This window comes from Streptomyces alfalfae (assembly GCF_004127445.1).
Lineage (GTDB): Bacteria > Actinomycetota > Actinomycetes > Streptomycetales > Streptomycetaceae > Streptomyces > Streptomyces alfalfae.
In genome coordinates, this window is the sequence record NZ_QEXM01000003.1 from 55,485 (window position 1) to 113,155 (window position 57,671).

Consider the following 57,671-nt stretch of genomic DNA (forward strand, 5'->3'; position numbering starts at 1 on the left):
CGAGGTGTCCCAGAAGGTGACCGTGCCGGAGAGCTTGCCCGAGCTCTTCTTGCCGCTGTCACCGTCGTCACCACCGCAGGCTGCCGCCGTCAGGGTGAGGGCCGCGACCAGCGCGGTGGCCCCTATGCCACGCCGCATGTGAACTCCTTCGACTGAACCCGAGGAACGAGGGGAGGCGTGACCTCGGGGGAGAGGCGCCTCCGGGTGAGCCGCACTGGACGCGGCGCCGGGTTGCCAGGGAACGTAACAGGATTGAAAAAGCTCCGAAAGACCTTGCGGGAAATTTCTGCAAGCGTTGGTCATTGTTACCGCTGCGTGTCCTTACGGTTGCCAACGATGCGCTTGACACCGCTCTGAGGTGGCCCTAATCCCCCGTGGCGGCCGCTTTCAGAGCTGCAAGTTTCTTGCATGAACGGAAGCTTGCAGCAAAGTTGCATGCCCTTGCCCATCTGGTGGGCAAGCGGGCCGGTGACAGGTACAGTCCAGTCCATGACCGCACGGCTCGTCGACATCGCAGCGCAGGCGGGGGTCAGCGAAGCGACCGTGAGCCGCGTCCTCAACGGCAAGCCCGGTGTCGCGGCGGCCACCCGGGAATCCGTCCTCGCGGCGCTCGACGTGCTCGGCTTCGACCGCCCCTCCCGCCTGCGCCAGCGCAGCAGCGCGGGCCTGGTCGGACTGATCACACCCGAGCTGGACAACCCCATCTTCCCCGCGCTCGCCCAGGTCATCGGACAGGCCCTGACCCGCCAGGGGTACACACCGGTGCTCGCCACCCAGACCCCGGGCGGCTCCACCGAGGACGAGCTGACCGAGATGCTGGTCGACCGCGGCGTCTCCGGCATCATCTTCGTCTCGGGCCTGCACGCGGACACCACCGCCGACATGGAGCGCTACGAGGTGCTGCGCGGCAAGGGCGTGCCCTACGTCCTCGTGAACGGCTTCTCCCCCAAGGTGCGGGCCCCCTTCGTCTCCACCGACGACCGGGCCGCGGCGCGGCTCGCCGTGACGCACCTGGCCGCGCTCGGCCACACCCGCGTCGGCCTCGCGGTGGGCCCCCGGCGGTTCGTGCCGGTCCTGCGCAAGATCGAGGGTTTCCAGCTCGGCCTGCGCGAGCGCCTCGGGATGACCGCCGAGGCCTCCGCCGAGCTGATCGAGCACTCGCTGTACTCGCTGGAGGGCGGCCAGGCCGCGGCGGACACACTGATCGGCCGGGGCTGCACCGCGATCGTGTGCGCCAGCGACATGATGGCGCTCGGCGCGGTCCGTGCCGCCCGCGAGCGGGGCCTCGACGTGCCCCGCGACATCTCCGTGGTGGGCTACGACGACTCCCCGCTCATCGCCTTCACCGATCCCCCGCTGACCACGATCCGCCAGCCGGTGCAGGCGATGGGCCAGGCCGCGGTCCGCACGCTCCTGGAGGAGATCGGCGGCACGCCCGCGCCGCACAGCGAGTTCGTCTTCCTGCCGGAGCTGGTCGTCCGCGACTCGACCGCGTCGGGCCGGCGGGACGACCGCCGCTCCGCCTAGGCCTCTTCACGGGCCCTCGCACGGACTCCGGGGGGCGCGGCTAGCAGCGGGCCGGCAGCAGGGGTTCCCACCAGGCGCGGTTCTCGCGGTACCAGTGGACCGTGCGGGCCAGGGCCTCGTCGAAGTCGGTCCGCGGGCGGTAGCCGAGCTCGGTGCTGATCTTGGTGTGGTCCACGGCGTATCGGCGGTCGTGGCCCTTGCGGTCGGTGACGTGGGCGATGCGCCCGCTGTCCGCGCCGCACAGCGCGAGCAGCCGGTGGGTCAGCTCCAGGTTGGTCAGGGAGGTGCCGCCGCCGATGTTGTAGACCTCGCCCGGCCGCCCTCCGGTGCGCACCAGCTCCAGGCCGCGCACATGGTCGTCGGTGTGCAGCCAGTCCCGGATCTGGAGCCCGTCGCCGTACAGCGGCACGCTGTCCCCGTCGAGCAGGGCGGCGAGGAAGCGCGGGATCAGCTTCTCCGGGTGCTGGTGGGCGCCGAAGTTGTTGGAGCAGCGGGTGACCCTGACGTCGAGGCCGTGGGTGCGGTGGTGGGCCAGGGCGATGAGGTCGGAGGCCGCCTTCGACGCCGCGTAGGGCGAGTTGGGCGCGAGTGGGGACTCCTCGGTGGCCGCGCCGTGCGGCAGCGAGCCGTACACCTCGTCGGTGGAGACGTGCAGGAAGGGGCTGACGCCGTGCCGGAGCGCGGCGTCGAGCAGCGTCTGGGTGCCGAGCACGTTGGTGCGGGTGAAGTCGGCGCCGCCCGCGATGGAGCGGTCGACGTGGGACTCCGCGGCGAAGTGCACGATCTGCCCGTGGTCCGCGACCAGCGCGTCGACCAGCTCGGCGTCGCAGACGCTGCCGTGCGCGAACGTGAACCGGGGGTCGTCGCGCACCTCCGCGAGCCGCGCGAGGCTGCCGGCGTAGGTGAGGCTGTCGAGGACGGTCACCGCACCGCCCGGGCCGTCGGGCCCGAGCAGTGCGCGGACGTGGGCGGAGCCGATGAACCCCGCGCCGCCGGTGACGAGGATGCGGGAGGCGCGGTCCGTGCCCGCGGTCCGGGGGCCGGCGGCGTGCGCCGGGGCGTTGTCGGTCATGAGGTGAGCTGCACTCTGCTGTGGTCTCCGATGACGAGCCGGTGGGCGCCGGGGAGGCGGGGCGCGGGGGACACCGCGGCGCCCCGTCCGATCAGGGAGCTCTCGATGCGGGAGGCCCCCTCGACCTGCGCGCCGCGCAGCAGTACGGAGTGCGCGATGGCGCTGTCCTCGATCCGGCAGTCCTCGGCGATGGCTGTGTAGGGGCCGATGCTGCTGTTGCTGACGACGGTACCCGCGCCGATCACCACGGGGCCGACCAGGCGTGAGCCGCGTACGACGGCGCCCTCGGCCACCCGGACGCGGCCGACGAGGGTGCTGTGCGGATCGACCTTGCCCTCGACGAGGCCCGTCATGCCGTCGAGCACCTGCCGGTTGACCTCCAGGAGGTCGTCGACGCTGCCCGTGTCGCGCCAGGGCCGCTCGGTGGTCTCCGCGGCCACGCGCTGACCCTGGTCGATCAGCCACTGCACGGCGTCGGTGATCTCCAGCTCGCCGCGGCCCGACGGGCTGATCGCCCGGACCGCCGGGTGGATCTGCGGGCCGAAGGCGTAGACGCCGATGAGGGCGAGGTCGCTGCGCGGCCGGTCCGGTTTCTCCTCCAGGCGTAGGACGTCGCCGTGCTCGTCGAGCTCGGCCACGCCGAAGGCCGTGGGGTCGGGCACCGGGGTGAGCAGCAGCCGGGCCGCGCTCCGGTCGGTCTCGGCCCGCCGGACGAATCCGGTGAGGCCCTCTTGCAGGTAGTTGTCGCCGAGGTAGAGCAGGAAGTCGTCCTCGGCGAGGAACTCCCGGGCGAGCAGCACCGCGTGGGCGAGGCCCAGCGGGCTGTCCTGTTGCAGGTAGGTGACCCGGAGTCCGAAGCGGGCGCCGTCGCCCACGGCTTCGCGGATCTCGGTGCCGTGCCGGCCGACCACGATCGCGGTCTCGGTGATGCCGGCCGCGGCGATGGCCTCAAGGCCGTAGAAGAGCACGGGCTTGTTGGCGATGGGCAGCAGTTGCTTGGCACTGGTGAAGGTGAACGGCCGCAGTCGGCTGCCCGTTCCGCCCGCCAGGATCAGAGCCTTCAAGGAAGCCGCCCGCTCTGCGGGGCGGCAAGGGGGTGCGTCACCACGTTTCCCTCCTCGTACTCGAAGCGGCTCCATGACTCAAGCAGAGCCGACCCGACTGCCGCAAGGCCTGTCTGAAACTTTCTGAAAGCTCTTGCCAAAGGTGTCGGCGGCTTGTTTCACTCGATCCGCGCCCACCGGGCCCTGGCTCAACTTCCGGATCCCGGCGCGCACTTGACGCACGATCGGAACCACCGACTGGGGGCAGCAGTGACAGGTCACCGCCAGCGCGCACAGCTGGCCGGGGAGGCCGCCCACCTGGCGCCCGGCGCCTCGGAGGAGACCGCCCTCGGGCAGCGTGTCTTCGCACACGGCCGGGGCGCCGTCCTGACGGATCTGGACGGCGCCGACTACCTCGACTTCGCCGCGGGCACGCTCACGCAGTCGCTCGGCCACTGCCACCCCGAGGTCGTCGACGCGCTCACCGCGCAGGCCGCCCGGCTGTGGAACGTGCACGACAGCGCGACCGAGGGGCGGGACGTACTCCTCGACCTGCTCACCCGGTTGCTGCCCGAGCACCTGGACACGTACGCCTTCTTCTCCACCGGCGCCGAGGCCGTCGAGGCCGCGCTGCGCGTGGTGCAGGCGACCGCTCCCCCGGGCCGCAACCGGCTCGGCGCGCTCCGCCACGGCTTCCACGGCAAGACGATGGGCGCCCGGATGCTGGTGCACTGGGACATCGGCAACCAGGCCTTCGCGGGGAACAGCGTCCTCGGCTACTCGCCGTACTGCTACCGCTGCCCGCTCGACCTGGAGTACCCCTCGTGCGAAGTGCGTTGCGCCTCGCTGGTGCGCAAGCACATCGCCGAGAAACCGAACGTCTCCGCGCTCGTCTTCGAGCCCGTGCTCGGCGCGGCCGGCGTGATCGTCCCGCCACCCGGCTACTGGGAACAGATCGCCGAGGCCTGCCGCGCGAACGGCGTGCTGCTCGTCGCCGACGAGGTGCTGACCGGCGGCGGGCGCACCGGCTCCTTCCTCGCCAGCGAGGCCCTGGGCATCGAACCGGACCTGGTGGTCCTCTCCAAGGGCATGGCCAACGGCTTCCCCTTCGCGGTGCTCGCCGGCCGCGCCGAACTGCTGCGCTCACCCGAGGCCGCGCGGGCCGGTTCCTACGCCTCCACCTACGCGAGCAACCCCCTCGGCATCGCCGCCGCGCGCGCCACGCTCGGCATCATCGAACGCGACCGGCTCACCGAACGCGTGCGGGAACTCGGGGCGTTGCTCGACGAGCGGCTGAGCGCCCTGCGGGCACGGCATGAGCAGCTCGGTGACGTCCGCGCGGCCGGGCTGCTGTTCGGCCTGGAGTTCGTGACGGACGAGGACAGCCGTACGCCCGCGCCCGACATCGCCCGAAACGTCTACACGACCGCGCTCGACCTCGGCCTGCGCACCTCGGTCGGCGGGCACATCATCCGGCTCGCCCCGCCGTTCACCCTCACCGAGGCCCAACTCGACGAAGGCGTGGGCATGCTGGCCGAGGCCATCGAGCGGGTGACCGCCACGTGACCGGCTCCCCGCCCGTGATCGTCGCGGAGAACCTCACCAAGGAGTTCCGCGTCGCCGAACGCGGCCCCGGCCTGCTCGGCGCGCTCGCCACCCTCTTCACCCGCGAACACCGGATCGTGCGCGCGGTCGACGGGGTCTCCTTCGAGATCCCCGCCGGCTCGCGGACCGCGTACATCGGGGCCAACGGCGCGGGGAAGTCCACCACCATCAAGATGCTCACCGGCATCATGACGCCCACCTCCGGGCGCTGCCTGGTCGCAGGCATCGAGCCCTACCGCGAACGGCAGCGCAACGCCCGCTCCATCGGCGTCGTCTTCGGCCAGCGCAGCCAGCTGTGGTGGGACCTCTCGGTGCCCGACTCCTTCCGCATCCTGCGCCGGATCTACGACATCCCCGAGCCGGTCTACCGCCGCAACCTGCGGCTCTACCGCGAACTCCTCGACATCGACGCCTTGGGCACCACGCCGGTGCGGCAGTTGAGCCTCGGGCAGCGGATGCGCGCCGAGATCGCGGCGAGCCTGCTGCACGACCCGGCCGTCGTCTTCTGGGACGAGCCGACCATCGGCCTCGACATGGTCCTGAAGGAGGCCGTGCGGGTCCTGGTCAACCGCGCCAACCAGGAGCTCGGCACCACCGTGGTGCTCACCAGCCATGACATCGGCGACATCGCGGCGATCTGCGACAGCGCCCTGGTCGTCGACCGCGGCCGGGTCGTCCACCAGGGCACCATCCAGGACCTGCTGCGCACCGCCGACCGGCGCAGCGTCACCTTCGACCACCGCGACCCGCTGCCGCTGCCCGCCGCCTGCGAGGAGATCGAGCGGGGGCTGCCCGGTGTGCGGGCGAGCGAGGACGACGGCGGGCGCATCCGGGTGGACTATCCCGTCGCGGCCTTCACCTCGCGGCAGGTGCTCGCCTTCCTCCTCGACCGCTTCGACCTGGCCGACTGCTACGCCCCCGAACCCGACCTGGAGGACGTGCTGCGGCGCGTCTACGAACGCGACGCCACCGAGAGCGCGTCCCCCGACCAGCCGGCCGCACCCGTCGAGAGCGGGGCCGCATGAGTGCGGTGACCCGCGCCCGCCGCTATCTGCCCTTCGCCACCGGCGGACTGCAGTCGCTGCTCCAGTACCGCTCGATGTTCTTCGTCACCGGGGTCACCGCGGCGGCCGGCGCCGCCGTGACGGTCTTCCTGTGGCGCGCCGTGTACGCGGGCTCGCCCGGCGCCGGGCCCGGCGGTTTCACCGCGGCGGGCATCACCACGTACCTCCTGGTGGCGCAGGTGCTCCAGGTGCTGCACGCCAACCGCGTCGACGACGAGGTGGCCGCCGAGGTCTACCGGGGTGACGTGGCGGTGATGCTGGTGCGCCCCGTGAGCTATCCACTCGTGCGGTTCGCCGCCTGCCTGCCCGTGGTGGCGGCCAACGCGCTGCTCGTCGGCGTCCCCGTGCTGCTGCTGTTCTCCTTCCTCGTCCCGATGACGGCGCCGACCGCCGGGAACGCCGCGCTGTTCGCGCTGTCCACGCTCCTCTCGGTGCTCATCGCCTTCTGCGTGAACCTGCTGACCGGCATGACCGGCTTCCTCACCACCAACACCTGGGGCGTGCGCATGCTCAAGCAGAGCGTGGTCGCGTTCTTCGCGGGGCAGCTCGTCCCAATCGCGCTGATGCCGGGCCCGCTCGCGGCCGTCGCCATGGCGCTGCCGTTCAGGGGCATGGTCGACGGCCCGCTGACCCTGCTCCTCGGACGGTACGAGGGCGTCGCGGGAGCCCTTGGTGTGCTGGCCCAGCAGGCGGGCTGGGCCGTGGCGCTCGCCGCCCTGTCCGCGGTGCTGTGGCGCGCCGCCACCGGACGCCTGGAGGTGCTCGGCGGATGACGCGCACGGCTCTGCGGTACCTCCGGCTCTCCCTCTTCCTCGGCGGCGTCGGGCTGCACCGGCTCGCCGCCTACCGGCTCGACTTCGTGCTCGGCGCGGGGGCGTTCCTGGTGCGGGTCGGCATCCAGACGGCCGTGGTGGGCCTGGTCTTCCGCCAGGTGCCCGCCGTGGGCGGCTGGTCGTACCACGAGGTGCTCTTCCTGCTCGGCTTCTCCCTGCTGCCGCGCGGCCTCGACCACCTCTTCACCGACCAGCTCTGGGAACTGGGCCGCAAACTGGTGCAGCGCGGGGAGTTCTACCGCTATCTCATCCGGCCGGTGAACCCGCTGTTCTCCCTGCTCTCCGAGCGCTTCTTCCACCCCGACGGCCTGGGCGAGCTGATCGTCGGCGCGGTCCTCGTGTTCTGGGCGGGCAGTGAACTCGGCCTGGACCCGACCGCGGCGCAGTGGGCGCTCGCGCCGTTGCTCGTGCTCTGCGGCGCGCTGATCCACACCGCCGTGAAGCTGTTCTTCGCCTCGCTGTCCTTCTGGACCGTGACGAGCCTGCCCTCGATGTACGCCGCCACGCAGGTGTCGGAGTTCGCCGCCTACCCGCTGGACATCTACCACTCCTCGCTGCGCGCCCTGCTGACCTGGGTGCTGCCCTTCGCCTTCACCTCGTACGTGCCCTGCGTCTACCTCCTGACGGGCGACACGGGCCTCCTGGTCTGGCTCCCCGTGGTGACCGCGGGGGCGGTGCTCACGGCTCTGGCGGTGTGGCGGCGCGGCATCAACCGATTCGACATGACCGGGAGTTGAGACGCCGCATGATCCGCGACGCAGACCTCGCACCGCTGTTGCGCACCGCGCCCTGGATGTCCGAGGACGGCCGCACGGCCGACCGCTACGAACGCGTCGACCACGCGGTGCTCGGCGACGCCGCGCTCCTCCTCGTGGTCGCCGCCGTCGGCGGGCCCGCGGCCGGGCAGCGGTTCTTCCTGCCCGTACGCCCCGGCGGCACGAGAGGCATCGAGGAGGCGCACGGCAGCACGGAGTTCGACGCCGCCGCCGTCGCCAGGGCCTGCTACGGCGGTGAGCTGCTGACCGCGCGCGGCGGTACCATCCGCTTCCGCGGGGCGGGCGGTCCCGCGCCCGACGTGCGCAGGCTGCCCTTCGAGCAGGGCTGGTCCTCCAACGCCCTGTCGCTGGTGGACATCGCCGGCGTGCCGCACATCCACAAGACCTACCGCAGGCTCGACGAGGCCGTGCGCGAACCGGAGCTGCTGCGGCTGATGAGCGGCACCGGGCACACCCCCGAGTGGGCCGGCGACTACACCTACACCGACCCGGCCACGGGCGCCCGGCATCCGCTGGGCGTGATCTACCGCTACGCCCCCGGCGACGGCATCGACCTGCCGCTGCGGGAGAACCTGCGCTCGCTGTGGCCGCGCCTGACCGACGCCCGGCAGTCGCCCGCCGACGTGGTGCGGCCCCATCTGCTGCCGCTGGAGGACCGGCTCCGCGCGGCCGGCACGTTCCTGCACGCCTTCCACCGCGACCTGGCGGCGCGGCTCGGCGGGCCCGCGCCCACCGGGTATCCGGCGCGGGAGGTGCTCGCGCGGGCCGCCGAGCGGCGGACCGGACTCGCGGAGGCGCGGGTGGCGCTGCCCGAGCAGTCCTGGCACGCCGCCTTCGCCGCGCTCGAAGCCGAAGTGGTATCGCTGGGCGCGGCGTTCGAGGGCCGGGACGAGGTGCCCGGAGCCGGCCCGTGCCACGGCGACCTCCACCTGTCCCACCTGCTGTGCGGCCCCGGCGCCGTCACCGGTTGGCGGATGAGCGTGATCGACCTCTCCACGCCCGCGCTCGGCCCCGACGACCCGGGCTGGGCCGCGCAGTCGCCGCTCCAGGACCTCGTCGCCGTGGAGCGCGCCCTGGAGTACTTCGCGGCCGACGAGGCGGCGTTCGAGAGCGCCCGGCGCCTCGGCGTCGACTCCCTGGAGACGATGCGCGGCGCCCTGGACGGCGCCCCCGGCTGGGCGGAGGCGGACCGCGCCGTCCTCGACCAGGTGTTCCGCACGGCCGACCGGTGGCGGGAGCGCGTGCTGCGGCTGCTGCTCGGCCCGGCCGCCGACAGCCCGCTGCGGCGCCTGCTGTACCTGCGGCGGCTGCTGCACGAGCTGGCCTACAACTGCGCCCACGCCCGCCCCTACCACGCCGCGATCGACCTGCGCCACGCCCTGGCGCTGGGCGGCGCGCGCACCCCCGCCCTCCATCCCGCCTCCGCTTCGACCTCCGCGAGGACGTGACCGTGACCGAGCCGACCGACCCGCGCCTGCACATCATCGAGACGTACTTCGAGTGCTGCGGCTTCGACCACACCTTCCTGCAGGGCGGCACCTCGGTGTACCTGTGGAACCTCTCCCGGGCCTTCGCCGCGCGCGGCCACCGGGTCTCCATCGTCACCCCGGCCCACGGCAGGCTCGACGACCTCCGTGAGCGCTACGAGGTCGAGGACCTGCCCTACGAGGACGTCCACACGGTGCCGGTCGTCCTCGACCCGCAGGTGTGGCGGGGCTTTCCCGCCGAGGTCTCCCTGGAGCTGCGCACCACCGCGCACCGCATCCGCCTGGACGGGGTCGACCTGTACTTCCTGGCCGACGCGTACCTGGACCGGCTGCCGGAGACGTTCTACCCGCCCTACTCCGCCAAGGGCAACGACCTGGTCTTCTTCAAGCCGCTCGTCTTCCAGGTCGACAGCGTGCGGTTCCTGCGCACGTGGTTCGGCGACGAGAAGGCCCTCGTACACGCCCACGAGCCGTATTACCACTATCTGCTGCCCGCCGCGCTGCGCGACGACCCCTCGAAGCTGGTCGTCAGCAACGTGCAGAGCAACATGCCGATCACCAAGAAGGTCTACGGGCCCAAGGTGCGGCGGCTCCTCGACGAGCTGGGGGTGGACGTGCCCCTGCCCGCGCCGGACACCGCCGACGCGCTTCCGGCGGCGATCCGCCAGTACCAGCAGCTCACGCATCTGCACTACGACTACCCGGCCGACCACGTGGCGGTCTACGAACTGACCGCCGAGCACGCCGACCTGATCGACTTCCTCTCCGAGGGGCAGCTCGACTTCTACGCGTCCTTCAGGGACACGCCCTTCGAGCAGCTCTTCGCCCGGCTGCCGATCGCCGACGTGGTGCGGCGCAACGCGCACAAGATGTTCGTGGGCGGCTGCGCGATCTCCGACGAATGGCTCGCCTGGGACCCCGCCGACGTCGACCGGGAGAAGGTGCTCGGCGGCCTCGGCCTCGACCCGGCCCTGCCCACGTTCTTCCACAACGCGCGCTACGCGGTGCACCACAAGGGCCAGGTGGAGCTGTTGCGCGCGGTGGACCGCGTCCTGTCCGACGGGCTCGCCGCCAATTTCGTCGTGCGCTGCATCTCCGCCGACGGCATCGACGACCCGTTCTTCCACGAGATCGCCCGGCGGCACACCGGTCGGCTGCACCTGGAGTGGGAGCGCGTGGACGAGCGGAGCGTCTTCGCGTACGCGGCGTCCGCCGACTTCTGCCTCTTCCCGTCCAAGTTCGAGATGGACACGTTCCTGATCGCGCAGGGCGAGGCGATGACGGCCGGCGCGGTCCCCATCGCCACCGACCAGCGGGGCATGGCCCACTTCCGGCACGCGGACGGCCCCGGGACCGCCACCGGCTTCGCGGTGAACCGGTCGTTCGCCGAGGACGACGAACTGCTCACCGCCGCGCTGACCGCGCGCGTGAAGGAGGCGGTGGCCCTGTGGACCGACGACCCCGGCCACTACCGGGAGCTGGCCCGCCGCTCGGCGGCCGTCGCCCGCGCCTTCACCTGGGAGCACTGCGCCGACCTGCACCTGGCCGCCTTCACCCGGCTCTGGCGCGGCGAGCCCGCTCGGCTGCCCGCCGAACGCGCCCTGCGGCACGGCTGGACGGAGCTGCTGCCCGACGAGCTGCTGACCGTCGACGCGGCGGTCGAACACGGTGACCTCGCCGCGTACGAGCGCCTCGCCCCGCTGGACGACGGGGCCGCCCGGCGGTTCTTCGACGCCGCCTGGCTGCGCGCCGACTTCGCCACCTGCGAGCAGGCGATCCGGCGCCGTCCCGACGCGGTGCCCGCCGAGGACGTGACCCGGCTGCGCACCCGCCTCGCGCTGCTGCCCGACGGAGCGCTCCGCTACCGGCTCGCGCACGCCGACCGCGTCGAACTGGTCCTGCCCGCGCCGCCCGACGCCCAGGGCCGCGCACGGCCCGAGGTCCGGCCGCTGACCCGCACCGCCCCCGGCGAGTTCGCGGGCCCCGCGCCGGAGCGCCCCGGCGCATGGCTGCTGCTCACCCTCTCCTCCGGGCGCGTGACGTGGGACGAGGTGCGGCATGGCTGAGCCCGGCGCGGTACGGGCGGTGCTGCTCGCGGGCGGCGAGGGCAGGCGCATGGGCCCGCTCGGCACCGGCCGCCTCAAGCCCCTCGTGCCCTACGGCGGCGCCTGCCGCCTCATCGACTTCAGCCTGGCCAACGCGCGGGCGTCCGGGCTCGGCGAGGTCGTGCTGCTCTCCCAGTACGAGGAGCGGCAGCTCATGGACGACCTGCACCGGGTGTGGAACACCTCGCCCGGCTTCCGGGTGCACTTCGGCCCGTACGACCACGCCTACCGCACGGCCGGGGCCGGCCTGCCCCGTGAACTGCCCGAGCGGGCCTGGCCCTTGGAGCGCGGCACGGCCGACGCGCTGATCCGCAAGAGCGCGTACGTCTTCGGGGGCGACGCCGAGCAGGTCCTCGTCCTCCACGCCGACCACGTCTACCGCTTCGACTACGGGCCGCTCATCGAGGAGCACCGGGCGTCGGGGGCCGCGCTGACCGTCGCGTACCAGCGCATCGAACCGCGCTGGGTGCACCTGTTCGGCATGGTCGAGTTCGACGCGGCGGGGCATCTGACGGCGTTCGTCGAGAAGCCCGAGAACCCCACGAGCGACCTGGTCTTCGCCGCGTTCTGCGTCTTCGACGCGCGCGTGCTGCGCCGCCATCTGGAGCTGCTGGACGGCACGGACTGGCAGCACGACATCAGCCGCGACGTGATCCCCGCGATGCTCGCGGCCGGAGAGCACATCCGCGGCCACGAGGTCGCCGGGCACTGGCAGGACATCGGCACCGTCGAGCGCTACCACCGCGCCCACCTCGCCCTCGCCTCCCCGCAGCCCGACGCGCCCGCGCTGCCCGTCGAGCGGATGCCCTGGACCGTCGCGCCCGAGGTGGCGCGCCACCGGGTGGCCCGCGGCCCCGGCGTACGGGACTCCGTGGTCCCCGCCGACCTGGTCAACCACGGCCTGGTGGAGGACAGCGTGCTGTTCCCCGGCGTCCGTGTCGGCGCCGGGGCCCGGGTGCGGCGCAGCGTCGTCCTGCCCGGCGCCGCCGTGCCGTCGGGCGCCGACCTGGTCTCGGCGGTGGTCATGGAGGACGGCCGTGTGCAGCAGGTGGCGGACGGGGCGCGGCCGTGACCGGATCCATCGGCCGCCGCGCCGCACACATCGACCGGCAGGGACCGCGCGCCGCTGTGGCGCGCGCCGTCCCCGCACAGTGAGGGAGCGCTACTTCCGTGCACATCATCCATGTCTCCTTCGAGTGCGGCGGCTTCGACGGCCGCCTGATGCGCGGCGGTCTCTCACCGCTGGTGTGGAACCTGTCGCGCGCCTACGCGGCGCGCGGCCACCGCGTCTCCGTGATCACCCCGGCGCACGGTCTCCTCGACGCGCTGCGGGAGGACTACCCGATCGAGGAGACGCCCTACCGCCGCGAGCACTCCGTGCCGCTGGTCCTGGACCCCAAGGCGTGGCCGGACCACCCGGGTGAGGTCGCCCTCGACGTGACCACGCGCGCCCACCGGCTCCGGCTGGACGGCGTCGACGTGTACTTCCTGTCCAACACGCAGCTCGACCTGCTGCCCGACCGCCTCTACCCGCCGCCGGGCACGGCCGGGCGCGACCTCGCCCACTTCAAGCCGCTGGTCTTCCAGGTGGACGCGGCGCGCTTCCTGGCGGAGCTGACCGGCGACGAGCCCGCCGTGGTGCACGGCTTCGAGCCGTCCTACTCCTGGCTGCTGCCGCCCGTGCTCGGCGCGGCCCCGCGGCTGCGCACCGCCGTGACGGTCGCCGCCAACGCGCCCGTCACGCAGAAGCTCTACCGGCCGCAGGTGGAACGGCTCCTCGACCTGTTCGGCGTGCGCGACGCCGTGGCCCTGGACGGCCTGGACGCGCCGCCTCCCGCGGAGGACGCCGCCACGGCCGTGATGTCCCGCGCCCTGGCGGGCACCCGCATGCACGACGTGTACGGCCCCGACCACGTCGGGCTCTTCCCGCTGGTCACCGCGCACGCCGACCTCGTGGACTTCGTGTCGCCCGGACAGCGCGCCTACTACAGCACCTTCCGCGACACGCCGATGGAAGCGCTCTTCGAGACCCTGCCGCTCGCCCGGCAGGTGCGCGAGCAGGCCCACAAGCTGCTCGTGGGCGGCTGCGGCATCGCGGAGAGCTGGCTGGCCCGTGATCCGGCCGCCGTCGACCGCGCCGAGGTGCTGCGGTCGCTGGGGCTCGACCCGGCGCGCCCGGTCTTCTACCACGCGGCCCGCTACGCGGTGCACCACAAGGGCCAGTTGGAGCTGGTGCGGGCGATCGAGGAGGTGCTCGCCACCGACCCGGAGATCAGCTTCGTCATCCGCTGTTCGACCGGCCGGGGCGGCCAGAAGACCGCGGGCGCCGCCAACGCCTACTTCCAGCGCGTCGCCGACCGCCATCCCGGCCAGGTCCACCTCGACTGGCGGCTCGCCGACGAGGACACCCTCTTCACGCACGCGGCCTGCGCCGACTTCTGCGTCTACCCGTCCAAGTACGAGCTGGACGGCTTCCTCATCGCCCAGGCCGAGGCCATGGCGTGCGGTGCGGTGCCGATCGCCACGGCCCAGCAGGTCACCGCGCACTTCCGGCACGCGCTGCCGCTCACCGACCGCGCGGCGACCGGATTCGCCGTACGCGGCTCGTTCCACGACGACGACCCGGCGCTCGCCGGGGAGCTCGTCGCGCGCATCAGGGAGGCCGCCGCCGTGTTCCGCCACGACCCGGGCGCCTACGCCCGCCTGTCGGCCGGCGCCCGCCGCACGGCACGGGGCTTCACCTGGGAGCGGGCCGCCGACGCGCGGCTCGCGGCCTTCGACTCCCTGCTGCGCGGCGAGCCGCTGCGCTTCCCCGACGAGGAGGCCATCCGGTACGGCTGGTTCGACCGGCTCTCCGACGCGGCCTGGCGCGAGCACCGCGCCCTCATCGCGCGCGTCGCCGCCGAGCGCGGTGACCTCGCGGCCTACGGGCGCGTCGCGCCGCTGGACGCGGCGGCGTACGAGCGTCTCTTCGAAGCCGCGTACGCACGGGCCGACTTCGCCCGGAGCACGGAGGTGGCCCGCGCCGCGGACCGCCCGGACCTCGCGGACCAGCTCCGCGAGCGCTGCCGGGTGTCCCGCGCGCCGGGCGGCGCGCTGACGGTGACCTACCGCCACCCGCTCCTCGAACGGGTCCAGATCGTCACGCGGGCCGCCCCCGAGACCGCCGGCGCACGCGAGTCCGCCACCGAGGCGCTGGCCTCCGACGAGCCGGTGCCCACCGGCAGCGGGGCCGCGCTCACGGCGCTCGAACCGGTCGGCGACGGAGTCTTCAGGGGCCTCGTCGACGGGCCGCCGGCCGGCCGTGACCTGGTGCTGATGCTGACGCTGCGGTCGGGCCGTGTCGCCTGGGACACCGTGCCGGTGACCGACCCGCCCTACCGCGTCGTCGCCACCGACCTCGACGGCACCCTGCTCCGCAGCGACCTCACCGTCTCCGAGCGCACCCGGCGGGCGCTGGCCCTCGTCGCCGATGCCGGGGCGCACCACCTGGTCGTCACCGGGCGGCCCGCGACGGCCTGCAAGGACTTCCTCGCCGGGCTCGGCTACCGCGGCCTGGCCGTGTGCGGTCAGGGCGCCCAGCTCTACGACGCGGCCACCGACCGGCTCCTGGAGTCCGCCTCGCTCGACCTGGACCTCGCCCGCGACGTGGTGGAGCGCGCCGAGGCCGTGCTCGGGACCCTGGAACTCGGGGTCGTCACGGCGCCGCCCGAGAGCCGTTTCAAGGTCACCCCCCGCTTCGGGGAACGCGTCAGGCACGGCTGGGACGTCACCACCGACCGTTCGCTGCTGTGGGCCTCGCCCATCGACAAGCTCGTGCTGCACCACCCCGAGGTGCCCGAGGACGACGTCGCCGCCACCGTCGCGGAGCTGTGCGGCGACGCGGTCTCCGTGGTGCATTCGGTCAAGGGCATGGTGGAGGTGCTGCCACCCGGCGTCACCAAGGGCGCGGGCGTGGCGCGCGCGGCGGCGCTCCTGGGCTTCACGGGGGCCGACACCATCGCCTTCGGCGACATGCCCAACGACATTCCGCTGCTCGCCTGGGCGGGACACGGCGTGGCCGTCGCCAACGGGCACCCGGAGCTGCGGCGCATGGCCGACGAGACGGCGCCCGGCAACGACGAGGACGGGGTCGCGGCGGTCCTGGAACGCCTCTTCGCCCCCGCCACGCCGGCCGCCGCCCCCGTGCCCGTCCTGCGCGGGGAGGCCGCCCATGACTGAGGCGATCCTCGGACTCGCGCGCGCCCACGGCGTCGCGACCGAGTACACCACCGACCGGGGCCGGCGCGTCGCCGTCCCTGCCGACACCCTCGTCGCCGTCCTCGGCGCCTGCGGGGTCGACGCCACCACCCCCGCCGCGGCCCGTGAGGCCCTGGACCGCCACCGCGCGGAGCAGGCCGCACGGCTGCTGCCACCCTGTGTCGTCACGCGCGCCGGAGAGGGCGTGACGCTGCCCCGGAGCAGCGTGGGCGAGGTGGCGGTGGAGGGCGGCGGGACCCTGCCGGCGGACGCTCCGCTGCCGCCCGGCCACCACACCCTGCGGGTGCGTGCGGGCGAGCGCGAGGCACGGGCCCCACTGCTCGCCGTGCCCGACCGGCTCGCGGTGCCCGACCGCCGTGCCTGGGGCTTGATCGTCCAGCTCTACTCCGTGCTCTCCCGCCGCTCCTGGGGCATGGGCGACCTGGCGGACCTCGCCGAGCTCGCCACCTGGTCGGGGCGGGACCTCGGGGCCGGTTTCGTCCAGCTCGGCCCGCTGCACGCCGTGCCGCCGGGGCCGCTGCCGGACCCCTCCCCGTACCGTCCGAGTTCGCGCCGCTTCCCCGATCCGATGCACGTACGGGTGGAGGCGGTGCCGGAGTACGCGTACCTGGACCGGGCGGGGCGCGACGCCGCGCACGCGCTGGTCGACCAGGCCCGCGCCGTCAACGCCCGGGTGCTCGACGGCAGTTCGCTCATCGACCGGGAGACGGTCCGCTCCCTCAAGCACCGGGCGCTGCGCGCCGTGCACGCGGTGCCGCTCTCCCCCGGCCGCGCGGCGGCCTTCGCCGCGTTCACGGCACGCGAGGGCCAGGGGCTCACCGACTTCGCCACCTGGTGCGCGCTGGCCGATGAGCACGGCGCTGACTGGCGGTGCTGGCCCGTGGAGCTGCGCGACCCGCGCTCCCCCGCCGTGGCGCGGGCCCGCGACGACCTCGCGGAGAGCGTCGCGTTCCACCGCTGGCTGGCCTGGATCACCGACGAGCAGCTCGCCGCCGCGCAACGGGCGGCGAAGGACGCGGGCATGGCGATCGGCCTCGTGCACGACCTGGCCGTCGGGGTGGCGCCGGACGGCGCCGACGCCTGGGCGCTCCAGCACTGCCTGGCCGCCGGGATGAGCGTCGGCGCGCCACCGGACGACTTCAACCCGCTGGGCCAGGACTGGGGCCAGCCGCCCTGGCGCCCGGACGCGCTCGCCGCCGCGGGCTATCTGCCCTTCGCGGAGCTGCTGCGCTCCAACCTGCGGCACGCGGGAGCACTCCGCGTCGACCACGTGATGGGGCTGTTCCGGCTGTGGTGGGTGCCCGAGGGACGCCCGCCGTCGGAGGGCACGTACGTACGGTATGACGCCCACGCCATGCTGGGAGCGCTCACCCTGGAGGCCCACCGGGCGGGTGCGAGCGTCATCGGCGAGGACCTCGGCACGGTGGAGAAGGGCGTGCGCGAGGAGCTCGCCGGGCGCGGCATCCTCGGCACCTCCGTGCAGCGCTTCGAGTACGTGGGCGGCAGCGAGGGCCGGCACGGGCCGCTGCCGCCCGACCAGTGGCGCGCGAACTGCCTGGCCACGCTCACCACCCATGACCTGCCGACCACCGCGGCCTGGCTCAGCGGGGAGCACGTCGAACTGCGCGAGCGGCTCGGCCTGCTGACCCGCCCCGCCGAGGCGGAGAAGGCGGAGGCCGCGAGCGAGCGCGACGGCTGGCTCGCCGAGCTGACCCGGCTCGGCCTGCTGCCGTCACCGGACGGCGAGGTGGCCGCCCTGCACCGCTTCCTGCCGCTCACCCCGGCCCTGCTGCTCGGGGTCTGGTTGCCGGACGCGACGGGCGACCGCCGTCCGCAGAACCTGCCGGGCACCTCCACGGTGCACCCCAACTGGCGCCTGCCGGTGTCCGACGCGGAGGGCCGCCCCGTACCCCTGGAGGAACTGCCCGCGTCGCCCCTCGTGCGGACGGTCGCCGGCGTGTTCGCCGATCCGGGGCCGCGCCCCGCGCCGCCGTCACCGCACCACCCCGATCCCCGATCGACGACGCCGTCGACGACCTGAAGACCGAACGAAGACCGAGGAGAGAGATGGCAGGCCAGGTTCTTGCCGAGGCCGCGGGTGTCCGTGAGGACGCCGGGGGCTTCGACCTGCACGCACCGGACGGCACCGGCTACCGGGTCGACGTCACCGACGGGGTCTTCTCCCCGCACAACCCGCTGCTCGCCCACTACCTGGAGGGGCGGCGGGTGGTGGCCTTCGTCGGCCCCACCGTCGACCGCCTCTACGGACAGCAGTTGCGCGCCTACCTGGGCGCGCGCCTCGAACCGGACAGCTGGAGCGTCCACCCGATCGCGTCCGGGGAGCACAACAAGTCACTGACCTCGGCCGAGCAGGTGTGCGCGACCGCCAAGGCCGCCGGGCTCGACCGGCACGGCGTGATGCTGGCGGTGGGCGGCGGCATCGTCGCGGACATCGTCGGCTTCGCCGCCTCCATGTACTCGCGCGGCATCCGCTACATCAAGGTCAACACCACCCTGGTCGGTCAGGTCGACGTCGGTGTCGGCGTCAAGACGGGGGTCAACGGCCTGCACACGAAGAACATGTTCGGCGCCTACCACCCGGCGCACGCCTCGCTGAACGACCCCGCGCTCCTCGCCACCCTGCCGGACCGCGAGATCCGCTGCGGTCTCGCGGAGATCGTCAAGATGGCGGTGATCCTCGACGGCGACCTGTTCCAGGCCCTCGAGCGGCACCCGGACGTCTTCCGCCGCCCCGGCCACCCGGCCGACGCCGAGCTGGAGACCTACGTCATCCGCACCTCGATGAGGCTGATGATGGAGGAGCTGTGCCCCAACCTGCGCGAGCACGAACTCGCGCGCCTGGTCGACTTCGGCCACACCTTCAGCCCCGTCATCGAGACGGCGGGCGGCCACCGGCTCGAACACGGCGAGGCCGTCGCGGTCGACATGGCGCTGTCCGCCCACATCGCCCGGCTCCTCGGTCTCGCGGACGCGGAGACCTGCGAGCGGATCGTCGCGCTCCTGGAGCGGATCGGCCTGCCCGTCCACGACGCCGCGACCTGCACGGCCGACCAGATGACGCAGGCCCTGTGGGCCTCCTGGCAGCGCCGGGGCCGCAAGCTCCACCTGGTGGTGCCCACCGGGATCGGCAAGGCGGGCTTCGTCGACGAACTGGAAGACGTCCCGCAGGACGTCCTGCGCGAGGCCCTGGACGCGCTCGCCACCCGCGCCGCCCGCGCCCCGCGCACCTCGCCCGCCGCGAACTCCGCCGTGGACCCCGCCGTGGACGGAGGGGCACGATGACCGGCCGTGTGCCCAATCTGCGCGACCTCCTCACCGGCAAGGAGCACGACCACGGCGGGCTCGGCACGATCCTGGCGCACCGCGTCTTCACGCGCGGACCGGGCGGCCCCGGCGCCGAGTTCATTGACCTCGCCGTGCTGCCGCCCGGCACGTCCATCGGGCGCCACCGGCACGGGGCCGACCACGAGACGTACGTGATCCTCTCGGGGGAGGGCCTGATGTACCTGGACGGCGAGGAGTTCCGCGTGGGCCCCGGCGACGTCGTCGTCAACCGTCCCCACGGCGAGCACGGGCTCCTGAACGACCGCGACACCGACCTGCACCTGCTGGTCTTCGAGGAGGAACTCCGTGCCCACGGCCACCATCGCGGCTGACCCCGAGCACACCGTCGTCGACGTGGGAGGCACCACGCTGCGGGTGGGCGCCTACGCGCCCGCCGACGGGACGCTCTCCCGCGTGCGGCGGATGCCGGTCGACGGCATGGCCCGCGATCCGCACGCCCCCGTACCCGTGCTCCAGGAGCGGTTGGTGGAGCAGCTCGTGCGCGAGGTGACGCGGCACACGGCCGGGCGCGCGCCCGGTCCCGTCGGGGTCGCCTTCGCCGGGCCGATCAGCGCTGACGGCCTGGTCCTCGCGGCACCGACGGTGTGGGGCCGGCGCGGTGAGCCCCTGCCGCTCGGCGCCCTGCTCGCCGAACGGCTCGGCAGACCGGTCACCGTCGTCAACGACCTCACCGCGGCCGCCTGGCGGTACGCGGCCACGGAGCCGGAGCCCTTCTGCCTGCTGACCGTCAGCTCGGGCATCGGCAACAAGGTCTTCCGGGGCGGCGACGTCCTGCTGCACCCCGAGGGCCACGGCGGTGAACTCGGCCACTGGGCCTGCGATCCCTCACCCGACGCGCCGCTGTGCGACTGCGGGGGCCGCGGCCACCTCGGCGCCATCGCCTCGGGCCGGGGCGTGCTCGCCGCGGCCCGGCGCGCGGCGGCCGCCGACCCCGACGGGTTCGCCCGCTCCCGCCTCGCGGAGCTGTGCGAGGACCGCGTGGAGAACCCGGCCCTCGCCAAGGCGCTCACCGAGGGCGACCCCTTCGCCACCGGCGTGCTGCGCGCCGCCCTCGCGCACCTCGCGCGGGCGATCGGCGCCGTCTTCGCCTCGGTGGGAGTCTGCCGCTTCATCGTCGTGGGCGGCTTCGCGCTGGCCGTCGGCGAGCGCTACCGGCAGCTCCTCGTCGAGGAGCTGGACCGGCAGGGCTGCTTCGGGCTCTCCCGGGAGCGGATCGACGCCATGGTCGCGCTCGGCGCGCCCGACGACGACCACGGGCTGATCGGCGCGGGCCGCCTCCTGGCCGCCCGCCACCCGTCGGCACAGGGGCGGGTGGCACGGTGAGGCGCGTCAACTCGCTCGTCGTCGGCAGCGGCTTCGTCGGCACGGGCATCGCCCGCCGCCTGGTGGCCTCGGGTGACGCCGTCACCCTGGTGTCGCGCGGTCGCCCCGCCGCCGCGCCGGAGGAGTACGGGGCGCGCTGGTGCGCCCTGGACGCCACCGACGCGGAGGCCTGCGGCCGTCTGGTGTCGCGGCTGCGGCCCCGCCGGATCGTCCTGGTGCACGGCCCCTCGGACGTCACCTGGTGCGAGGCGCACCCCGAGGAGGCGGCCCGCGCGCACTCCGCGGTGGCGTCGGCCTTCGCGTCCCTCGGCGGGCGTTCGCGCATCGTCATGATCTCCACGGACAACGTCTTCGACGGCTCTTCGCCCGGCAGCACCGAGTCCACGCCCGTCTCCCCGGCGAACGCCTACGGACGGGCCAAGCGCCGGGCCGAGGAACTGCTGCTCGCCCACGCGGCCGACGCGGTCTCGCTGCGCGTGAGCCTCGTCTACGGCCATGAGCCCGCGGACGCCGGCAAGTGGCTCAACTACTTCGCCGCCTGCGCCCACCGGCTGCGCGCGGGAGAGCCCGTCGAGGCGCCCGACGACCAGTGGACGACGCCCGTGCACGTCGACGACGTGGCCGAGGTGGTGGCCGCGCTGCTCACCAGCCTGGCCCCGCTGCCGCCCGTGCTCCATCTGGGCGGGCCCGACCGGGTCAGCCGCGCCGAGTGGGCCGGTCTGATCGCCCGCGGCCTCGGGCTCCCTGCCCACCTGGTGGTCCCGGTGCCGAAGGCCCTGAGCCGCTACGCGTCCAGGCCGCGGAACGCCTGCCTGGCCAGCGACCTCCTGGCCGCGCTGCCCGCCACGCGCGGCATCGCGGTCCGCGGAGTGGCGGAAGGCGCCCGCGACCTGGCGGGCGCCTTCAGCTCGGCCTAGGGCTCCCGTACGCCCGCGGCGCCCAGGAGGGCGCCGTCCGCGGCGCGCTCGGTGGCGAGGAGCTGCCGGGCGCGCCGCGCGTCGTGGAGCCGGTCCCGGTCGCGCGGGTCGACGGTGAGGGCCACCTCCCCCTCCGCGAGCCCGTCCCGCCGCGCGGCCTGCGCTGCCTCGGGGCGCAGCCGCAGCCAGTGCCCCTCGTCGGAGAGGGCGCCGTCCCGGAGGGTGATGCCGCCTTCGGGCGCGTAGAGGAGCTGGCGCGAGGCCACTCCCGCTCCGCCTTCCGGCCAGGCGACGGTGTCCTCGTCGAGCCATCTGACCCGGGTCCGGCCGAGGTCCATGCCGAGCGACCCGCCGAGCGCCGGAGTCAGATACGCCGGCTCGCCCGCGACCCGCCACACCTCGTTCCCGTACAGGTTGATGTCCAGGGCCTCGTCGTCGGGCACGTCCTTGTCGTTGCCCTTGTGGAAGGTGTGACTGAGGCTGCGGGCACCGGGCTTCAGCTTCACCTCGAAGACGAGTCCGTAGCCGTCGGTGCGCACCGGCTGTACGGGGACGTCCCAGTCGGAGGGCTTGGCGGCCCCGTCCCAGACGTGCAGCCCCCAGCCCTCGTAGTCGCCGTCGGGGCGGTGGTAGTGCAGGACGGCCGTGGAGCCGTCCGACGGCGGATAGGCGCTCCGCGGGCGCTGTTCGCGCTGGCCGTCCTGTCCCTGCGTGATCCACACCTCGCCGGTGCGGGTGAGGTCGACGGAGCGCGCGGGCCCGTCGGTGGCGCCGTCCTTCTCGACGGTGTACGAGAGGGTCTGCGCGCCCTCGGCGAGCTTCACCCACGCGAAGGCGCCGTACGCGTCCCGCCCGGTGAAGGGGGCTTCCGCGCCGTCGGCGCCGGTCCGCAGCCGCCAGCCGTCGTAGTCGCCGCCGGGCCGCTGGTAGTGCACGACGGCGTAGCCGCGCCGGACGGTGGGCCCGGACTCCGGCGGGGTGCGGCCCGTGCTGCTGGCGGCGAGGTCGTGCGCGGTGCGGCCCCGGCTGTCGACGACCACCGCCTTGTAGCGCAGCTCGGCGCCCTCGGGCAGTGCGGCGTCGATCTGCTGGGTGACCTTGTAGGGGGCGTGGTCGGCGGAGCCGAGTACCCGCCAGGGGCCTTCGCCCTGCCGTGCGGCGAAGACGACCCGGTTCAGTTCGCCGCCGTCGACGTCGGCGGTGAGTTCGACCGTGCCGGTGGCGCCCTCCTTCGGCGGGGTCAGGGTGACGTGGGGCCGGGCGCCCGGACCCGGCAGCTTCTTGTCGGCCTTCAGGACCAGGGACGAGAGGGCGGGGACGGTGACGGTGATGTGCCGGTCGGCTCCGCTGCGGGCCGGGGTGTCCGTCGTGCCGTAGAGCGGGGTGTAGCGGCGGTGCGCGGCGCCGGTCGGTATCCGCGCGGTCTTCGCCTCGGAGGCGTTGTTGTGCGCCACGACGTACTCCACGCGCTGTCCGGCGTCCGTACGGGAGTAGGCGTACACGCCGGGTCCGTCGGCGGGCCCCGGGTACCGCTCGGTGAAGACGCCGTCGCGCAGCGCCGGGTGGCGTTCGGTGAGCCGGGAGAGGCGGGCGATGGCGCGGTAGAGCGGGTGCCGGGTGTCGTACGCGTCCCGCGCGTGGGTGCGGTCGGTGCCGATCTGGTCGTCGTCGCGGTAGGCCGGGGCGTCGGTGGCGAACAGCGGCTGGCGGGCGGCGTTGTCACCGCCCGAGCCGGTGAACCCCTGCTCGTCGCCCGCGTAGACGACGGGGTTGCCGCGGCCGAAGAACATCAGCTCGTGCGCGAGGCGGTCGCGGCGCAGCAGCTCCGCGTCGCTCGCGCCGGGGTTGTCCTGGGCGATCAGCCCGCCGATGCGGCCCATGTCGTGGCTGCCGAGGAAGGTCACCTGCTCGTAGGCGTTGGCCTTGCCGGTGGTGTAGCGGTAGTCCTGGGCGTAGAGGCGCGACAGGTCGCGGGGCGGGCCCTCGCGTGAGGCGGAGTTGCGGGCGATGGCCTGGAAGGGGAAGTCGAGGGTGGAGTCGAGGCCGCCCCGCGTGACGTAGGGGGCGGTGATGGCGGGGTCGGCGGAGAACGCCTCGGCGAAGATGAGGAAGTCCTTCTTGCCCCGGGTGGCCGCGTAGTCGTCGAGTGCGCGGGCCCACTGGGTCCAGAACTCCATGTTGACGTTCTTGGCGGTGTCGACGCGGAAGCCGTCGATGCCGAAGTCGTGCACCCAGCGCTCGTACACGCGCTTCATGCCGTCGACCACCTCGGGCCGTTCGGTCCACAGGTCGTCGTTGCCCATGAAGTCGCCGTTGAGGCCGCTCTCGCCGGCGAAGGTGGAGTCGCCGCGGTTGTGGTACATGGTGGGGTCGTTGAGCCAGGCCGGGGTCTTGGCGTGCCGGTCGGCGTCCGCGATCCGCGGGGTGTAGGGGAAGCCACCGTCGTCGACGGGGCGCATGCCCGCGCTGTCGTCGAAGGGGCGGCCCTCGGTGTCCAGGTAGGGGTGTGACCCCTTCGACCGGTAGCCGGACTCCTTCTCCGCGGGGTGGATGACGTCCGCGGTGTGGTTGGTCACGACGTCGAAGAAGACCTTCATGCCCTTGGCGTGCGCCCTGTCGACCAGGGCGGACAGATCCTCGTCGGTGCCGAAGTGCGGGTCGACGCGGGTGAAGTCGGTGATGGCGTAGCCGTGGTAGTTGGCGACGGGGCGTCCGTCGCGCTCTTGTACGGGCAGGTTCTCGAAGACGGGGGTCAACCAGATCGCGGTGGTGCCGAGGCCCTTGATGTAGTCGAGCTTCTTGGTGATGCCCTTGAGGTCGCCGCCGTTGAAGAAGGCCGGGTCGCTCGGGTCGTGGCCGGTGGTCTCGCGGCCTCCGGTGAGCCCGCCCTTGTCGTTGCGGCGGTCGCCGTTGGCGAAGCGGTCGGGCATCGCCAGGTAGAACTGCTCGCGGGTCAGGTCGTGCCGGGCGGGCTGCGCGGCGAGCACGGCGTCGGAGGGCGGCGGGGCGGGTGCGGCCGCCGCCGGCTGGTGGGCGGGCGGCAGGAGGGCGGCCAGGGGCGCGAGGGCCAGCAGGGCGGCCGATCTCAAACGGACGCGGGTCATGGGTGTGTTCTCCTCCGTGGCGGTCGGGACAACGCCGATTGCCCGGCGCGGGCGGCGTGGGCCGCGAGCGCCGGGCAACCGGGTTCGTCCGCACGGCTCTGTGGGACGGGGTCGTGGAGATGGGCCGGACCCGGGGCCGGTCGGATCAGGTCCGGTCGGACGGGTCGGGACGGGGTCGGGGTTGGGGTTGAGGTTGAGGTTGAGGTTGGGGTTGGGGTCGAGGTCCGGGGCGGGGTTGCGGTCGGGGTCGGGGCCTGGTCAGGCGCAGCTCCGCGCGTCCGCGTGGAGCGCGAGCGCGCTCTTCGCGGCGACGGTGGCCGTGAGCTTCCCGCCGTCGTCCACGGTGACGGGCTTGCCTGCCTGCACGTCGCAGTACTCGCCCGCGGGCAGCGAGGTCTGAAAGGTCCGCTCGAGTTCGCCGTCCCCTCCGTTGACGGCGACGAACCCCTTCGTGCCGCGGCCGAAGGCGATGGCGCTGCCTGAGTCGTCCCACCAGTCGGTGAGTTCGGCGTCGCCCACGGCGTTGCGGAAGCCGACCATGGCGGTGATCTCCTTCTGGGCGTGCTGGCACACCCAGGCGTCGCCGGAGCAGTCGGCCTTGCCGTCGGCGGGCGGGCCGTCGTCCTTGTTCGCGAAGGCGTAGCCGGAGTGGACGTCCGGGGAGCCGTAGGGGAAGGCGAGCATGAAGACGTGGGCCAGGGTGTAGGGGGCGCCCTGCTTGTAGGTGAGGACGTTGCCCTGGCGTTCGGTGTCGTGGTTGGCGACGAAGACCCCGGCGGACCCGGAGGGCAGCTTGCCGTCCGCGATGTTCTTCAGTCCGGCCAGGCCGCCGCTCTCGAAGGCCCCCTTGAGCGTGTAGGCGTAGGTGAACTCCTGGGCGAGCCCGGTGCCGAGGTACTCGCCGGGCTGGACCTGCTCGCCGGGGCCCGGCAGCGTCTCCTGCTTCCAGGGGACGTCCGGGTTCGTGAGCCGCGCCTTGATGGCCTTCAGGTCGTCTGCCGGGATGTGCTTGGCCGCGTCGACGCGGAAGCCGTCGACGCCGAGGCCGAGCAGGTCGTTGAGGTATCCGGCGATGGAGTCGCGGACGTGGTCCTCGCCGGTGTCGAGGTCGGCGAGGCCGCCGAGCTCGCAGTTCTGGCTCTCCTCGCGCTGGGTGTAGTCCTTGATGTCCCGCTGGCAGTTGTCCATGTCCCGGGCCCCGTAGACGCCCGGGTAGTCGTACTTGGTGAACTCCGTGCCGCCCGAGCCGGTGCCCTGGGCGTTGGTCATGTGGTTGATCACCGCGTCCGCGACGACCTTGACGCCCGCCTTGTGGCAGGTGTCCACCATGCTCTTGAACGCGTCCCGGTCGCCGAGGCGCGAGGCGATCTTGTAGCTGACCGGCTGGTAGGCGGTCCACCAGGACGGTCCCGTCAGACGCTCCTGTGGGGGCGAGGTCTGGACGTAGCCGTATCCCGCGGGGCCGAGCGTGTCCGTACAGGCCTGGGCGATCGAGTCGAATTTCCACTCGAACATCACCGCGGTGACGCCCTTGCCGCCGGCCTCCGTCTTCGCCTTCGCCTTCGCCGGAGCGGAAGCGGCAGCGTGGGCGGGAGCCGGGGTGGAGCCCGGGGCGGCCTGTGCCCGCGCGCCCGCGCCGAGACTTCCGGCAGCGGCCGCGACAAGGGCCGTGGCCAGGGCGGCACGCCTGCGGGATCGTGCTGTTCGGCCGTACATGGAGGGTCCTCCTCTGAGTGGGGGGAGAGGGCCGGCGCCGAACGCGGGGTGGGGGTGCTCCGCGGCCGTAACGGCGCCACACAGGGCGGCACATGCAACTTTTCTGCCGCCTTGCAGAAACATGTTGCGACGGACCCTAGGTGCCGCTCCTGGAGGGGTCAACCCCTCGCACACCGATGAACTCGGCCGTCACGAAGCCCACTTCGGGGCCCACCATCCCCCCATCCCCCACCGTTCAGGCGACTTTGACTGCAAGCCGCCTGAAAGATTGCACAAACTCTTCCATCGCGATCAGTCGCCGTGCTTGACTGCACTCCGGCCGGGCCCGACCAGCCCCACCGCGCCCCACCAGCCCCCGCCCAGGAGGATCTGTGCCCACTGACATCGACGTGCTCGTCCTGGGGGGTGCAGGGGTGGACACGATCGTCCACGTCCCCGAGCTGCCACTGCCGTTCGCCGACAGCCACATGGTCCCCGCCATCGAGACGCGGGCCGGGCAGACCGGCGACTTCGTGGCGATGGGCGTGCACGCGCTCGGCCTGCGGACGCACCACATCGACGTGATCGGCGACGACCACCCCGGCGAGCTGATCCGCGCCCTCCACCGCGACCGGGGCATCGCGCTCACCGAGGTCCCGCTGCCCGCGGGCACCAAGCGCGCGGTCAACCTCGTGTCCCCCGACGGCCGCCGCCTCTCGCTGTACGACAACACCCGCTTCGGCGAGGCCGACCGGCTGCCGCCCGCCACGGTGGCGGAACTCGCCGCGGCGAGCCGCCACGCCCATGTCTCCCTCACCCAGCCCTGCGCCCACGCCCTGCCCACCCTGCGGGAGTCCGGGGTGACCGTCTCGACCGACCTGCACGACTGGGACGGCCGGGAGCCCTACCACGAGGCGTTCGCGTACGAGGCCGACCTGGTGTTCCTGTCGGCGGCCGCCCTCACCGACCCGGAGGAGACCATGCGGCGCATCGCCGCGCGCGGTCGCGCCGAGGTGGTCGTCGCCACCGCGGGCGCCGAGGGCGCGTACCTCCTCGCCGACGGCGAGGTCACCCATGTGCCGGCCGTCGCTCCCCCGGCGCCGGTGGTGGACTCCAACGGCGCGGGCGACGCCTTCGCCGCGGGTTACCTCTTCGGCCTCCTGTCCGGCGAACCGCCGCTGCGCTGCGCCCTGTACGGCTCCTTCGCCGGCGCCCACGCCTGCACGGTGCCCGCCACCCGCACCGACGTCATCCGCCGGGATCAGCTTCTCGCCCGGGTCGCCGAGCACGGGGACCGGGCATGACGGACACGGCTCACGCGACGGGTCACGACGTCGTCGTCCTCGGCGGCGGTGTGGCGGGCTGCGTCCTCGCGGCCCGGCTGAGCGAGGACCCCGGCCGCTCCGTCTGCCTGGTGGAGGCGGGCCGCGACTACGGTCCACGACGGCAGGACTGGCCCGCGAAGCTGCTCGACGCCCGCGCCCTGCCCCGAGACCACGTGTGGGAGCGCCACACCGCCGCCCACCGCATCCGCGCCCGCGTCCTCGGCGGCTCGTCCTGCGTCAACGGCTGCTGGCACACCTGGGGTTCCGAGGCCGACCACGCCGAGTGGGCTCGGGCGGGTGGCCCCCGGTGGACGGCTGCCGCGATGGAGCCCTTCCGCGAGCGGGCGGCGGCGCGGATGGGGCTGCGTCCGGTGCCGGAGCACGAGCACTCGGCGTGGAGCGAGGCGGCCCTCGCGGCGGCCCGGTCCCTCGGCCACCCGGAGGTGGACATGGCCGCCCCCGGCGGCCCCGGATACGGGACCCCGCTGCTCAACGCCGTCGACGGGGTCCGCGCCAACGCCGCCTTCGCCTACCTGGAGCAGGCGCGGACCCGGCCGAACCTGACGATCCTCGACCGCGCCACCGTGGACCGGCTGACCGTCCGCGGCGGACGTGTGCACGGCGTCGACGTCGTCATGGACCAGGGGCGCACGACCCTGCGGGCCGACACCTATCTGCTGGCGTCGGGCACCTTCGGGTCACCCGCCGTGCTGCTCCGCAGCGGCATCGGGCCCGCCGACGACCTGGCGCGCAGCGGTGTGCGGCCCGTGCTCGACCTGCCCGGCGTCGGCGCCAACCTCACCGACCAGCCCGGCGTCTTCCTGCCGCTGCGCCCGACGCCCGGCCTGAACGCGCGCCTCGCCGAGAAGGAGGCCGCCGGTGATCTGTACGTCACCCGGACGCTGATCAGGGCGGCGAGCCCGTACTGCCCCGAGGGCGCCTGGGACCTGCACATCAACCCGGTCGCGGGCCCGCCCCTGTTCGGCGCCCTGCCGCCGGGGCAGTACGAGGCGGGCGTCGCCACCTTCCTGATGAAGCCCCGGTCACGCGGACAGGTCCGGCTGCGCTCCGCCGACCCCACCGCCGGCCTGGACCTGGACCCCGCCTTCCTCTCCGACGAGGACGGCCATGACCTGGCCGTCCTCCGCTCCGGCCTGCGCATGGCCGAGGAGCTGGCCGCCACCGTGCCGCTGAAGTCCCTGGCCGCCCCGGCCGAGGGCCCGTCCCCGCGGGAACTGCCGGATCAGGAGCTCCGCGGCAGGGTAGGCACGTACTGGCACCCCGTCGGCACCTGTGCCATGGGGGCGCCGGACGATCCGTACGCGGTGGTCGACGGGGAGGGGCGGGTGCGCGGCGTCTCGGGCCTGCGGGTCGTGGACGCCTCGATCCTGCCGACGGTCCCGGCGGCCAACACGCAGCTGCCGGTGCTCGCCACGGCCGAGATGCTGGCCGCCGCACTGACGGCGTGAACGACCGCCGTGAAGGAAGAGGAGAACGCATGACAGCGCGGACCGACGACGTGCGCACCACCCGACCGCTGTACGGGTGCATGGGGCTCGGCGGCACCTGGGACGACGAGCCGTACACCGCCGCGGACATCGCTCACGCGGAGGCCGCCGTCGAGGCGGCGCTCGACATCGGCATCACGGCGTTCGACCACGCCGACATCTACCGGCGCGGCAAGGCCGAGTCGGTCTTCGGCGAAGTGCTGGCCAGGGCGCCCGGGCTGCGGGAGCGCGTCGTCCTGCAGACCAAGTGCGGCATCCGGCAGGCCGACGGCGGCCTGCCCGGCATGTACGACCTACGGGCGAAGACCATCGTGCGGCGGGTCGAGGAGAGCCTGACCCGGCTGCGCACCGACGTCGTCGACGTCCTGCTCCTGCACCGGCCCGATCCGCTGACCGGACCCGAGGAGATCGCGCAGGCGCTGTCCTCCCTGCACGGGCAGGGCCTCGTGCGGAGCTTCGGGGTGTCGAACATGAGCGCGGCGCAGATCGAGGCGTTGCGGGCCCGACTCGACGTGCCGCTGGTCGCCGACCAGCTGGAGATGAGCCTGGCCCGCCGGGACTGGGTGGAGTCCGGCGTCCTCGTGAACACCGAGGCCGCCGCCGGCAACGGCTTCCCGCACGGGACGGTGGAGTACTGCCGGACCCATGGGATCCAGCTCCAGGCGTGGGGCGCCCTGGCGCAGGGCCGCTACACCGGCGGCCAGGACACGCCGACGGCCCGGCTCGTCGCCGCGCTCGCCGACCGCAAGGGCACGACACCGGAGACGATCCTGCTGTGGTGGCTCCAGCGCCACCCGGCCCGTATCGCCCCGGTCATCGGGACGAGCAGGCCCGAGCGCATCCGCGCCTGCCGCGACGCCGTGCGACACGCACCCGACCTCACCCACGAGGAGTGGTACGACCTGTGGATCACCGCCCGCGGCGGCCCGCTGCCGTAGGGGGTTTCCCCGGGAGCGCCCCGTACACCCGAATCCCCCGTCTGAGAACGGGCCCGCCGCGGTAGGCATCCTGCGTGCAGACCTTTCTCCCGTACCCCGACTTCACGCGATCCGCCACGGTCCTCGACCGGGCACGCCTCGGCAAGCAGCGGGTCGAGGCCCTTCAGGTGCTGCGCGGCCTGACCGTGCCCGGTTACGGCTGGCGCAACCATCCGGCGGTCCGCATGTGGACCGGCTACGAGGAGGCCCTGGTCCGCTACGGCCTCGACGTGTGTGCCGTGTGGGTGGCGGAGGGGCACGCCGACACGTGCGCGGCCACGCTGCTCGCCGACTTCGCCGCGCACCGCCCCGGCGCCGCCGTGCGCGACCAGGCGCGGCTCGCCGACGCCGGTGAGCTGCCGCCCTGGCTGGGGAACCACGCCCTGCACCACAGCCACCAGTCGGCGCTGGTGCGCAAGGCCCCGGAGATCTACGCGGAGCGCTTCCCGGACGTCCCCGACGACCTGCCCTACTTCTGGCCGGCCTCGGACCGGGACCCGGCCGCGTGACCGTGTCACCTCTTCTCCAGCGCCCTGCGGAAGGGCAGCGGGTCGCGCAGGGCACGCTCGATGCTCTCCAGGCTCCTGCCCTTGGTCTCCGGCACCTTCGCGGCCACGAAGACGACGCAGGCGACGTTCATCAGGGCGTAGAAGAGGAAGGTGCCGGAGCGGCCGATGGTGTTGATGGCCGTCAGGGCGGTCATGGCGATGAGGAGGTCGAAGCCCCACACCGACAGCGTGGCCAGGCTGGTGGCCGGGCCGCGCACGGACAGCGGCAGGACCTCCGGGCCGATCAGCCAGACGACCGCCTGCATCCCCACGCCGTTGAACAGGATGTACGCGAACAGCGAGATGATCACCGTCCAGCGTTGCGCGGCGGACTCCGCGGGCGTGGCGAAGGCGAGCGCGAGCACCGCCATGGCGAGCGCCGAGCCCGGCAGGAACCACAGCATCGTGCGGCGCCGCCCCGCCTTGTCGACCGCGATGGCCCCCACCACCCCGGCCACGACGAGCATCGCGCCGATGCCGATGCCGGTGAGCAGCGCCACCGAGTCGCCGAAGCCCGCGTCGTCCAGGATCGTCGGCGCGTAGTAGACGATGGCGTTGATCCCGGTGAGCTGGGAGAAGGCCGCGATGCCCACGGCGATGAGCAGAGCGGGGCGCAGCCACCGCTGCCGGAGCTGTCCCCAACTGCCGCCGTCTGCCGGGGCGTTCCGTGTCACGGCGGTGACCTCGGCGGCCTCCGCCGCCACGTCCGCTCCGGTGGGCCTGAGCCGCCGCAGGGTGCGCAGCGCGTCGTCGGCGCGGTGCTGCTCGATGAGCCAGCGCGGGCTCTCCGGCAGGAACAGCATGCCGACGGCCAGGGCCACGGCGGGGATGACGGCCAGGGCGAACATGACGCGCCAGCCGCCGCTGCCGGCCAGGGCCCAGCCGCAGAGGTAGGCGATGAGCTGCCCGATGGCGACCATGAGCTGGAAGAGCACCATGAGCCTGCCGCGCACGGCCGCGGGCGCGAGCTCCGCGATGTAGACGGGCACCATGTTGGAGGCTCCGCCCACCGCGAGGCCGAGCACGAAGCGCGCGGCGATCAGCGTCGCCACGTCGGGGGCGACCGCCGCCGCCACCGCGCCCACGGCGAAGATCACCGCGACCGCCACCACCACCTTGCGGCGGCCGTGCCGTACGGCGGTGCGCCCCGAGACCAGGGCGCCGGCCATGGCGCCGAGCAGGATGACGCTGACGACGACCTCCTGTTCTCGCGAGGAGAGGTCGAGGTCGTCGCGGAGGTGGAGGAGGGCGCCGGAGATGATGCCGGTGTCGTAGCCGAAGAGCAGGCCGCCGAGGGCCGAGACCGCGGCGACGGCGTAGACCAGCGCCGGGGGGCGCCCCGTTCCCGTGGGGTGGACCGGCGGGCGGTCGGCCACCCTGGTCGTCTCAGGCATCGCCCATGACCAGTCCCTCGATGGTGTGCTTCTGCGTGAGGGGCGTCAGCGCGTCGACGACCGGGCAGCGCAGGTGGTGGCGTACCCGTTCGGGCAGCGCCGCCCAGTAGCCGCGGGTGACGGCGGTGTCGTGGCGGGCGGCGTTGTCGGCCTCGGGTCCGTCGAGGCCGAGGACGAGGACGGGCCTCGCCCTGGCCGACTCGTTCTTCGTGCCGCGGTGGATGGTGAGGGCGGTACGGGCGGAGATGTCGCCGCGCTGCGGGTACTTGCGCACGGCGCGCTCCTGGTAGCGGCCGTAGGACGCGCGGGGCGGGAACATGCCGTGCCCGAAGTCCGGTCCGTCGTCCCACTGGGTGCCGGGCGCGATCTCGAAGGGGCCCATGTCCTCCGCGGTGTCGACGGCGGTGACGTTGAAGGCCAGGGAGGTCAGCCGGCGTTCGGTGCGCGTCTCTTCGGGGATGGGGAAGTCGCGGTGCCACGGCTGGTTCACCGCGCCTTCGAGCGGGACGTCGAAGCCGAGCTCGACGATGCGGTAGTCGGGGCCGAGGACGGCGGTGGCCACCGAGCGGACCCACGGGTGGTCGACGAGGTCGACGAAGCCGCGCAGCTGTTCGGGGTGGATCTCCACGTAGTAGCGGTGGGGGCCGCGTCCCACGGCGCCGCCGGGCCGGGCGCGCGCCTCCGCGAAAGCGGTCTCGATGTCCTCGCGCAGCCGGTCGGCCCACTCCTCGGAGAAGGCTCCCTTCCGCGCGGTGATGCCGTCCTCGTACAGGTTCGCCACGTCCTGCGCCACGTCGACGTCCAGGTCGGCGGCGCTCACTCCGGGAAAGACGTGCACACCGGGGCATTCGGACACAGTCATCCTTGCCTCCTTGCAAGCAGAGCTTCCGCCCACAGATTGCATCGTTGAATGCAACGTTGCAATACCCGGCGGGTCACCGATTCCGTGACGGACGTCGCATGAAAGGATGGCGCGGTGAGCAGTCGTCTGAAGGATGTGGCAGCCCGAGCGGGCGTCTCCGTGCGCACCGTGTCGAACGTCGTCAGCGGCTCCGCCTCCGTGGCGCCCGAGACCCGGCAGCGGGTCCAGGAGGCCATCGACGAGCTGGGCTACCGCCCCAACCTCGCCGCCCGCAGCCTGCGCGCCGGCCGTACCGGCATCATCGGCCTCGCCATCCCCGAACTGCACTCACCGTACTTCGGCGAACTCGCCGGGCTCCTGGTGGACGAGGCCCAGCGCCGCTCCTGGACCGTGGTCATCGACCAGACCCGGGGCGACGCCGACGCCGAGCGACGCCTGCTCGCCCAGGGCGGCGGGCGCGTGGTCGACGGCCTCATCATCAGCCCCTGGGCCCTGGACCCCGCCGAGCTGGCGGCGACGGCGCCGGCCGTCCCGCTCGTGCTGCTCGGCGAGCGCGGACCGCAGGGCGCGGCGGACCGCGTCGCCGTGGACAACGTCGCCGCCGCCGACGAGGCCACCACTCACCTCGTCGGCATCGGGCGCCGCCGCATCGCCGCCATCGGCCTCCAGCCCCAGCTGCGCAACGGCACCGCCCGGCTGCGTGCCGAGGGCTACCGCCGCGCCCTCGACCGCGCCGGGCTCCCCCACCCGTCCGCCGCCCAGCGCTCCGTCGCCGCACTGCACCGGGCGGACGGCGCGCGGGCCATGGCGGGGCTCCTCGACGGGCCCACCGAACCGGACGCCGTGTTCGCCTTCAGCGACGAACTCGCCCTGGGCGCCCTGCACGTGGCGCACGAGCGGGGCCTGCGCGTGCCCGAGGACATCGCGATCGTCGGCTTCGACGACATCGAGGACGGCCGCTACAGTCACCCGCCCCTGACCACCGTCTCCCCGGACAAGCCGCAGATCGCCGAGCGGTCCCTCCAGTGTCTGGCCGACCGCGTATACAGCCCCGGGAACGCCGTCCCGCCGCAGGAACTGGTCGTCCCGCACCGCCTGGTGCGGCGCGGGACGGCCTGAGACCGGGCGCGAGGCCCGGCCTCGGGAGCGCCCGGTCTCACCGCGTGTGCAGCGCCCACCTGCTCCCGTTGACCTGGGCCGTCCCCGGCAGCGCGATGAGTTCGGGCTTGAACAGCGGCGGCGCTCCCATCGCGGGCTCCCAGGTCGCCAGTTCCTCGTCCTGGGGGACCTCGATCCGCCGTCCCTCGGCGAGGTCGGCGACCACCCTGAGCAGCAGCCGCACACCGAGCGGCGCCAGGTGATCGCGCCACAGGCTCTGCGCGGTCGAGCCCGGGGGCACGAACAGGTGCTCCTGGGCGGCGAGCGGCCCCGCGTCGGTGCGCTCGGTGAGGTGGTAGACGCTGCCGCCCGTCACCTTGTCGCCGTCGCGGACCGTCCACCGGATCGCGTCCCTGCCACGGTGCAGCGGCAGCAGGCTGGGGTGGTAGCCGATGGTGGCGACGGCGGCCCTGGCTCGCGTGTGACGGCCGAGGAAGGCGTGCGAGTGGGCGGCGATGATGATGTCCACGCCGTCCGGCACGTGCATCGCGCGCAGCTCGGCCGAGTCCGTCCAGGCGATGTCCCTGGGGTAGGCCCAGGCCCGCAGGCGGTCCCAGGACATGGCGTCGCTCTCGTCGGTCCGTCCTTTGCGCAGCCGGGGCGCGGCCACACCGAGGATCTTGTGCCCCTCGTCGAGCAGCGCGTCCGCGACCTGCACCGCGAACGCTCCCTGCCCCGAGACGTAGATGTTCATCACTCGCCCTCCTTCAGTCCCGAGCGGTCGGGCAGGAACCGCACCGGCAGCGCCGAGAACCCGGTCAGGAAGTTGGACCGGATGCGCGGGGCCTCGCCGGTCCGCTCGAATCCGGTGGTGAAGTCCCGCAGCGCCATGAGCAGTTCGGCGATCTCGACCTTCGCGAGATAGGAGCCGACGCAGAAGTGCGGGCCGTAGCCGAAGGCCAGGTGCTTGTTGGGGGTGCGGCCGAGGTCGAACACTTCGGGCCGCTCGAAGACCCGCTCGTCGCGGTTGCCCGAGGCGTGCCAGAGCGTGACGATCTCGCCCGGTCGCAGCCGTACGCCGTGCAGTTCGGTCTCGCGGACGACGCTGCGTCCGAAGTGCATCGTGGGCGACGCCCAGCGCAGCACCTCGTCCACGGCGGTGTCGACCGACACCTCGCCCGCCTTGAGCCGCCTCCACTGCTCGGTCTCGGCGGCGAGCGTGTGGACGGCGTCGATCATCGTGAGGCGGCTGGTCTCGTCGCCCCCGATGATCAGGCTGTAGCAGTTGAGCACCACGTCCTCGTCGGAGAGCGGCACGCCGTCGATGGAGCTGGCGACGAGCATGCTGATCACGTCGTCGCCGGGCGCCTCGCGCCGCTCCTCCACGAGGTCCATGAAGTACATCAGGATCTCGTTGCGGGCCATCTCGGAGTCGACCTCGTCGACGTCCTCGTCATCGGTCGACAGGGCGGTCTTGGTCAGCCCGAGCAGGAACTCCCTGTCCTGTCCGGGCACTCCGAGCAGATTCGAGATCGTCGTCATCGGGATGCGGCTCGCGATCTCCTCGGCGAAGTCGCAGCCGCCGGTCTCGACCGCCTCCCGTATCCACTGCCGGGTGTTGACCCGTACCGTCCCCGCGACCTCGTCGAGCACCCGGGGCGAGAGCACCCGCTGCAGGATCTTGCGCAGCTCGTGGTGGCGGTGGCCGTCGGTGACGGCCAGCATGCGGCCGGCCCCGGCGTCGCCGCCCTCCAGGAGGGTGACCAGGACGTTGCCGCGCTCCGACGTGAAGTGCGTGTCGTCGCGGTAGGTGGTCATGATGTCGTCGTGGCGGGTGAGCACCCAGAACCCCTTGCGGCCGCCGGCGGGCGGGTTCCAGTGCACCGGGGCGGTGTCCCGCAGGGTGCGCCAGAACGCGTCGAGGCCGTGGCCGGTGAAGGTGTCGGGGTCGCCCAGGTCCCTGGTGTCCAGTGCCGGTGCGCTCATGGTCACCAGTCCGTGCGCCAGAACCGGCGCGGCTGGAAGGGATAGGTCGGCAGCGGCACGCGGTGGCTGTCCTCCCCCTGGTGCAGGGAGGCGAAGTCCACCTGCTGCCCCGTGACCCAGGCGGCGGCGACACCGGCCAGCGCGTCGGCGTCCGTGGCGGCGCACACGATCCCGTGGTCGTTGCGCGGGAAGGAGGAGGCGTCCGCGCGCGGCGCGGCGGCGGTCTCGGTGACCTGCCCGCCCGTGGCGTCCCCCGACAGGGCCGCGATCAGCTCCGCGCGGCTGCGGACGACGGCCGCCCAGCGGCGGGCCATCACCTTGCGGCCGAGGTTGAGGCTGAAGCAGACGTCGTCGAGCCGCAGGCCGGGGTCGGCGACCAGCCGGTCCTTCAGCCGCGCCCGCTGGCGTGCCAGGGCCTCGTCGTCCAGGGCGGAGAGGGTGGCGATGCGCGGCCTGCCCTCGGCCTCGGGTGCGCGCTCCGCGACCGCCGGGGCCTCTTCGAGGACGAGGTGGGCGTTGTAGCCACCGCCGCCGATCGAGGTGATGCCGGCGCGGCGGATGCCCGCTTCCGTCCCCCAGTCGGCCGTCTCGATCTGCGGCACGAAGGGGGTGCTGGGGAAGTCGAGGTCTTCGTTGACCTCCGTGAGGTTGATCGTCGCGGGCAGCGTCTTGTGGTGCAGGGCGAGCGCGGCCTTGATCGCGCCGAAGCCGCCGGAGACCACACCGCCGTGGCCGACGTTGCCCTTGACGCCGCCGATCGAGGTGGTGGCGGTCTGCTTGCCGAACGCCATGCTCGCCGCGTGCACCTCCAGTTCGTCGGTCATCGGCATGCCGAGCCCGTTGGCCTCGTACAGGGAGACCGTGTCCGGGGTGACTCCGCCGACCTCCATGGCGTTGGCGATGCACGCGCTCAGGCGCTCGGGCTGGGCGAGGCCGTAGGCCATCGCGCTGACGCCGTTGTTGTTGACGGCCGAGCCCTTGACCACGGCGTAGACGTGGTCGCGGTCGGCGACGGCCTGGGCGACCGGCTTGAGCAGCACCGTGACGACGCCGCTGGACAGGGCGGTGCCCGTGCCGTTGGCGTCGAACGGGCGGCAGTGGCCGTCCTTGGAGAGGACGCGGTTCTCCTCCCACAGGTGGCCGCGGGGGTGCGGGAGTCGGACCATGGAACCGCCGGCCACCGCCATGTCGGTCTGGCCGAGCAGCAGTGACTGGCAGGCCAGGTGCACCGCGTAGTGGAAGCCCGCGCAGACCGCGGCGACGGTGACGGCCTCGCCGGTCAGGCCCATGTAGTACAGCGCGTTGGACGTCATGGTGTCCGGCGACCACGCCAGGCTGGCCTCGATCGCCTCGGGGCCGACCGACACACGGTCGGGCGGGGAGCTGTAGAGCGCGGCGGTCTGCGGGTTGTTGGCGCCGTAGACGCCCACTTCGCAGCCGACCCGCTCGGGGTCGTAGCCGCCGTCCTCGAATGCCTCCCAGGCGCTCTCCAGGAAGAGCCGGTTCTCCGGGGTCATCGCGGCCGCCATCCGGTCGCTGATGCCGAACACCGACGGGTCGAACTTGTCGTACGTGTCGAGCACACCGCAGGCCCGCACATAGAAGGGACTGTGGATCAGGGTCTCGTCGACGTGGATGTCGTCCTTGGCGAGGAACGACACGGACTCCCTGCCGTGGACGAGGTTGTCCCAGAACTGCTCCTTGGTGCGGGCGCCGGGCGCTCGCAGGGACATGCCGATGACGGCGACGTCACCCGGGTCGTAGTCCTGCTCGGGGCTTTCGGTCATGGAAGGGCTCCTGCTTCGTCTCGGGTCGGGGGTGACTCAGCTGCCGTTCGAGGCGGCGCGGCCCCGCAGCGCGGCGCGGCGGGTGTTGGCGCGGCGGCGGGCGGAGGTGACCACCTCGGGGGTGGCCCCGCTCTCCTCGTCGAGCCAGCGGCCGAGGGAGGCGATGTCACGGAAGCTGAACAGGTCGGGCACGCGGACGCGGCGGCCGAACCGCCTGGTCATCAGTCGGGCGAGGCGGACGAGGAGCAGCGAGTCGCCGCCGAGGTCGTAGAAGGCGGCCTTGACGTCGATGCCCGCGGGTTCGAGGTCGAGGAGCTGGCCCCAGATCTCCGCGAGCGCCACCTCGGTCGGTGTGCTCGCGGCCGTCATGGGGGCGTCGGCGCCGGCGGCCGGCGGTTCGGGCAGCGCGGCGCGGTCGAGCTTCCCGCCGGGCGCGAGCGGAAGGGCGGGCAGGAACACGAGCGTCGCCGGCACCATGTAGTCGGGCAGTTCGGTGGCGAGCCTGCCGTTGACGGTGGACTGGAGAGCGGCGTCGAGCCGGACGTCGTCGCCGGCGTCGCCCTCCGGCACGACGTAGCCGATCAGCCGGTTGCCGCGGACGACGGCGGCGGCCTCCCTGACCTCGGGGCAGCCGGTCAGGCGGGCCTCGACCTCCTCCAGCTCGATGCGGTAGCCGCGCAGCTTGACCTGGTGGTCGGTGCGGCCGCCGAAGCGGAGTTCGCCGTCCTCGGTGAGCGTGACCACATCACCCGTGCGGTACATGCGCTCACCGTCCACGAACGGGTCGGGCAGGAACCGCTCGGCCGTGGTCTCCGGCCGGTTGACATAGCCGTGGGCCAGGCCGGCGCCGCCGATGTACAGCTCTCCGGGGACTCCGGCCGGCAGCCGCCGCCTGTCCTCGTCGAGCACGTAGGCGCGGGCGTGGGCCGACGGCAGGCCGAGCGTCGGCTCACCGGCGCCGTCCCTCGGGACGAGCCCGAACGAGCAGAAGACGGTTCCCTCGGTGGGCCCGTAGGCGTTGAAGACCCGGTCGGCGCCGGTCTCCGCGTACGCCCGGTCCACCAGTTTGCGCCGCAGGGGCTCGCCGCCGAACACGATCGTGCGGACGCGGGGCGGCAGGTATCCGGCGTCGAGCAGCCCGTTCATCACCGAGGGGACGGCGTTGAGGTGCGTGATCCTGTCGGCGTACGGGCTCTCCGGCAGGTGGACGGCGCTCTGCACGAGCACGACCGCCCCGCCGCGGCACAGCGCGCCGAAGATCTCCATCACGGACATGTCGAAGCAGACCGAACTCGCCGCCGAGACGCCGCTCAGGTCGCAGCCCTCGAAGACCCGGTCCAGCTCGGCCAGCATCGCGACGCAGCCCGGGTGGTGGATGGCGACGCCCTTCGGGCGGCCGGTGGAGCCGGAGGTGTAGATGATGTACGCGGTGTCCTCGGGCACGACCGGCACGGGCCGCTCGCCGGGTTCGGTCCGCACGCTCTCGTCGAGCACGACCACGGTCGGCCCGGCCGGACAGTTGGCCCGGGAGGCGGGTGTGGTCAGCAGCAGCCGGGTGCCGCTGTCCCGGACCATGAACGCCAGGCGTTCGGCGGGGTAGTCGGGGTCGAGGGGCACGTAGCAGGAGCCGGCGCGCAGCGTGGCGAGGAGGGCGACGAGCAGGTCGGGGGTGCGCTCCACGCAGATGCCGACGGGGACGCCGGGTCCCGCGCCGTCGGTGACGAGGCGTTCGGCGAGGGCGCGGGAGCGCTCGTCGAGTTCGCCGTAGGTCATGACGCCCGCGTCGGAGTAGACCGCGGGGGCGGCGGGGTTCTTGACGGCCTGCTCGATGAACTCGGAGTGCAGGGTGTCGGTCACTGGTCCGTCCCTTCGGGGCGGCCGGCCGGCGCGATGTCCTTCAGGGCCAGGTCGGGGTGGGCGATCGAGTCGAAGAGCACGGTGCGGTAGAGCGCGAGCAGGTCCGTCACGGTCTGCCTCTCCAGATAGCTCGGTTTGTACTGGATGTGGCCGGCCACCTCGCCGTCGATGTCGGCCATGGAGATCTCCAGGTCGAACTTGGCGAGGTGCCTGCGCACCTGGAGCGGTTCGAGCGGCAGGGCGCTCTGGGGCGTGATGGTGTCGCCGACGCCGTGGAAGAGCTTCACGGAGCGGGGGAAGGCGTCCGACGACAGCCAGTTGACCACCACGTCGAACCACGGGGAGCGGCCCTCTGCCCTCGGCGGTTTCAGGGAGGCCGCCAGCAGGTCGAGGGGGTAGTTCATGTGTTCGAGCAGGCCCAGCGAGAAGGCGTGGACCTCGCCGAGGAGATCGCGGAAGCAGCGGTCGCCCGCCGGTTTCGCCCGGACGAGCACGGTGTTCAGGTAGTAGCCGACGGCGGACTCCCAGCCCGGTTCGGCGCGCTGGGCGATGGCCGTGGCCAGTACGGAGTCCTCGGCTCCGGTCGCCCGGTTGAGCGTGGCGAAGAACCCGGCGAGCACGACCGTGCTGATCGACACGCCCTCGCGGACGGCGAACTCCCGGAGCAGCCGGCTCTCCTCGGCGCTCCAGCGGAACGTGAGGTCGCGGCCCTCGTATGTCACGCCCGGCGGACGCTCCTTGGCAGAGAGGTCCAGATGGGCGGGCGGATCGGCCAGCCGCCGCGTCCACCAGTCGAGCGCCGCGTCGGCCGCGGGGCCCGAGAGCCACTGCCGCTCCCACTCGACGAACTCGGTGTAGGGGGCGGGCGGCGTGCCGTCGGCGGGGTCGGCGCCCTCGTAGAACTCCTGGAGTTCGCGGATCATCACGTCCGCCGACGCCGCGTCCGACGCGATGTGGTGGACGAGCACCAGCAGGTAGTGGTCCTCGGGGCCGCGGTTCATCAGGACCACCCGCACGAGCGGGCCGTTGTCGATGTCGAGCGGCGCGTGGCCCAGTTCGGCCAGTTCCTCGCGGGCCTCCTCGTCGTCCAGCTCCGTGCTGTCGACGACCGCGAACTCGTACACCGGTTCCTCCAGGATGACCTGGTACGGGCGGCCGCCGGCCTCCACGAAGAGCGTGCGCAGCGCCGGGTGCCGCCGCATCACGGCCGCCACGGCGCGCTCCAGCGCCTTCTCGTCGACGGCGGCGCGGATGCGGGCGGCGACCATGAAGTTGTAGGGCACGGCGTCCGGCGAGACCATCTGCATGAACCACAGCGAGGCCTGGCCGTGCGAGGTCGGGGCCAGTTCGAGCCCCAGGCCGTCGGCGCGCAGCTGGTCGGCGGCCGGTGCGTCGGTGGGGTCGATCAGCCCGCGCGCGGCCAGTTCCTCCAGGAGTTCTTCGGCGTCCAGGTCGGAGAGGTCGTCGAGGAAGGGGTGGGTGGGCCTCCGCCCGGGCGCGGGTTCGGCCGCCGCTCGCGGTTCCCGTGCCGGGGCCGGGGCCTGCTGTGTCTGCGCGGTCGCGGGCGGTCCGCCGGTGAGTTCGACGAAGTGCCCGACGACCGCGGAGATGGTGCGGCCGTCCAGGAACACCACCGGTGACACCCGCTCCCCGAACAGCGCCTGCATCCGGTTGACCAGGCGGATCGCCAGCATCGAGTCCAGTCCGAACTCGCGCAGCGTCGCGTTCTCGTCGAACCTGCTCACCGGCACGCCGAGGCCGTCGGCGAGCTCGGCGAGGACGACGTCCCGCACCGACGTGGCCGCCGGGGCGGTCCGTGCGGGCTGCCGCTCCACCCGCTCGGCCACCGCCACCGGTTCGACGGCGGCCGGGGCGGGGGCCGCCGCGGTCTGGGGCCGGGGCTCGGTGTCGAGCCAGTAGCGGTCCTTCTGCCACTGCACGAGCGGGGTCTCCACCACCTCGACGTCGTCCCCGAACAGCGGGTCGAAGGTCAGCGGCAGGCCCCTGACGTACAGCGACGCGACGGCCCCCAGCAGGCAGCGGACGTCGCTCTCCTGGCGCCGCAGGGAGTTGACCGCGTGCACCTGGGCGCCGCGGGTCACCGCGATCTCCTCGACCGCGCCGCGCAGCGTCTCGTGCGGGCCGATCTCGATGAACGTGCCGATCCCCTCGTCGACCAGGCCCCCGATCGTCTCGGCGAACCGGACCTGGTTGCGCAGGTTGTGCACCCAGTACTCGACGTCGGCGACCGGGTCCACCGTGTCGGCCAGCGCCGTGGAACGGAACGGGATGGTGTTCGTCAGCGGGGTGATGCCCGCGATGCTCTCGCGCAGCGGCTGGAGCAGCGGGTCCATGCCGGGGCTGTGCACCGGCCGCTCGACACGGATGCGCCTGGTCGAGATCCCGTCCCGCAGCAGGTCGGCCTCCAGGGCGGCGACGGCTTTGGGGGAGCCCGAGACGGCCGCGCTGGTGGGGCTGTTGACCACGGCGACGGCCGCGTGCTCGGCGTACGGGGCGAGCCTCGGCAGCAGTTCCGCCTCCGGCAGGTCGACGGAGATCATGGCGCCGGCCGCCGCCTTCCTTTCGAGCAGGTGCGACCGGGCGACCACCACGCGGGCCGCGTCCCCGAGCGAGAGCGATCCGGCGACACAGGCCGCCGCGACCTCGCCGAGGCTGTGCCCGACGACGGCGACCGGCTCGACGCCGAGCCCGAGCCAGACCTTCGCCAGGGAGACCTGGAGGGCGAACAGGACGGGCTGCTGGAGGTCCATTTCCTCGTAGCGCGCCTCTTCGGCGGGGGCGGCGAGCCGGTCGAGCACCGAGCCGCCGCCCGCCGCGCGCACGGCGTCGTCGCAGGCGGTCATCCACGTGCGGAACCCGGCGTGGACGCGCAGCAGCTCCCGGCCCATGCCGACCCACTGCGTGCCGCCGCCGGAGAACACCAGCGCCACCCGCCGGTCGCCGTTGCCCGCGACGGCGCCGGTCATGACGTCGGGGTGCGGCCGGCCCGCGGCGACCCGGGCGAGTCCGTCGAGGACGTCCTGCCGGGTACGGGCGAACAGCGCCACCCGGTGGTTGTGGTGGGTGCGCCTGGTCGCGAGGGTGTAGGCGAGGTCGGAGACGCGCAGTCCCGCGTCGCGCTCGACGTGGTTGGACAGCTCACGGCAGGTGTCGGCCAGCGCGCCCGGTGTACGCGCCGAGACGGTCACGAGCTGCGTCCGCTCGTCGGCGGCGGCCTCGGCCCCGCTCGGGGCGGCGTGGCGTCCCCGGTCGCCCGCGAGGAAGGGGTGGGGTGCGACGGGGTGGCCCGCGGTGTACAGGGCGCCGAGCGAGCCGAGCAGGACCGCGGCCTCGTCGGCGCCGCGCCGCAGCGAGGGCAGGGTGGCCGCAGCGGGCAGGATCTCCGAGACCGACTTGAGCAGGACGGGGTGGGGGCTGACCTCGATCACCGCGTCGATGTCGTGGTCCCGCAGGGTGGTCAGGGCGTCGACCATCCGGATCTCCCGGCGCAGGTTGTCCGCCCAGTAGTCGGGGCCCAGCTCCGCGCCGTCGACGCGCTCGCCGGTGACCGTCGAGATCATCGGGATGCGCGTGGTGCGGGGCGCGATGTCCGCCAGTTCGGCCTTGAGCGGGGCGAGGACGTGGTCGACCAGGGGTGAGTGCGGGGCGTGGCCCATGCGCACCCGGTGGTGGGTGACGCCCTCGTCGGTCAGCCGCTGGACGAGGTCGTCGATCTCCTGCGGTGTGCCGGTCACCAGGGTGGAGTGCAGGCCGTTGCGGCCGGAGACGGTGAGCTGTCCTGTCAGGTGCCGCTCGGCCTCGTCCGCGCCGGTCATGACGACGATGCCCTCGCCGCGCCCCACGGCGAGCTGCTGGAGGAGCCGGCCGTGGTGGGCGGCGAGACGCGAGGCGTCGTCGAAGTCGAGGGCTCCCGCGATGTGGGACGCGGCGAACTCGCCGACGCTCTGCCCCACGACGACGTCCGGTTCGACCCCCAGCGCGCGCCAGGTGTCGGCCAGCGCCACCTGGAGGGAGAACAGCAGCGGCTGGAAGACGTCCATGTCGTCGATGCGCCCATCGGGCGCCAGCAGCTGCTCGACGAGCGAGAAGCCGAGCAGCTCCCGCATCCGCCGGTCGGAGCGCATCAGGGAGCGGCGGAACACGGGCATTCCGGCGAGCAGGCGCCGGCCCATGCCCGCCCACTGCGAGCCGTTGCCCGAGAACAGGAACGCCACCCGCGGCTTGCGCGCGCCCCGCTCCCCCACGCTCAGCCCGGCGGCGCTCGCACCGCTGCCGAACGCGTCGAGCTGCGCCCTGAGTTCGGTCATGCCGGACGCGGCGGCGGCGAGCCGGAACGCGCCGTCACCGGGCGAGCGGCGGCAGAGCGCCCGCAGGTCGCTCTCGTCACGCAGCGCCGCGGCCCGCTCGGCGAGCGCCTCGCGGGAGTCCGCGGCGAGGAGCAGCAGCGAGCTCTCGGGGCGCGGCAGCTCCTCGACGGCGACGTGGCAGATCGCGCCGCCGAAGCCGAAGGAGCTGACGCCGCCGCGGCGCGCGTCGGACCGGCGCGGCCACGGCGTCAGCCGGTCCTGGACGGTGAGGCGGTACTCGTCGAACATGATCTGCGGGTTCGGGGCGGTGTAGTGCAGGCTCGGCGGCAGCACGCCGTTGCGCATCGAGAGGGCGAGCTTGACCAGGCCGACGATGCCGGCCGCCGCCTCCAGGTGCCCGACGTTGGACTTGACGGAGCCGAGGCGCAGCGGTTCCGCGCGGTCGCCGCCGAGGACCGCCCCGATGGCGTTGGCCTCGATGGGGTCGCCGAGGGGGGTGGCGGAGCCGTGGCACTCGATGTAGTCCACCAGGTGCGGGTCGATGCCGGCCCGCTGGTAGGCGGTGCGCAGCATCTTCTCCTGCGCCTGGGGATTCGGCGCGGTCATGCCGTTGCTCAGGCCGTCGTTGTGGGAGGAGCTGCCCTTGATCAGGCAGTACACCGGCAGGTCGCGTTCGAGGGCGACACTCAGCGGGGCGAGCACGACGACGCCGGCGCCCTCACCGCGCACGTAGCCGTCGGCGCGGGCGTCGAAGGACTTGCAGCGGCCGTCGGGGGCGAGCGCGCCCATGGCGTCCATGGCGGTGTAGTAGTCGGAGACGAAGCTCAGATTGACGCCGCCGGCGAGGACCAGGTCGCTCTCGCCGAGCCAGATCGACTGGCACCCCACGTGTACGGAGACCAGTGATCCGGCGCAGGCGGCGTCGATGGCCATGCTCGGGCCCTGCAGTCCGAGGATGTAGGAGACGCGGTTGGCGATGATGCCGTCGTGCATCCCGGTGGCGGTGTGCGGGGTGATCTGGCTGTCCGGGCCGCGGTAGTGCGCGAGGGCGGCGTAGTCGCCCCAGCAGGAGGCCATGAACACGCCGGTGTCGCTGCCGACGAGGCTGTGCGGCGCGACCCCCGCGTCTTCGAGTGCCTCCCAGGCCAGTTCGAGGATCAGGCGCTGCTGCGGGTCCATCTGGACGGCCTCGCGCGGTGAGATGCCGAAGAAGAGCGGATCGAACTGGTCGATGCCGTCGATGAACCCGCCCCAGCGCACCCGGTCGTTCAGGAGCTCGCGGCGCACGGCGGGCACCGGTCCGACGGCGTCGCGTCCCTCGGACAGCAGCCGCCAGAACGCGGCGGGGTCGGGGCCGCCGGGGAAGCGGCAGCCGATGCCCACGACCGCCACGGGTTCGTGCGACGCCGTACGGCGGGGTCCGCTCGGGGCGGCGGCCTGCTCGGCCCGCGGGCCGTCGGCGAGCGCGCGGGCGAGCGCGTCGACGGTGGGGTACTGCCACATCCAGGTGACCGGAACTTTCCAGCCGAGGAATTCGGTCAACGAGGCGGCGAGAGTCGACAACTTCAGCGAATCCAGGCCATACCGCTGCATCGGTGTCGAGCGGTCCACGGCGTATCCGGACAGGTCCATCAAGTCGGCGACACGGGAAAGCAGGAACTCCGTTATGGCATGCGAATCTCGTACTGCGCGCGCTGGGGGCATTTCGGCTCCTCGGCAGGGCGGATCGAATGGGCCGGTGCGGTGCGTGGCCGGCTGCTTTATGGCTCGGGGAATCCGCCGCCCTGTTCGGGAGCGGCGGATCGGGTGAATGCGGCGCACCGGCGGCCGTGCTGGAGGCGTGCTGGCCGGGGCCGGTGACGGCAATGGGTACGGGCCGGCGCACAGGCGGCCGACGTTCGGAATGGCTCAGGACACGGAAGCTTCGCTTCTACGCGTCGAGTGCGGCGATGGCGATGGCCCGAGGGGCACCCCGGGTCAGAGGCGGAGGGACCCGTGACGTGCTGGGCGGAGCGTGCCGTCCCGGACGGGAAGGCATGTCTGAAGAGAAACTGGTACCCGCACCGCGGTCCGACCCCCGTTAAGTCGTCCTGGCTGAATCGGACACGCAATCCGATTCAGGATCACTCCCGGCGGTCCGGCCGCCGGCGTACATCGTGCGTTTTCCTGGGCGATTCACTGTGCCGGTCGGGAATTACGTGGTCCGACGTGGAACGTAGCACCGGGTACTCGCCCGACCGACGGACTGCACACTGCCACTCTGTGAATGGTGGAACAAGAGTGCCCCGTGGGCCGGATGATGCACTGGCGTGAAATGAACCCCCGGTGACCGGTTCGCCCTCTTGCCGCGCAATGGCTTTGATGCGGTATGGCCGTCATGGTGCGCAAGGGGCGGAAGGGCCCGTCTGGACAGCGGGTCGAACGGCGTTGCAAGCTCTCGCCATGAAAATCTTGAACCACGGTCAGGCGCCGGCCGAGGCCCGCACCGCTGGAGGAATGAGCACCCGATCAGGGCCCGGCCGAAGCGAGTTCACCGGGGGGCCCGCGTGACCGGTACCGAGGTGATGTCCCGGCAGCGGCCGGGCCTCGCGCTGGGGGTGCTCGCCGGGGCGCTCGCCCTGGACGTGAGCGGTCTCGCGGTGCTCAACGCCGCGCTGCCCTCCGTGGGCGACCGGTTCGACATGGCCGACTCCACGCTCCAGTGGGTCATGATCGCCTACGCCGTCACGTTCGCCGGCTTCCTGCTGGTGGGCGGCCGCCTGGCCGATGTGTTCGGCCGCCGCAGGGTGTTCGAGGCCGGTGTCGCGCTGTTCACGGTGGCCGCGCTGGCCGGGGCGCTGGCCCCGGACACCGGGGTGCTGCTCGGCGCGCGGGCGGTCCAGGGCATCGGCGCAGCCCTGTCGGGGCCTGCCGCGCTGGCGCTGCTGACCGAGGTGTTCCCGGCCGGTCCCGCGCGGAACCGGGCCCTGAGCGTGTACGCGGCGGTCGGCGCCGCGAGCTTCAGCGGCGGGGTGCTCCTCGGCGGTGTGCTGACCCAGTTCTTCGGCTGGCGCTCCGTGCTGTGGTTCTCGGTGCTCCTCGGCCTCGCCGTGCTGGCGGCGACGCGCGCCGGGCTGCCCGACGGGGCCGGGCGCGGCGGCGGGCTCGACCTGCCGGGCGCGATATCGGGCACCCTCGGCCTCACCCTGCTGGTCGTCGGCGCGAGCAGTCACGGGGCTCTGGCCTGGATCTCGCTCGCCGCCGCGGTGGCGTTCCTCCTGCTCTTCGTCGTACGCGAGCACCGCACCCCCGACCCGGTCCTCCCGCTCGGCCTCTTCCGCGTCTCCTCGGTGCGCTCCGCGAGCCTCGCGGCGTTCCTCCAGTACATGGGCTCGGTCGGGCAGCTCTTCTTCGCGCCGCTGTATCTGCAGGACATGCTGGACTACTCCCCGCTGGAGTCCGGCCTCGCCCTGGTGCCGATGTCGGCGGGCGTCTTCCTCACCGCCAACTTCGCCACCGGCCGCCTGCTGGCCAGGTACACGCCGCGCACGCTGATGGTCGTCGGGCTCGTCCTGATCGGCGCGGGCACGGCGCTGTGGATGAGCACACCGCACGACGGCGACTACCTGCTGCACGTGCTGCCCGGCCTGCTGATCAGCGGCATCGGCCAGGGTCTGAACTTCCCCTCGATGACGTCCGCCGCCCTCACCGGCGTCCCGCCGGAGGGCCACGCGGTCGCGGGCGCGGTGAACGTGGTGGCCCAGCAGATCGGCGCGAGCGTCGGCGTGGCGGTCATGGTCCTCGCCGCGGCGACCAGCGACGACACACTCGGCGGCTACCACATCGCGTATCTGGTGGGCGGCGCCGCGTGTCTGGTCGGAGCGGTGGTCATCGCCACGACGGGCCGCGGGAAGGAGCCCGCCGGGGAGGGCCCGCTCGGGCAGTAGAGCACGCTCGGCCGGGCACGGGGCGGCGTCCTGCCCGGCCGGCCCGAGCGCGGGTCGGCACACGCGCTCGACCGTCGAACACGCCCTGGAACCTGTCCGGGTACGGAACGGGACGGACCGGAGCGACGCAGACGAACCGATCCTTCCCGCTCTCCGGCACCAGGCGGGAACCCCGCATTCCGACCCGAAACACCTACGCGTTCTTCACCACAAATCCATGGACTTACGCCCCAGTAAGCACATACCCGCAGGACAAAGGCATATGCCGTAAGCATCACTGCATCGACTGTTGCCAAATCCCTTACAGGCCCCCACCCGCTGTGCCAAAGTCATGAGCGGTCCCTACCGCCGAGCCGGTTCGCGCCGCCTCTCCACCGGAGCACCCCATGCCGTCCCACGTCTTCGCGGATCACACCGCCGCCCAGCCGCCCGAGCGCGGCGCGGTCGACGCGCTGATCTCGCAGGCACGCCGCCTGCGCGGCGAGGTGGACGCCATGCGGCGCGAGACCGCGCCCGACGGGGGCGACCCGGCGGGACGCTGGCAGCGGGCGCTGTGCGACCTGGCGGTGCACCAGCTCAACGACCTCGACGCCCATCTCGCCCAGCTGCGGGACGGCCCGCCGTGCGTCGTGGGGGAACCCGCGGCGCCGGCCGGGACCGCGGAGCGGGACCCGCGGCGGGGCTCGCTCCTGAGCCGGGTCGGCAGCGCCGAGTGGGATCTCCTCACCGACGAGGCCACCTGGTCCGGCGAGCTCTACGAGATCCTGGGCCGCGACACGGCCGCCCCACCCCTCTCCCTGGACGAACTCCCCTCCCTCGTACACGCCGAGGACCAGCCCCGGCTCACCGCGATGGTCACGGACTGCCTCGTCGACGGAAAGCCGATCGACGGCGAGTTCCGCGTCCTGCGGCGGGGCGGCGGCGTCCGCCAGGTGCACATGATGGGCGAGCCGGTCCTCGCCCCCGACGGCTCCACCGCCTCCATGTGGGCGGTCCTGCGGGACGTGAGCGAGCTGCGCCGCAGCAGGGTCGCCGTCCACGAGAGCCAGGACTCGCTGCGGCGTCCGCGCCACGGCGCGGAGACCGATCCCCGCCTCGCGGCCGCCCTCCAGGAAGCGGTCCTGCCGCCCTGGCGCGACACCCTGCGCTTCACCGCCGGCGGCCTGGACCTGGCCGCCGACCACCTCCCCTCCTCCACCGGCGCACCGATCGGCGGCGACTGGCACGACGCCCTCCAACTGCCGAACGGCGACGCCCTGTTGAGCGTCGGCGACCTCACAGGGCCCGGCGTCACCGGCGCCTCCGGCATGGCGATGCTGCTCGGCGCCCTGCGCGGCACGGCGGTCACCGGAGCGGGCCCCGCCCACCTCCTCGGCTGGCTGAACCAGCTCATGGAGGCCACCGCGCGGCCCGCCACCGGCAGCGCCGTCTGCTGCCGCTACGACCCGGCGGCCCACCGCCTCACCTGGGCGCAGGCCGGGCACCCCGCCCCGCTGCTGTTCCGCGAAGGGGCGGGCCGCGCGCTGACGCCACCGGTCGGCGCACCCCTCGGGTCCCCCTCCGGAGCCTCGTACGCGCAGGCCGACGTACAACTGCGCCCGGGTGACCTCCTGTTGCTCCGCACCGACGGTCTGGTCCCCCGGTGCGACCGGGACGCGGCCACGACCGAACTTCTCTCGATGGCACCCCGCTTCACCGGGGCGCTCAGCGCGCAGGACTGCGTGCGCGCCGTCATGGAGGCGTTCGACGAGGTGCCGCGTGAGGCCGACGCCTGTCTGCTGATGGCACGGGTGTGACCCGCGCCTGACGACACGGTCCGGCCGGTCGCCCTCGGTTCGGTGGTGAGGACGGGCTCGGGCCGGTGTTCAGGACGGGCGCGTCACGCCCTCGCCGTCCTGCCCCCCGCCTTGACCCCCTTCGGCAGCGCGAGCTTGATCTCCTCGCGCAGGTCCTGGATCTTCGGGTAGTCGGAGTACTGCGCGGTCAGCCGGAACATCTCGCGCAGCCGGTCCCAGGTGCGGTGGGAGGAGTTGGAGTTTATCGACACCAGGGCCAGGCGTGCGTAGCGGTCGGCCTGCTCCGGGTCGTCGGCGATGAAGCAGGCGGAGGCCAGCGAGATGTAGTCGAAGATCTGCGAGCGGTCGCGGCCCTTGGCCCGCAGCTCGATGGCGAGTTTGGCGTGCCGCTGCGCGACGCTCGCCGCCGCCGGGTCGTGTTCGGCGAGCGTGCGGTAGGCCAGGGCCTGCATGCCGTGCAGGTCCGCCTCGTCGAACATCTGCATCCAGCTCGGCGGCTCCACGTCCCCCTTGTCGGAGACGAAGAGGTCCTCGGCGAGGCCGAGCGTGCGCCGCATGGCCTGGCCGCGCCCCATCGACGCCTGCGCCCAGGCCTCGATGGTGTACAGCATGGCCTTGGTGCGCGGCAGGGCCTCCTCACCGCCGCCGGACTTGGCCAGCTTCATCAGGTCCAGGGCGTCGTCCGGCTTGCCGAGGTGCACCATCTGGCGCGCGGCCCGCGACAGGGCCTCCCCGGCACGCGGCCGGTCCCCGCCCTCCCGCGCCGCGTGCGCCGCGATGACGAAGTACTTCTGCGCCGTGGGTTCGAGGCCGACGTCGTGCGACATCCAGCCGGCGAGGACGGCGAGGTTGGCGGCGACGCCCCACAGGCGTCGCTGGAGGTGGTCGGGGTGGCGGTAGGCGAGCATGCCGCCCACCTCGTTGAGCTGGCCCACCACGGCCTTGCGCTGGAGTCCGCCGCCGCGGGACGCGTCCCAGGCGCGGAACACCTCGACCGAGCGCTCCAGCTCCTCGATCTCCTGGGAGCCGATGGGAGCGGCCTCGTAGCGGTCGGCGGCTGCGGGGTCGACGTGCAGGGGGTCGTGGGTACGGGGGGCGTCGGCCGCGAGGGCCGGGTCGGCGTGCAGCCAGTCATGCATGGCGCTGCTGAGCGCGGAGCCTGCGGCAAGCGCAGCGCCCGCGCCCACCAAGCCGCGTCGGTTGAGCATGAGGTCCATTCCCGTGAATTCGGTGAGGACCGCGGCCGTCCGCTCGGGCGCCCACGGCACGCCGTCGGGGTGCTCCACACTCCCGTCGCCCTGCCGCTTCCCTGGGCGTCCCTGCCGGACCAGACCGAGATCCTCAGTGGTCACGACACGGCCGAGACGCTCGGTGAACAGGACCGCCAGCACCCGCGGCACCGGATCGCGGGGGATCTCCCCCGTGTCGATCCACCGCCGCACCCGCGAGGTGTCGGTGGCCAGCTGGGGATGGCCCATGGCCGCCGCCTGCCGGTTCACCAGCCTCGCGAGCTCACCCTTGGACCAGCCGGCCAGGGCGAACAGGTCCGAAAGGCGGGTGTTGGGTTGTCCGTTCACGTCAAGCCCCCAGGTTCTCGGCTGAGTTGACAGTAACCGCCTGTCAGTTGCTGAGCGACTATTCGCCAGGGTTCGCCAGGGTGCGCCAGATGGTGTGCCAGGGGGCCCCGGGTGTCAGGTAGGAGTGCGCCACCCCGACCCGGTCGCCGCAAGGCACTCCCCAGGGTGCACCCGAAAGCGGCCGGGCCGGGAGGTGCACGCAATGCAACAGGCACACGAAGGGATCTGTATCGCCCATGCACACAGCATCGTCCTCCGTGTCCGCCCCGCCCCGGCCGCCGCACCCGCGTCCTCCCGCCCAGCGGAGCCGCGAGATGCCCCCCTCACCGGGAAGCGGCCCTTATCTGGAGCCGGTGCGGTCCTCCGCCGCGCAGCTCGGCGTCGGCCGTGCGCACCGTCCGCCCGGGGCCGGCACACAACCGCTCAGCGGGAGACTCGACTTGTCCGGCCCCCACGGGGCGCAACTGCGCGGCGCGATCGCTTCGGTGCACCGCATCTGCCCGGAGTTCAACCCCGTACAGGTGCTCCGCCGCAACGGCCGCACCGCCCTGCTCATCGGCACCGTCGGGCGCGGCGCCGCCGTCGCCAAGTGCCTGCTCGACCACTCGCCCGCCTGGTCGGAGCGGCTGCGGCACGAAATAGCCGCTTACCGTTCCTTCGTCCGCCACCGCCCGCCGGTCAGGGCGCCGCGGCTCATCGCCGCGGACCCCGACGACTGCACGCTGGTCATCGAGCGGATGCCGGGACGTGTGGCGGCGTTGCAGCGGCATCCGATCGAAACCCCGCCGCGGGCGGACATCCGCGCGGCGCTCGGTTCCGTCGTCCGCCTCAACCGCTGGCAGCCGCCGATGGAGATGTTCGGCAGGCCGATGGACTACGGCAGGCGGATCGCCCGCTTCCACGAGCTGGGCCTGCTGACCGACCGGGACATGGGCGACCTGCAGAAACTGCTGCACGGGATCGCGCACTCGGCCGTCCACCAGGGCGGCGGGCCGTACGCGATGTGGCAGTTCTGCCACGGCGACGCCCTGCTCTCGAACATCCTGCTCTCGCCGCCGGGACCCGTCCTCGTCGACTGGGAGCACGCGGGCTGGTACCTGCCGGGATACGACCTGGCGACGCTGTGGGCGGTCCTCGGTGACGCCCCGGTGGCGCGGCGCGAGATCAGCCAGCTGGCGCAGTCGGCGGGTCCGGCGGCGCGCGACGCCTTCCTGGTGAACCTGATGCTGGTGCTGACCCGCGAGATCCGTACGTACGAGATGGCCGTGCAGCGCTCGATGCACGGTACGACCCCGGCGGCGCCGGGCGCGGCCCATCCCGGTGCTGTGCCGTCCGGCGAGGAACAGCGGCTGCTGCTGAGGCGGCTGCACGACGACTGCCAGCTGGCCCGCCGGGCCGTGCGAGCGGCGGTCGGCACTCGCTGACGGGGACGGAGGCCCGCGGCGCGCCAAGGGGGGCCCGGGCGCACCGCGGACCTTCGTATGCCCCTGGTCTGCGCCTGCGGCCATGCCGGCGGGAACCGCCCGGCGGCCTATGCCGCGATGGCCCGCCGCTCGGGTCGCGTGCGCGCGCCGCTCGGGTCGCGCCCGCTTTGGTCGCGTGCGCGCGCCGCTTTGGGCGTGAGGGCGGGAGTATCGGCCATGCTGTCACGTTCCCTCTACGGCTGCGGACTTGTGACCGTAGCGTCAGGGTATGTCCGTCACTGACGCAGAGCAGATCGACCGGGCCAACGCCTCCGGTCGCACCCCGGTCGTGTTCGTGCACGGCCTGTGGATGCTGGCAAGCAGCTGGGACCACTGGCTCCCGCACTTCGAGGCCGCCGGGTACGCGCCGGTCGCGCTGACCTGGCCCGGTGAACCGGCGACGGTGGCCGAGGCCCGCGAGCGCCCCGAGGCCATCGCGGGCAAGACCGTCAAGATCGTCGCCGACCACCTGGCGGGCCTGATCGGCACGCTGGAGCGCAGGCCCGCCGTCATCGGGCACTCCGTGGGCGGGCTGCTCACGCAGATCCTCGCGGGGCGCGGCCTGTCCGCGGTCTCCGTGGCGATCGACCCGGCGCCGTTCCGCGGCGTCCTGGCGCTGCCCCTGTCGACGATGCGCTCGCTGCGCCCCGTGATCGCCAACCCGGCCGACCGCAAGCGCGCCAAGCTCCTGACCTTCCCCCAGTTCCGCTACGCGTACGCCAACGCCGTCAGCGAGGAGGAGGCCAGGGCCATCTACGACCGCTACGCCGTGCCGGCGCCCTGCGTCGTGCCCGCGCAGGCGGCGATGGCCAACCTCAATCCGCGCACCGAGGCCAGGGCGGACTGCCGGACCGTGCGGCGCGGCCCGCTGCTGATCATCTCCGGGGGGAAGGACAACGCGGTGCCCTGGGCGATGGCGAACGGCGCGTACAAGCGGCAGAAGGGCAACGCCTCCGTCACGGAGATCGTCGAGCTGCACGGGCGGGACCACGCGCTGACCCTGGACAGCCGGTGGGGGGAGGTCGCCGACACCGCCCTCGCGTTCGTGCGCCGCTTCGTCTGAGCGGCACGCCGCCGCGTCCGGGCCGCCGACGCGGGCGTGCACGGCGGGCGCGCACAGGTGTCGTGCTCATCCGAACAGGTGGTCTTCACTCCGCTCATTGGTCCACGCCACTGACGCACCGCAGGCGGTATGGCCTCCCTGGCGAAAAACTCTCCCTGACCGGGCCGGACCAGCGCTGACTCGGGAAACCGCTTGTCCTGAGCATGATTGACGGATCGTCGGTCAGCCGGTACCACTGACGCACGCCCGGCCCGCACGTCCCGTCACGCTTCACCGGCCCAGACGTCCCAGGAGGCTGCATTGCGAGCATCCGCCCGCGCCCGTACGTCGTCCGCGCGCAGACGCACCATCAGGACGGCGGGCGCCCTCGCGTCGGCCGGGCTGCTGGTGCCGCTGCTCGGCGCGGCCCCGTCACCCGGCGCCGACCGACCGTCGTCCGACACCGACCTCCAGGGCGCCTTCGCCGCCGCGTCCGCGGAGTACCGCGTGCCGCAGAGCGTGCTGCTCGGCGTCTCCTACCTCCAGTCACGCTGGGACGCGCACGGTGGCGCGGCCAGCGTCACCGGCGGCTACGGCCCCATGCACCTGACCGACGCGCGCACCGCCCTGGCCGCCGCCTCGCACCACAGCGAGGGCACGGAGGACCCGCGCGGCGACACCTCGCGTCCCGCGAAGCCGCCGAAGGCGCACGTGCCCGCGGAGAGCGAGGTCCCCGCGCGGCTCATGACGCTGCCGCGCGCGGCGGAGCTGACCGGCCTGCCCGCCGAGAAGCTGCGTACCGACGTGGCCGCGAACGTGGAGGGCGGCGCGGCGCTGCTCGCAGCGGCCCAGAAGAAGCTCGGCAAGCCGCTGGGCGGTGATCCCGCCGACTGGTACGGCGCGGTCGCCCGCTTCTCCATGGCGGACGACGAGGCGACGGCGGCGACGTACGCCAATGACGTGTTCGCCGTCATCCGCGACGGCGAGCGGCGCACCACGGACGCGGGACAGCGCGTGACGCTCGCGCCGGTCCCGGGGCTCAGGCCCGACGCCGCGCAGGTCGAGCGCATGGGTCTGCGCAAGGCGCCGACGGGCGGCACGGAGTGCCCCAAGACCGTCGCGTGCGAGTGGATCCCCGCGCCGTACGAGGAGTTCAAGGACCCCAACGGAAACCCCGACTACGGCAACCACGACCTCGGGGACCGGCCCAAGAGTCAGAGCATCGACTCGATCGTCATCCATGACACCGAGGGCCGGTGGGAGGGTGTCCTGAAGATGGTGCAGGACCCGACCTACGTGTCGTGGCAGTACTCCCTGCGCTCCACCGACGGCCACATCGCCCAGCACGTGAAGGCCAAGGACGTCGCCTGGCACGCGGGCAACTGGTACGTGAACTCCACGTCGATCGGGCTGGAGCACGAGGGCTTCCTCGTCGCCCCCGACACCTGGTACACCGAGGCCATGTACCGGACGTCGGCCCGTCTGGTGAAGTACCTCGCCAAGCGGTACGACATCCCGCTGGACCGGCAGCACATCCTGGGCCACGACAACGTCCAGGGCACGACGAGCGCCGGCATCCCGGGCATGCACACCGACCCGGGCCCCTACTGGGACTGGCAGCACTACTTCACGCTGCTCGGCAAGCCGTTCAAGCGCACGGCGGGCGCGAAGGGCGGCGTGGTGACGGTGGCTCCGGAGTACGCCCGGAACAGGCCGGAGTACACGGGCTGCGAGAAGCCGGGCCAGAAGTGCGTGCCGCACGGTTCGGCGGCGGTGCGCGTGCACACCGAGCCGCGCGACGACGCCCCGCTGATCAAGGACATCGGCAAGCGGCCCGGCGGCCAGGACTCCACGATCGACGTGAACGACGTCGGCGCCCGGCTCTCGACCGGCCAGCAGTACGCGGTCGCCGAGCGCAGGGGCGACTGGACGGCCGTCTGGTACCTCGGCCAGAAGGCCTGGTTCAAGAACCCGAAGAAGCAGCCCACGGCGGTCGACGCCAAGGGCCTGGTGGTGACGCCGAAGGAGGGCGCCACGGAGGTGCCGGTCTACGGCCGGGCCTACCCGGAGAAGGAGGCCTACCCTGCGGGCGTGCCCGTCCAGGCCGTCTCGCCGCTGCCGTACAAGATCCTCGCGGGCCAGAAGTACGTGGTCGGCGACAAGGTCCCCGGTGAGTACTTCTACGCGCCGACGTTCGACACCGCGCCGCACAAGGTGGTGCGCGGCAAGGACATGTACTACGTGATCCAGTACGGGCACCGGATCGGGTACGTGCGGGCGGCCGATGTGCGGGTGGCTCCCTCGTCGAAGTGACGGTGGCACGACCGGCCGGGTCCGGGTCCGCGTGGGGGCGGGCCGGGGCCCGGCTTCCGTGCGTCTGCGTGGCTGTGCGGCTGTGTCGGCTGCGGGCGGCTCAGCCGAAGACGTGGCGCTGTCCGGCGCGGGCCCGGAAGGTCTTCGTCCCGCCTGGGAACAGGGTGGAGCGCAGGGTGAGTTCACGGGTGCGCGACGCCCTGACGGCGACGCGGGTGGCGCGGCCCGCCGCCCAGGTGAGGTCGAGCGTGGCGCCGCCGCGTGCGCGCAGGCCGCTGACCGAGCCGTCCGGCCAGCTCGCGGGCAGTGCGGGCAGGATGTCGAGCACGCCGTGCTGGCTCTGCAGCAGCATCTCCACGATGCCGGAGGTCGCCCCGAAGTTGCCGTCGATCTGGAACGGCGGGTGGGTGTCCCAGAGGTTGGGCAGCGTGGAGGACGTGAGCTGTTCGCCGAGCATCCTGTGGGCGTGGTCGCCGTCGCGCAGCCGCGCCCAGAAGTTGATCTTCCAGGCCTTGGACCAGCCGGTGCCGCCGTCGCCGCGCGCCATGAGCGAGACCTTCGCCGCGTCGGCGTACGCGCTGCCCGCCTCGATCTGCCGTCCGGGGTGCAGGGCGTAGAGGTGGGAGACGTGCCGGTGCTCGTCGGTCCTGTCGTCGAGGTCGGCCTTCCACTCCTGGAGCTGGCCCCACGAGCCGATCCGCAGCCCCGGGTCGAGGTCGGCCAGGGTCCGTTCGAGCTCGGTGCGGAACGCGCGTGAGTCACCGAGGACCCGGGCCGCCTGAAGGGTGTTGGTGAACAGGTCGTGGACGATCTGCTGGGCCATGGCGCCGCCCGCGGTGAAGTCCCCGTGCTCGGGCGAGTAGCTGGGCGTGACGACCAGCTTGCCGTCGCGCGGGTCGGTGCGCAGGTTGTCCAGCCAGAACTCCGCGGCCTCCTTCAGCACCGGGTAGGCCGTGGTGCGCAGGTAATCCGTGGAGCCGCTGAAGCGGTAGTGCTCGTAGAGCTGGGCGGTGAGCCAGGCCGCGGCTTCGGGGAACCAGAAGGCGGTCGACCAGTCGTGCGCTCCGGTGAACCCGTAGGGGTTGGTCTCGTTGTGCACGACCCAGCCGCGGCTTCCGAACATCTCCTCGGCGGTGCGGCGGCCCGGCGCGCGCAGCGCCTCGACGAAGCGGTCGTAGGGGGCGGCGGTCTCCGCGAGGTTGGCGGCCTCGGCGGGCCAGTAGTTCATCTGGAGGTTGATGTTGGTGTGGTGGTCCGCCGACCAGGGCGGGGTGGTGCTGTTGTTCCAGACGCCCTGGAGGTTGGCGGGCAGGGAGCCCGCGCGCGAGGAGGCGATGAGGAGGTAGCGCCCGTACTGGAAGAACAGCGCTTCGAGCGCGCGGTCGGCGGGGCTCGCGCCGCCCCCGTACTCCTTGAGCAGCCGGTCGGTGGGCACGTCCGCGGGCATGGCCTGCCCGATGTCGAGGGCGACGCGGCCGAACAGGGCGCGGTGGTCGCGCAGGTGCCGGGCGCGAAGTGCCGCGTGGCCCGCCGCGACGGCCTTGTCCACGGTCCGCGTGACGTCGGCGTGCGGGTCGTCGCCCCGGTAGCGGGGGTAGGTGTCGGCGTAGTCGGTGCCGGCGGCGAGGACGAACCAGACGCTGTCGGCGCCGGTGACCGTGACGCTGCCGTCGGCGTCGGCGACGCGGGTGCCGCCCCGGTGTCCGA

The 57,671-nt window shown here is 73.2% G+C and carries 37 protein-coding genes and 1 pseudogene (2 of these 38 cut by a window edge); 24 read left to right on the plus strand and 14 right to left on the minus strand.

The annotated features are described in order from the left end of the window. On the minus strand, nucleotides 1–138 hold the 5' end (the start) of the coding sequence (locus DCW30_RS00985; protein WP_076682696.1) for an extracellular solute-binding protein. The gene continues 1,134 nt to the left of window position 1, outside the view; 138 of the gene's 1,272 nt are visible here — the first part of the coding sequence; it begins with the start codon at nucleotides 136–138; the stop codon falls past the left edge of the window. Between the two features lie 351 nt (nucleotides 139–489). Between DCW30_RS00985 and DCW30_RS00990 the strand changes: the two genes are divergently transcribed. Then, a complete protein-coding gene (locus DCW30_RS00990) occupies nucleotides 490–1,527 on the plus strand; it encodes a LacI family DNA-binding transcriptional regulator (protein ID WP_076682698.1) in 1,038 nt (345 codons plus the stop codon). 40 nt (nucleotides 1,528–1,567) lie between these two features. Here the strand turns inward: DCW30_RS00990 and rfbB are convergent, their stop codons facing one another. Further along, complete coding sequence (gene rfbB, locus DCW30_RS00995) at nucleotides 1,568–2,599, minus strand: dTDP-glucose 4,6-dehydratase (protein ID WP_076682699.1); 1,032 nt, start codon at nucleotides 2,597–2,599, stop codon at nucleotides 1,568–1,570. Next, complete coding sequence (locus DCW30_RS01000; RefSeq protein WP_076682701.1) at nucleotides 2,596–3,663, minus strand: glucose-1-phosphate thymidylyltransferase; 1,068 nt, start codon at nucleotides 3,661–3,663, stop codon at nucleotides 2,596–2,598. Before DCW30_RS01000 ends, rfbB begins: the two co-directional genes overlap by 4 nt. A gap of 249 nt (nucleotides 3,664–3,912) precedes the next feature. Here DCW30_RS01000 and DCW30_RS01005 point away from each other — a divergent pair, with 249 nt between their 5' ends. From DCW30_RS01005 to DCW30_RS01065, 13 genes are all read left to right on the plus strand, one after another. Next, nucleotides 3,913–5,208 carry an aspartate aminotransferase family protein gene (locus tag DCW30_RS01005; RefSeq protein WP_079249874.1) on the plus strand — a complete coding sequence of 432 codons (1,296 nt, stop codon included), beginning with the start codon at nucleotides 3,913–3,915 and terminating at the stop codon, nucleotides 5,206–5,208. Further along, a complete protein-coding gene (locus DCW30_RS01010; RefSeq protein WP_237283307.1) occupies nucleotides 5,205–6,272 on the plus strand; it encodes an ABC transporter ATP-binding protein in 1,068 nt (355 codons plus the stop codon). The genes DCW30_RS01005 and DCW30_RS01010 overlap by 4 nt, the downstream gene beginning before the upstream one ends. Beyond that, nucleotides 6,269–7,084, plus strand: coding sequence for an ABC transporter permease (locus DCW30_RS01015; protein ID WP_062772653.1), 816 nt, complete (start codon nucleotides 6,269–6,271; stop codon nucleotides 7,082–7,084). The genes DCW30_RS01010 and DCW30_RS01015 overlap by 4 nt, the downstream gene beginning before the upstream one ends. Continuing rightward, the gene (locus DCW30_RS01020; protein WP_076682703.1) at nucleotides 7,081–7,881 is read left to right on the plus strand and encodes an ABC transporter permease; all 801 of its coding nucleotides are present in this window, start codon (nucleotides 7,081–7,083) and stop codon (nucleotides 7,879–7,881) included. The genes DCW30_RS01015 and DCW30_RS01020 overlap by 4 nt, the downstream gene beginning before the upstream one ends. Nucleotides 7,882–7,889: 8 nt before the next feature. After that, nucleotides 7,890–9,368, plus strand: coding sequence for a hypothetical protein (locus tag DCW30_RS01025; RefSeq protein ID WP_076682705.1), 1,479 nt, complete (start codon nucleotides 7,890–7,892; stop codon nucleotides 9,366–9,368). 2 nt (nucleotides 9,369–9,370) lie between these two features. Beyond that, nucleotides 9,371–11,473, plus strand: coding sequence for a glycosyltransferase (locus tag DCW30_RS01030; RefSeq protein ID WP_237283308.1), 2,103 nt, complete (start codon nucleotides 9,371–9,373; stop codon nucleotides 11,471–11,473). Then, nucleotides 11,466–12,584 carry a sugar phosphate nucleotidyltransferase gene (locus DCW30_RS01035; RefSeq protein ID WP_076682707.1) on the plus strand — a complete coding sequence of 373 codons (1,119 nt, stop codon included), beginning with the start codon at nucleotides 11,466–11,468 and terminating at the stop codon, nucleotides 12,582–12,584. The genes DCW30_RS01030 and DCW30_RS01035 overlap by 8 nt, the downstream gene beginning before the upstream one ends. A 98-nt stretch (nucleotides 12,585–12,682) precedes the next feature. Beyond that, a complete protein-coding gene (locus DCW30_RS38035) occupies nucleotides 12,683–15,733 on the plus strand; it encodes an HAD-IIB family hydrolase (RefSeq protein WP_079249875.1) in 3,051 nt (1,016 codons plus the stop codon). Further along, nucleotides 15,726–17,813 carry a 4-alpha-glucanotransferase gene (malQ, locus tag DCW30_RS01045; protein WP_076682709.1) on the plus strand — a complete coding sequence of 696 codons (2,088 nt, stop codon included), beginning with the start codon at nucleotides 15,726–15,728 and terminating at the stop codon, nucleotides 17,811–17,813. The genes DCW30_RS38035 and malQ overlap by 8 nt, the downstream gene beginning before the upstream one ends. A 26-nt stretch (nucleotides 17,814–17,839) precedes the next feature. Then, the gene (locus DCW30_RS01050; RefSeq protein ID WP_076682711.1) at nucleotides 17,840–19,075 is read left to right on the plus strand and encodes a sedoheptulose 7-phosphate cyclase; all 1,236 of its coding nucleotides are present in this window, start codon (nucleotides 17,840–17,842) and stop codon (nucleotides 19,073–19,075) included. Further along, complete coding sequence (locus DCW30_RS01055) at nucleotides 19,072–19,449, plus strand: cupin domain-containing protein (RefSeq protein WP_076682713.1); 378 nt, start codon at nucleotides 19,072–19,074, stop codon at nucleotides 19,447–19,449. The genes DCW30_RS01050 and DCW30_RS01055 overlap by 4 nt, the downstream gene beginning before the upstream one ends. Next, nucleotides 19,424–20,461, plus strand: coding sequence for an ROK family protein (locus DCW30_RS01060; protein WP_237283309.1), 1,038 nt, complete (start codon nucleotides 19,424–19,426; stop codon nucleotides 20,459–20,461). Before DCW30_RS01055 ends, DCW30_RS01060 begins: the two co-directional genes overlap by 26 nt. Next, nucleotides 20,458–21,378, plus strand: a complete 921-nt coding sequence (locus tag DCW30_RS01065; protein ID WP_076682715.1) for an SDR family oxidoreductase — start codon at nucleotides 20,458–20,460, stop codon at nucleotides 21,376–21,378. The genes DCW30_RS01060 and DCW30_RS01065 overlap by 4 nt, the downstream gene beginning before the upstream one ends. On the opposite strand, the gene DCW30_RS01070 is transcribed toward DCW30_RS01065, so the two are convergent. Together DCW30_RS01070 and DCW30_RS01080 are read right to left on the minus strand one after the other, a co-directional pair. Then, nucleotides 21,375–24,482 carry an alpha-amylase family glycosyl hydrolase gene (locus DCW30_RS01070; protein WP_076682717.1) on the minus strand — a complete coding sequence of 1,036 codons (3,108 nt, stop codon included), beginning with the start codon at nucleotides 24,480–24,482 and terminating at the stop codon, nucleotides 21,375–21,377. The genes DCW30_RS01065 and DCW30_RS01070 overlap by 4 nt on opposite strands. 264 nt (nucleotides 24,483–24,746) lie before the next feature. Beyond that, nucleotides 24,747–26,198, minus strand: a pseudogene (locus DCW30_RS01080) (alpha-amylase); the annotation flags it as partial. A gap of 371 nt (nucleotides 26,199–26,569) precedes the next feature. Between DCW30_RS01080 and DCW30_RS01085 the strand changes: the two are divergent. The 4 genes from DCW30_RS01085 to DCW30_RS01100 all read left to right on the plus strand — a co-directional run bounded on the left by DCW30_RS01085 (nucleotide 26,570) and on the right by DCW30_RS01100 (nucleotide 30,496). Next, nucleotides 26,570–27,481: an adenosine kinase gene (locus DCW30_RS01085; RefSeq protein ID WP_076682721.1), complete on the plus strand. Its 912-nt coding sequence runs from the start codon at nucleotides 26,570–26,572 to the stop codon at nucleotides 27,479–27,481. Beyond that, nucleotides 27,478–28,971, plus strand: coding sequence for a GMC family oxidoreductase (locus tag DCW30_RS01090; RefSeq protein WP_076682723.1), 1,494 nt, complete (start codon nucleotides 27,478–27,480; stop codon nucleotides 28,969–28,971). Before DCW30_RS01085 ends, DCW30_RS01090 begins: the two co-directional genes overlap by 4 nt. Before the next feature lie 29 nt (nucleotides 28,972–29,000). Next, the gene (locus DCW30_RS01095; RefSeq protein ID WP_237283310.1) at nucleotides 29,001–29,948 is read left to right on the plus strand and encodes an aldo/keto reductase; all 948 of its coding nucleotides are present in this window, start codon (nucleotides 29,001–29,003) and stop codon (nucleotides 29,946–29,948) included. 74 nt (nucleotides 29,949–30,022) lie between these two features. Beyond that, nucleotides 30,023–30,496 (plus strand): MSMEG_6728 family protein, encoded by a 474-nt coding sequence (locus DCW30_RS01100; protein WP_076682725.1) that lies wholly within the window; start codon nucleotides 30,023–30,025, stop codon nucleotides 30,494–30,496. 5 nt (nucleotides 30,497–30,501) lie between these two features. Here DCW30_RS01100 and DCW30_RS01105 read toward each other — a convergent pair whose 3' ends face one another. After that, entirely contained in the window at nucleotides 30,502–31,929 is a 1,428-nt protein-coding gene (locus DCW30_RS01105) for a sugar porter family MFS transporter (protein ID WP_079249876.1), read from the minus strand. After that, on the minus strand, nucleotides 31,922–32,791 hold the full coding sequence (locus DCW30_RS01110) for a phytanoyl-CoA dioxygenase family protein (protein WP_076682729.1): 870 nt from the start codon (nucleotides 32,789–32,791) through the stop codon (nucleotides 31,922–31,924). The genes DCW30_RS01105 and DCW30_RS01110 overlap by 8 nt, the downstream gene beginning before the upstream one ends. Nucleotides 32,792–32,905: 114 nt before the next feature. Between DCW30_RS01110 and DCW30_RS01115 the strand changes: the two genes are divergently transcribed. Continuing rightward, nucleotides 32,906–33,910: a LacI family DNA-binding transcriptional regulator gene (locus DCW30_RS01115; protein ID WP_076682731.1), complete on the plus strand. Its 1,005-nt coding sequence runs from the start codon at nucleotides 32,906–32,908 to the stop codon at nucleotides 33,908–33,910. A gap of 37 nt (nucleotides 33,911–33,947) precedes the next feature. Here the strand turns inward: DCW30_RS01115 and DCW30_RS01120 are convergent, their stop codons facing one another. From DCW30_RS01120 to DCW30_RS01140, 5 genes are read right to left on the minus strand one after another with little or no spacing between them, the layout of a single operon-like run. After that, nucleotides 33,948–34,643 (minus strand): formyltransferase family protein, encoded by a 696-nt coding sequence (locus tag DCW30_RS01120; RefSeq protein WP_076682732.1) that lies wholly within the window; start codon nucleotides 34,641–34,643, stop codon nucleotides 33,948–33,950. Next, entirely contained in the window at nucleotides 34,643–35,881 is a 1,239-nt protein-coding gene (locus DCW30_RS01125) for a cytochrome P450 (protein ID WP_076682734.1), read from the minus strand. Before DCW30_RS01125 ends, DCW30_RS01120 begins: the two co-directional genes overlap by 1 nt. After that, nucleotides 35,878–37,662, minus strand: a complete 1,785-nt coding sequence (locus DCW30_RS01130) for a beta-ketoacyl synthase N-terminal-like domain-containing protein (RefSeq protein WP_076682736.1) — start codon at nucleotides 37,660–37,662, stop codon at nucleotides 35,878–35,880. The genes DCW30_RS01125 and DCW30_RS01130 overlap by 4 nt, the downstream gene beginning before the upstream one ends. Nucleotides 37,663–37,698: 36 nt before the next feature. Beyond that, complete coding sequence (locus DCW30_RS01135; protein ID WP_076682738.1) at nucleotides 37,699–39,519, minus strand: non-ribosomal peptide synthetase; 1,821 nt, start codon at nucleotides 39,517–39,519, stop codon at nucleotides 37,699–37,701. Continuing rightward, nucleotides 39,516–45,551: a type I polyketide synthase gene (locus DCW30_RS01140; RefSeq protein WP_076682740.1), complete on the minus strand. Its 6,036-nt coding sequence runs from the start codon at nucleotides 45,549–45,551 to the stop codon at nucleotides 39,516–39,518. The genes DCW30_RS01135 and DCW30_RS01140 overlap by 4 nt, the downstream gene beginning before the upstream one ends. Nucleotides 45,552–46,393: 842 nt before the next feature. Here DCW30_RS01140 and DCW30_RS01145 point away from each other — a divergent pair. Then, a complete protein-coding gene (locus DCW30_RS01145) occupies nucleotides 46,394–47,773 on the plus strand; it encodes an MFS transporter (protein ID WP_232627017.1) in 1,380 nt (459 codons plus the stop codon). 386 nt (nucleotides 47,774–48,159) lie between these two features. Then, nucleotides 48,160–49,569 carry a PP2C family protein-serine/threonine phosphatase gene (locus DCW30_RS01150; RefSeq protein WP_076682742.1) on the plus strand — a complete coding sequence of 470 codons (1,410 nt, stop codon included), beginning with the start codon at nucleotides 48,160–48,162 and terminating at the stop codon, nucleotides 49,567–49,569. Nucleotides 49,570–49,652: 83 nt separating this feature from the next. On the opposite strand, the gene DCW30_RS01155 is transcribed toward DCW30_RS01150, so the two are convergent. Further along, complete coding sequence (locus DCW30_RS01155; RefSeq protein WP_076682744.1) at nucleotides 49,653–51,146, minus strand: DNA-binding protein NsdB; 1,494 nt, start codon at nucleotides 51,144–51,146, stop codon at nucleotides 49,653–49,655. Nucleotides 51,147–51,382: 236 nt separating this feature from the next. Here DCW30_RS01155 and DCW30_RS01160 point away from each other — a divergent pair, with 236 nt between their 5' ends. The 3 genes from DCW30_RS01160 to DCW30_RS01170 all read left to right on the plus strand — a co-directional run bounded on the left by DCW30_RS01160 (nucleotide 51,383) and on the right by DCW30_RS01170 (nucleotide 55,964). Next, complete coding sequence (locus tag DCW30_RS01160; RefSeq protein WP_076682746.1) at nucleotides 51,383–52,570, plus strand: aminoglycoside phosphotransferase family protein; 1,188 nt, start codon at nucleotides 51,383–51,385, stop codon at nucleotides 52,568–52,570. Nucleotides 52,571–52,838: 268 nt separating this feature from the next. Next, nucleotides 52,839–53,672 (plus strand): alpha/beta hydrolase, encoded by an 834-nt coding sequence (locus DCW30_RS01165; RefSeq protein WP_076682748.1) that lies wholly within the window; start codon nucleotides 52,839–52,841, stop codon nucleotides 53,670–53,672. A gap of 300 nt (nucleotides 53,673–53,972) precedes the next feature. Beyond that, nucleotides 53,973–55,964, plus strand: coding sequence for an N-acetylmuramoyl-L-alanine amidase (locus tag DCW30_RS01170; RefSeq protein WP_076682750.1), 1,992 nt, complete (start codon nucleotides 53,973–53,975; stop codon nucleotides 55,962–55,964). Nucleotides 55,965–56,064: 100 nt separating this feature from the next. Here the strand turns inward: DCW30_RS01170 and DCW30_RS01175 are convergent, their stop codons facing one another. Continuing rightward, nucleotides 56,065–57,671: the 3' portion of a glycoside hydrolase family 95 protein gene (locus DCW30_RS01175; RefSeq protein ID WP_076682751.1), read on the minus strand. Its footprint extends 727 nt past the window's final position; only the last 1,607 of its 2,334 coding nucleotides appear in the window; its start codon lies off the right edge, out of view — the gene reads right to left on this strand; the stop codon is at nucleotides 56,065–56,067.

Bases quoted from the DNA above. Each gene is read 5' to 3' on its own strand.
- DCW30_RS00990 (WP_076682698.1), top strand. From the start codon at position 490: ATGACCGCACGGCTCGTCGACATCGCAGCGCAGGCGGGGGTCAGCGAA.
- rfbB (WP_076682699.1), bottom strand. From the start codon at position 2,599: ATGACCGACAACGCCCCGGCGCACGCCGCCGGCCCCCGGACCGCGGGC.
- DCW30_RS01015 (WP_062772653.1), top strand. From the start codon at position 6,269: ATGAGTGCGGTGACCCGCGCCCGCCGCTATCTGCCCTTCGCCACCGGC.
- DCW30_RS01020 (WP_076682703.1), top strand. From the start codon at position 7,081: ATGACGCGCACGGCTCTGCGGTACCTCCGGCTCTCCCTCTTCCTCGGC.
- DCW30_RS01025 (WP_076682705.1), top strand. From the start codon at position 7,890: ATGATCCGCGACGCAGACCTCGCACCGCTGTTGCGCACCGCGCCCTGG.
- DCW30_RS01035 (WP_076682707.1), top strand. From the start codon at position 11,466: ATGGCTGAGCCCGGCGCGGTACGGGCGGTGCTGCTCGCGGGCGGCGAG.
- malQ (WP_076682709.1), top strand. From the start codon at position 15,726: ATGACTGAGGCGATCCTCGGACTCGCGCGCGCCCACGGCGTCGCGACC.
- DCW30_RS01050 (WP_076682711.1), top strand. From the start codon at position 17,840: ATGGCAGGCCAGGTTCTTGCCGAGGCCGCGGGTGTCCGTGAGGACGCC.
- DCW30_RS01055 (WP_076682713.1), top strand. From the start codon at position 19,072: ATGACCGGCCGTGTGCCCAATCTGCGCGACCTCCTCACCGGCAAGGAG.
- DCW30_RS01070 (WP_076682717.1), bottom strand. From the start codon at position 24,482: ATGACCCGCGTCCGTTTGAGATCGGCCGCCCTGCTGGCCCTCGCGCCC.
- DCW30_RS01090 (WP_076682723.1), top strand. From the start codon at position 27,478: ATGACGGACACGGCTCACGCGACGGGTCACGACGTCGTCGTCCTCGGC.
- DCW30_RS01095 (WP_237283310.1), top strand. From the start codon at position 29,001: ATGACAGCGCGGACCGACGACGTGCGCACCACCCGACCGCTGTACGGG.
- DCW30_RS01105 (WP_079249876.1), bottom strand. From the start codon at position 31,929: ATGCCTGAGACGACCAGGGTGGCCGACCGCCCGCCGGTCCACCCCACG.
- DCW30_RS01110 (WP_076682729.1), bottom strand. From the start codon at position 32,791: ATGACTGTGTCCGAATGCCCCGGTGTGCACGTCTTTCCCGGAGTGAGC.
- DCW30_RS01120 (WP_076682732.1), bottom strand. From the start codon at position 34,643: ATGAACATCTACGTCTCGGGGCAGGGAGCGTTCGCGGTGCAGGTCGCG.
- DCW30_RS01130 (WP_076682736.1), bottom strand. From the start codon at position 37,662: ATGACCGAAAGCCCCGAGCAGGACTACGACCCGGGTGACGTCGCCGTC.
- DCW30_RS01140 (WP_076682740.1), bottom strand. From the start codon at position 45,551: ATGCCCCCAGCGCGCGCAGTACGAGATTCGCATGCCATAACGGAGTTC.
- DCW30_RS01150 (WP_076682742.1), top strand. From the start codon at position 48,160: ATGCCGTCCCACGTCTTCGCGGATCACACCGCCGCCCAGCCGCCCGAG.
- DCW30_RS01160 (WP_076682746.1), top strand. From the start codon at position 51,383: ATGCACACAGCATCGTCCTCCGTGTCCGCCCCGCCCCGGCCGCCGCAC.
- DCW30_RS01165 (WP_076682748.1), top strand. From the start codon at position 52,839: ATGTCCGTCACTGACGCAGAGCAGATCGACCGGGCCAACGCCTCCGGT.